The 56804-nt window shown below is 71.3% G+C and carries 53 protein-coding genes, 1 tRNA gene, 1 pseudogene and 1 CRISPR repeat array (1 of these 56 running past the window's edge); of the genes and pseudogenes, 19 read left to right on the forward strand and 36 right to left on the reverse strand.

The window, feature by feature from the left end; genetic code table 11:
• The coding region (purB, locus tag BUE48_RS00990; RefSeq protein ID WP_286988373.1) for an adenylosuccinate lyase at nt 1-1049 on the reverse strand (1049 nt) is incomplete at its 3' end.
• 68 nt (nt 1050-1117) lie between these two features.
• Nucleotides 1118-2365, reverse strand: a complete 1248-nt coding sequence (gene purD / locus BUE48_RS00995) for a phosphoribosylamine--glycine ligase (RefSeq protein WP_286988375.1) — start codon at nt 2363-2365, stop codon at nt 1118-1120.
• 440 nt (nt 2366-2805) lie between these two features.
• On the opposite strand from purD, the gene BUE48_RS01000 reads away from it, so the two are divergent.
• Nucleotides 2806-3879 (forward strand): magnesium and cobalt transport protein CorA, encoded by a 1074-nt coding sequence (locus tag BUE48_RS01000; protein WP_012850587.1) that lies wholly within the window; start codon nt 2806-2808, stop codon nt 3877-3879.
• A gap of 59 nt (nt 3880-3938) precedes the next feature.
• Here BUE48_RS01000 and BUE48_RS01005 read toward each other — a convergent pair whose 3' ends face one another.
• Together BUE48_RS01005 and pdxR are read right to left on the reverse strand one after the other, a co-directional pair.
• Nucleotides 3939-4862, reverse strand: a complete 924-nt coding sequence (locus BUE48_RS01005) for a glycerophosphodiester phosphodiesterase (RefSeq protein ID WP_148232883.1) — start codon at nt 4860-4862, stop codon at nt 3939-3941.
• Nucleotides 4863-5020: 158 nt separating this feature from the next.
• The gene (pdxR, locus tag BUE48_RS01010; protein ID WP_286988378.1) at nt 5021-6433 is read right to left on the reverse strand and encodes a MocR-like pyridoxine biosynthesis transcription factor PdxR; all 1413 of its coding nucleotides are present in this window, start codon (nt 6431-6433) and stop codon (nt 5021-5023) included.
• Nucleotides 6434-6480: 47 nt separating this feature from the next.
• On the opposite strand from pdxR, the gene BUE48_RS01015 reads away from it, so the two are divergent.
• Both BUE48_RS01015 and BUE48_RS01020 read left to right on the forward strand, forming a co-directional pair.
• Nucleotides 6481-6933, forward strand: a complete 453-nt coding sequence (locus tag BUE48_RS01015; protein WP_012850590.1) for a carboxymuconolactone decarboxylase family protein — start codon at nt 6481-6483, stop codon at nt 6931-6933.
• A gap of 186 nt (nt 6934-7119) precedes the next feature.
• Nucleotides 7120-8037 (forward strand): annotated as a pseudogene (locus tag BUE48_RS01020) (MFS transporter); the annotation flags it as partial.
• Nucleotides 8038-8200: 163 nt separating this feature from the next.
• On the opposite strand, the gene BUE48_RS01025 reads toward BUE48_RS01020, so the two are convergent.
• From BUE48_RS01025 to fbaA, 5 genes are all read right to left on the reverse strand, one after another.
• Entirely contained in the window at nt 8201-9484 is a 1284-nt protein-coding gene (locus BUE48_RS01025; protein ID WP_012850592.1) for an adenylosuccinate synthase, read from the reverse strand.
• A 275-nt stretch (nt 9485-9759) separates the two neighbouring features.
• Nucleotides 9760-10179 carry a DUF3151 domain-containing protein gene (locus BUE48_RS01030; RefSeq protein ID WP_012850593.1) on the reverse strand — a complete coding sequence of 140 codons (420 nt, stop codon included), beginning with the start codon at nt 10177-10179 and terminating at the stop codon, nt 9760-9762.
• A 32-nt stretch (nt 10180-10211) separates the two neighbouring features.
• The gene (locus BUE48_RS01035; protein ID WP_148232884.1) at nt 10212-10721 is read right to left on the reverse strand and encodes a GNAT family N-acetyltransferase; all 510 of its coding nucleotides are present in this window, start codon (nt 10719-10721) and stop codon (nt 10212-10214) included.
• A 71-nt stretch (nt 10722-10792) separates the two neighbouring features.
• A complete protein-coding gene (locus tag BUE48_RS01040; RefSeq protein WP_012850595.1) occupies nt 10793-11254 on the reverse strand; it encodes a winged helix-turn-helix transcriptional regulator in 462 nt (153 codons plus the stop codon).
• A gap of 138 nt (nt 11255-11392) precedes the next feature.
• Entirely contained in the window at nt 11393-12415 is a 1023-nt protein-coding gene (gene fbaA, locus BUE48_RS01045; RefSeq protein WP_012850596.1) for a class II fructose-bisphosphate aldolase, read from the reverse strand.
• A 269-nt stretch (nt 12416-12684) separates the two neighbouring features.
• Here fbaA and BUE48_RS01050 point away from each other — a divergent pair, with 269 nt between their 5' ends.
• Both BUE48_RS01050 and BUE48_RS01055 read left to right on the forward strand, forming a co-directional pair.
• Nucleotides 12685-13377: a DedA family protein gene (locus BUE48_RS01050; protein WP_041439153.1), complete on the forward strand. Its 693-nt coding sequence runs from the start codon at nt 12685-12687 to the stop codon at nt 13375-13377.
• An 81-nt stretch (nt 13378-13458) separates the two neighbouring features.
• Entirely contained in the window at nt 13459-13836 is a 378-nt protein-coding gene (locus tag BUE48_RS01055; RefSeq protein ID WP_052305368.1) for a hypothetical protein, read from the forward strand.
• A 79-nt stretch (nt 13837-13915) separates the two neighbouring features.
• Here the strand turns inward: BUE48_RS01055 and pyrE are convergent, their stop codons facing one another.
• Nucleotides 13916-14452 carry an orotate phosphoribosyltransferase gene (gene pyrE, locus BUE48_RS01060; RefSeq protein ID WP_012850599.1) on the reverse strand — a complete coding sequence of 179 codons (537 nt, stop codon included), beginning with the start codon at nt 14450-14452 and terminating at the stop codon, nt 13916-13918.
• Between the two features lie 108 nt (nt 14453-14560).
• On the opposite strand from pyrE, the gene BUE48_RS01065 reads away from it, so the two are divergent.
• Nucleotides 14561-15058, forward strand: a complete 498-nt coding sequence (locus BUE48_RS01065; RefSeq protein ID WP_012850600.1) for a hypothetical protein — start codon at nt 14561-14563, stop codon at nt 15056-15058.
• A gap of 63 nt (nt 15059-15121) precedes the next feature.
• Here BUE48_RS01065 and BUE48_RS01070 read toward each other — a convergent pair whose 3' ends face one another.
• From BUE48_RS01070 to BUE48_RS01130, 13 genes are all read right to left on the reverse strand, one after another.
• Nucleotides 15122-15700, reverse strand: coding sequence for a tetratricopeptide repeat protein (locus BUE48_RS01070; protein ID WP_012850601.1), 579 nt, complete (start codon nt 15698-15700; stop codon nt 15122-15124).
• A 170-nt stretch (nt 15701-15870) separates the two neighbouring features.
• Nucleotides 15871-16284, reverse strand: a complete 414-nt coding sequence (locus BUE48_RS01075; protein WP_286988388.1) for an acyl-CoA thioesterase — start codon at nt 16282-16284, stop codon at nt 15871-15873.
• A 39-nt stretch (nt 16285-16323) separates the two neighbouring features.
• Nucleotides 16324-17082, reverse strand: coding sequence for an SDR family NAD(P)-dependent oxidoreductase (locus BUE48_RS01080; RefSeq protein WP_286988390.1), 759 nt, complete (start codon nt 17080-17082; stop codon nt 16324-16326).
• On the reverse strand, nt 17082-17438 hold the full coding sequence (locus tag BUE48_RS01085) for a holo-ACP synthase (protein ID WP_012850604.1): 357 nt from the start codon (nt 17436-17438) through the stop codon (nt 17082-17084). Before BUE48_RS01085 ends, BUE48_RS01080 begins: the two co-directional genes overlap by 1 nt.
• A gap of 1 nt (nt 17439) precedes the next feature.
• A complete protein-coding gene (locus BUE48_RS01090; protein ID WP_012850605.1) occupies nt 17440-19878 on the reverse strand; it encodes a beta-ketoacyl-[acyl-carrier-protein] synthase family protein in 2439 nt (812 codons plus the stop codon).
• A gap of 5 nt (nt 19879-19883) precedes the next feature.
• Nucleotides 19884-20906: a glycine cleavage T C-terminal barrel domain-containing protein gene (locus tag BUE48_RS01095; RefSeq protein WP_012850606.1), complete on the reverse strand. Its 1023-nt coding sequence runs from the start codon at nt 20904-20906 to the stop codon at nt 19884-19886.
• 213 nt (nt 20907-21119) lie between these two features.
• The gene (fabZ, locus tag BUE48_RS01100; RefSeq protein WP_012850607.1) at nt 21120-21605 is read right to left on the reverse strand and encodes a 3-hydroxyacyl-ACP dehydratase FabZ; all 486 of its coding nucleotides are present in this window, start codon (nt 21603-21605) and stop codon (nt 21120-21122) included.
• Nucleotides 21602-21889: an acyl carrier protein gene (locus tag BUE48_RS01105; RefSeq protein ID WP_012850608.1), complete on the reverse strand. Its 288-nt coding sequence runs from the start codon at nt 21887-21889 to the stop codon at nt 21602-21604. Before BUE48_RS01105 ends, fabZ begins: the two co-directional genes overlap by 4 nt.
• A gap of 49 nt (nt 21890-21938) precedes the next feature.
• Entirely contained in the window at nt 21939-22682 is a 744-nt protein-coding gene (fabG, locus tag BUE48_RS01110; RefSeq protein WP_012850609.1) for a 3-oxoacyl-ACP reductase FabG, read from the reverse strand.
• Nucleotides 22679-23707: an ACP S-malonyltransferase gene (gene fabD, locus BUE48_RS01115; RefSeq protein WP_286988395.1), complete on the reverse strand. Its 1029-nt coding sequence runs from the start codon at nt 23705-23707 to the stop codon at nt 22679-22681. Before fabD ends, fabG begins: the two co-directional genes overlap by 4 nt.
• Nucleotides 23707-24126 carry a holo-ACP synthase gene (locus tag BUE48_RS01120; protein ID WP_012850611.1) on the reverse strand — a complete coding sequence of 140 codons (420 nt, stop codon included), beginning with the start codon at nt 24124-24126 and terminating at the stop codon, nt 23707-23709. The genes fabD and BUE48_RS01120 overlap by 1 nt, the downstream gene beginning before the upstream one ends.
• Before the next feature lie 74 nt (nt 24127-24200).
• Nucleotides 24201-25073, reverse strand: a complete 873-nt coding sequence (locus tag BUE48_RS01125; protein ID WP_286988397.1) for a thioesterase family protein — start codon at nt 25071-25073, stop codon at nt 24201-24203.
• Between the two features lie 356 nt (nt 25074-25429).
• On the reverse strand, nt 25430-26899 hold the full coding sequence (locus tag BUE48_RS01130; protein WP_012850613.1) for an MDR family MFS transporter: 1470 nt from the start codon (nt 26897-26899) through the stop codon (nt 25430-25432).
• 111 nt (nt 26900-27010) lie between these two features.
• Between BUE48_RS01130 and BUE48_RS01135 the strand changes: the two genes are divergently transcribed.
• A complete protein-coding gene (locus BUE48_RS01135; RefSeq protein ID WP_012850614.1) occupies nt 27011-27574 on the forward strand; it encodes a PadR family transcriptional regulator in 564 nt (187 codons plus the stop codon).
• 103 nt (nt 27575-27677) lie between these two features.
• On the opposite strand, the gene BUE48_RS01140 is transcribed toward BUE48_RS01135, so the two are convergent.
• Together BUE48_RS01140 and BUE48_RS01145 are read right to left on the reverse strand one after the other, a co-directional pair.
• Complete coding sequence (locus BUE48_RS01140; RefSeq protein WP_286988398.1) at nt 27678-29018, reverse strand: NYN domain-containing protein; 1341 nt, start codon at nt 29016-29018, stop codon at nt 27678-27680.
• A gap of 338 nt (nt 29019-29356) precedes the next feature.
• Nucleotides 29357-30961, reverse strand: a complete 1605-nt coding sequence (locus tag BUE48_RS01145; RefSeq protein WP_012850616.1) for an alkaline phosphatase D family protein — start codon at nt 30959-30961, stop codon at nt 29357-29359.
• 252 nt (nt 30962-31213) lie between these two features.
• Between BUE48_RS01145 and BUE48_RS01150 the strand changes: the two genes are divergently transcribed.
• From BUE48_RS01150 to BUE48_RS01165, 4 genes are all read left to right on the forward strand, one after another.
• The gene (locus BUE48_RS01150) at nt 31214-32134 is read left to right on the forward strand and encodes an SDR family oxidoreductase (RefSeq protein ID WP_012850617.1); all 921 of its coding nucleotides are present in this window, start codon (nt 31214-31216) and stop codon (nt 32132-32134) included.
• Between the two features lie 29 nt (nt 32135-32163).
• Nucleotides 32164-33483: an AMP-binding protein gene (locus tag BUE48_RS01155; RefSeq protein ID WP_286988400.1), complete on the forward strand. Its 1320-nt coding sequence runs from the start codon at nt 32164-32166 to the stop codon at nt 33481-33483.
• Nucleotides 33484-33848: 365 nt separating this feature from the next.
• Nucleotides 33849-35111, forward strand: coding sequence for a helix-turn-helix domain-containing protein (locus tag BUE48_RS01160; RefSeq protein WP_012850619.1), 1263 nt, complete (start codon nt 33849-33851; stop codon nt 35109-35111).
• A 110-nt stretch (nt 35112-35221) separates the two neighbouring features.
• Entirely contained in the window at nt 35222-35974 is a 753-nt protein-coding gene (locus tag BUE48_RS01165; protein ID WP_012850620.1) for a MerR family transcriptional regulator, read from the forward strand.
• Nucleotides 35975-36337: 363 nt separating this feature from the next.
• On the opposite strand, the gene cyaB is transcribed toward BUE48_RS01165, so the two are convergent.
• The 7 genes from cyaB to dnaK all read right to left on the reverse strand — a co-directional run bounded on the left by cyaB (nt 36338) and on the right by dnaK (nt 45003).
• Complete coding sequence (cyaB, locus tag BUE48_RS01170; protein WP_012850621.1) at nt 36338-36874, reverse strand: class IV adenylate cyclase; 537 nt, start codon at nt 36872-36874, stop codon at nt 36338-36340.
• A 438-nt stretch (nt 36875-37312) separates the two neighbouring features.
• The gene (locus tag BUE48_RS01175; protein ID WP_012850622.1) at nt 37313-37468 is read right to left on the reverse strand and encodes a hypothetical protein; all 156 of its coding nucleotides are present in this window, start codon (nt 37466-37468) and stop codon (nt 37313-37315) included.
• 441 nt (nt 37469-37909) lie between these two features.
• On the reverse strand, nt 37910-40501 hold the full coding sequence (gene clpB, locus BUE48_RS01180; protein ID WP_012850623.1) for an ATP-dependent chaperone ClpB: 2592 nt from the start codon (nt 40499-40501) through the stop codon (nt 37910-37912).
• A 27-nt stretch (nt 40502-40528) separates the two neighbouring features.
• Entirely contained in the window at nt 40529-40987 is a 459-nt protein-coding gene (locus tag BUE48_RS01185; protein WP_012850624.1) for a heat shock protein transcriptional repressor HspR, read from the reverse strand.
• A gap of 205 nt (nt 40988-41192) precedes the next feature.
• Nucleotides 41193-42335: a molecular chaperone DnaJ gene (gene dnaJ / locus BUE48_RS01190; RefSeq protein WP_012850625.1), complete on the reverse strand. Its 1143-nt coding sequence runs from the start codon at nt 42333-42335 to the stop codon at nt 41193-41195.
• 161 nt (nt 42336-42496) lie between these two features.
• A complete protein-coding gene (grpE, locus tag BUE48_RS01195; protein ID WP_012850626.1) occupies nt 42497-43153 on the reverse strand; it encodes a nucleotide exchange factor GrpE in 657 nt (218 codons plus the stop codon).
• Entirely contained in the window at nt 43150-45003 is a 1854-nt protein-coding gene (gene dnaK / locus BUE48_RS01200; RefSeq protein ID WP_286988407.1) for a molecular chaperone DnaK, read from the reverse strand. Before dnaK ends, grpE begins: the two co-directional genes overlap by 4 nt.
• Nucleotides 45004-45381: 378 nt before the next feature.
• Here dnaK and BUE48_RS01205 point away from each other — a divergent pair, with 378 nt between their 5' ends.
• The 3 genes from BUE48_RS01205 to BUE48_RS01215 are packed head-to-tail and all read left to right on the forward strand — an operon-like array spanning nt 45382 to nt 46494.
• Nucleotides 45382-45798, forward strand: coding sequence for a hypothetical protein (locus tag BUE48_RS01205; protein ID WP_286988409.1), 417 nt, complete (start codon nt 45382-45384; stop codon nt 45796-45798).
• Nucleotides 45795-46118 carry a hypothetical protein gene (locus BUE48_RS01210; RefSeq protein WP_286988411.1) on the forward strand — a complete coding sequence of 108 codons (324 nt, stop codon included), beginning with the start codon at nt 45795-45797 and terminating at the stop codon, nt 46116-46118. Before BUE48_RS01205 ends, BUE48_RS01210 begins: the two co-directional genes overlap by 4 nt.
• A 31-nt stretch (nt 46119-46149) precedes the next feature.
• Nucleotides 46150-46494, forward strand: coding sequence for a hypothetical protein (locus BUE48_RS01215; protein ID WP_286988412.1), 345 nt, complete (start codon nt 46150-46152; stop codon nt 46492-46494).
• 51 nt (nt 46495-46545) lie between these two features.
• Here the strand turns inward: BUE48_RS01215 and BUE48_RS01220 are convergent, their stop codons facing one another.
• Nucleotides 46546-47262 carry a hypothetical protein gene (locus tag BUE48_RS01220; protein WP_012850630.1) on the reverse strand — a complete coding sequence of 239 codons (717 nt, stop codon included), beginning with the start codon at nt 47260-47262 and terminating at the stop codon, nt 46546-46548.
• Between the two features lie 337 nt (nt 47263-47599).
• Between BUE48_RS01220 and BUE48_RS01225 the strand changes: the two genes are divergently transcribed.
• Nucleotides 47600-49753, forward strand: a complete 2154-nt coding sequence (locus BUE48_RS01225) for a (Fe-S)-binding protein (protein ID WP_012850631.1) — start codon at nt 47600-47602, stop codon at nt 49751-49753.
• Nucleotides 49754-49965: 212 nt separating this feature from the next.
• Here BUE48_RS01225 and dcd read toward each other — a convergent pair whose 3' ends face one another.
• Nucleotides 49966-50541 (reverse strand): dCTP deaminase, encoded by a 576-nt coding sequence (gene dcd, locus BUE48_RS01230; RefSeq protein ID WP_012850633.1) that lies wholly within the window; start codon nt 50539-50541, stop codon nt 49966-49968.
• 131 nt (nt 50542-50672) lie between these two features.
• Between dcd and BUE48_RS01235 the strand changes: the two genes are divergently transcribed.
• From BUE48_RS01235 to BUE48_RS01245, 3 genes are all read left to right on the forward strand, one after another.
• Nucleotides 50673-50743, forward strand: a tRNA-Gly gene (locus BUE48_RS01235).
• Between the two features lie 523 nt (nt 50744-51266).
• Nucleotides 51267-52307 carry a P-loop nucleotide/nucleoside kinase family protein gene (locus BUE48_RS01240; RefSeq protein WP_012850634.1) on the forward strand — a complete coding sequence of 347 codons (1041 nt, stop codon included), beginning with the start codon at nt 51267-51269 and terminating at the stop codon, nt 52305-52307.
• Nucleotides 52304-52921 (forward strand): guanylate kinase, encoded by a 618-nt coding sequence (locus BUE48_RS01245; RefSeq protein ID WP_012850635.1) that lies wholly within the window; start codon nt 52304-52306, stop codon nt 52919-52921. Before BUE48_RS01240 ends, BUE48_RS01245 begins: the two co-directional genes overlap by 4 nt.
• 895 nt (nt 52922-53816) lie before the next feature.
• On the opposite strand, the gene BUE48_RS01250 is transcribed toward BUE48_RS01245, so the two are convergent.
• Nucleotides 53817-54140 carry a hypothetical protein gene (locus tag BUE48_RS01250; RefSeq protein WP_012850638.1) on the reverse strand — a complete coding sequence of 108 codons (324 nt, stop codon included), beginning with the start codon at nt 54138-54140 and terminating at the stop codon, nt 53817-53819.
• Nucleotides 54141-54437: 297 nt separating this feature from the next.
• Between BUE48_RS01250 and BUE48_RS01255 the strand changes: the two genes are divergently transcribed.
• Nucleotides 54438-55370, forward strand: coding sequence for an AAA family ATPase (locus tag BUE48_RS01255; protein ID WP_012850639.1), 933 nt, complete (start codon nt 54438-54440; stop codon nt 55368-55370).
• Nucleotides 55371-55570: 200 nt separating this feature from the next.
• A CRISPR array of direct repeats spans nt 55571-55861; the repeat unit is 30 nt; unit sequence GTTGCGATCCCTCTGAGGGGTGATGAGGAC.
• A gap of 794 nt (nt 55862-56655) precedes the next feature.
• Here BUE48_RS01255 and BUE48_RS01260 read toward each other — a convergent pair.
• Nucleotides 56656-56804, reverse strand: the 3' end of a protein-coding gene (locus BUE48_RS01260; RefSeq protein WP_286988418.1) for a fatty acid desaturase family protein. The gene runs 1057 nt beyond the window's last position; 149 of the gene's 1206 nt are visible here — the last part of the coding sequence; its start codon lies off the right edge, out of view — the gene reads right to left on this strand; it ends in the stop codon at nt 56656-56658.

Here is a 56804-nt window from a genome sequence, read left to right on the forward strand (position 1 = left end):
GTGGACTCCAGGTTGGCCTTCATCCGCTCCTTGTCCACGACCAGCCCGGACATCAGCCGGTCGGTCAGGTGCAGCATGTAGTCCAGCGCGATGGACGCGTCCGGCAGCGCGATCCGCTCGGTGGACGAGTGCGAGATGTCCCGCTCGTGCCACAGCGGGATGCCCTCCATGACCGGGACGATCTGCGCCCGCACGACCCGCGCCAGCCCCGCCAGCCGCTCGGACATGATCGGGTTCTTCTTGTGCGGCATCGCCGAGGAGCCCTTTTGGCCCTTGCCGAACGGCTCCCACAGCTCCCGCACCTCGGTGCGCTGCCCGTGCCGCACCTCCAGCGCGATCGCCTCGCACACCGTCGCCATGATCGCCAGCGCCGAGATCCACTCGCTGATGCCGTCCCGCATCACCACCTGGGTGGACACGTCGGCGGGCTTGAGGCCCAGCCGCTCGGCCACATAGCGCTCCACGGCCGGGTCGATGTTGGAGTAGGTGCCGACCGCGCCGGAGATCGCCATCACGCCCACCGCCTCGCGGGCCCGCCGCAGCCGGTCCCGGGAGCGGGCCATCGCGAACGCGAAGTCGGCCACCCGGTGCCCCCACACGTCCGGCTCGCCGTGAATGCCGTGGGTGCGGCCCACCCGCAGGGTGTTGCGGTGCTCCAGGGCGTGGTCGCGCAGCACCGCCACCAGCCGGTCCGCCTTCTCCAGCAGGATGTCGGTGGCCTCCACCAGCTGCACCGCCAGCGCGGTGTCCAGCAGGTCCGAGGAGGTCATGCCGAAGTGGACGTAGGCGGCGGCCTCCCGCGGCTCGGTGTTGTCCGCCCACGCCGTCAAGAACGCGATCACATCGTGCTGGGTGACCGCCTCGATCTCACGCACCCGCTCCGGGGTGGGCGGCGGCGCCTTGCGGATCGGCTCCACCACCTCGGCCGGGATCGTCCCCGCCTGGGCGTGCGCCTCCACCACCAGGGTCTCCACCCGGCACCACAGCTCGTACTTGTGCGCGTCGCTCCAGACGCGCCCCATCTCCGGAAGGGTGTACCGCTCGATCACGACTTGAGTCTATGGCCGACCTGGTCATGGCTTTGCGGCCGCGCGGTCACGGCGGCCTGCGAGCCGGGTCAGGCCTGGGAGGCCTTGAGGGCGATGTCGGTGCGGTGGTGGGAGCCGCGAATGGTGATCTTGGAGACGGCCTGGTAGGCGGTGGTGCGGGCGGCGGTCAGGTCGGGGCCGGTGCCGACCACGTTGAGGACTCGGCCGCCGGCGGTGACCAGGGTGCCCTCGTCGGTCAGGCGGGTGCCGGCGTGCAGCACGTACGCGCCGGGGACGGCGGCGGCCTCCTCCAGGCCGGTGATCACGTCGCCCTTGACCGGGGAGGCCGGGTAGTTCTCGGCGGCGATCACCACGGTGACCGCGGCGCCGGGGCGCCACTGCAGGGCGGTCTTGGGGTCCAACGCGCCGGTGGCGCAGGCGTGCAGCAGACCGGCCGGCGGGGTTTCCAGACGGTCCAGCACCACCTGGGTCTCCGGGTCGCCGAAGCGGGCGTTGAACTCCACCACGCGCACGCCCTTGGAGGTCAGGGCCAGCCCGGCGTACAGCAGGCCCGCGTAGGGGGTGCCGCGGCGGCGCAGCTCGTCGATGGTGGGCTGGACGATGGTGGTCATCACCTCGTCCACCAGGTCGGGCGGCGCCCAGGGCAGCGGGGCGTAGGCGCCCATGCCGCCGGTGTTGGGGCCCTGGTCGCCGTCGTGCGCGCGTTTGAAGTCCTGGGCGGGCAGCAGCGGCACGGCGTTGGTGCCGTCGCTGAGGGCGAACAGCGAGACCTCCGGGCCGTCCAGGAACTCCTCGATGACCACCCGGCCACAGGCGGCGGCGTGCCGGGCGGCCTGCTCGCGGTCCTCGGTGACCACGACGCCCTTGCCGGCGGCCAGGCCGTCGTCCTTGACCACGTATGGGGGGCCGAACAGCTCCAGCGCCGCGGCGACCTCCTCGGGGGTTTGACACACCCGGGAGTCGGCGGTGGGCACGCCGGCGGCGCGCATCACCTCCTTGGCGAACGCCTTGGAGCCCTCGATGCGGGCGGCGGCCGCATCGGGGCCGAACACCGCGATGCCCGCCCGGCGCAGCGCGTCGCCCACCCCGGCGATCAGCGGGGCCTCCGGGCCGACCACCACCAGGTCCGGGCGCAGCCGGCCGGCCAGTTCGGTCACCGCGGCCACGTCGGTGGGGTCGAGGGCGTGGTTTTCGGCGATCTGCAGGGTTCCGGGGTTGCCGGGGGCCGCGTGCAGGTCGGTGACGGCGGGGTCACGGTGCAGGGCGCGAGTGATGGCGTGCTCGCGGCCGCCGGAGCCGAGGACGAGGATACGCACGTCACCTGACCCTATCGGGCCGCACGGGCGGGCGGTGACGGTGACCGCGGCGACAAAAGCACCGAAAGCGCCGGTCCCGCGGCACTTGATCGTGTATGACTGGGGTTGAGAGGGACGCCACAGCCCCGCGGGTGAACCTTGCCGCGCGGCTGGGGCGTCTTCATTGTCGGTTGGTACCCTTTTGCAGGTTGTGCCCTGACGCCGAGGAACGAAGGGGGGTGGTCGTGATGAGTTCTGGTGATCCTTGCAGTACGGCAGCAGAGGTCCCGCACAGTCCGAACGTGACTGTTCATCCGTCCGCCTCTATCCGGCGTCCGGTCGTGGCACGCGTGCGCTCCCTTCGCTGACACGGCGTTGGTCGAGCGCGCCATTGCGTGCTCGCGGCCGGCGGGAAGGGAACCCCGATGGCAATGACCCGCGTTCGTCCACGCAGGGCGACCATGGCGCTTTTCCGGCCGCTGGCCCGCCCGCTGCGCGGCTCGGCGGCCCCTGCCGTTCCCCCGCCCCGCAGCTCGGCCGTCACCGACTGGGCCGCCTACATCGACGGGCAGCGCGTCGACACCGAGACCGTCGCCGATGCGGTACGGCTGGTCCGCGACGGGGAGCTGACCGACAACGACGGCGGCATGGGCTTTGTGTGGGTGGGGCTGCACGAGCCGGACGCCGCCGAGCTGGAGCGGCTGGCACCGGTCTTCGGGCTGCACCCGCTGGCGGTGGAGGACGCCGTGCACGCCCACCAGCGGCCCAAGCTCGAACGCTACGACGACGTCCAGTTCCTGGTCATGAAGACGGTCGGGTACGCCGAGCGCGGCGGCGACGACGGCGACCTGGTCGAGACCGGGGAGATCATGATCTTCTGTGGCCACGACTTCGTGGTCACCGTCCGGCACGGCCCGCACGGCGATCTGGACGCGGTCCGCAGGCGCCTGGAGGCCGACCCGGCCCGGCTGGCGCTGGGCCCCACCGCCGTGCTGCACGCCATCGCCGACCATGTGGTGGACGCCTACATGTCGGTGGCCGAGGCCGTCGCCGACGACATCGACCGGGTGGAGGAGGCGGTCTTCTCCCCCGAGCGCAGCGACGAGGCCCGCCGCATCTACCGGCTCAAGCGCGAGGTCATCCAGCTCAAGCGGGCGGTCGGCCCGCTGGCCGGGCCGCTGCGCTCGCTGGCCGGGCGGCGTTTCGTCCCGCCGGAGATCAAGGAGTACCTGCGCGACGTGGAAGACCACCTCACCCGCGTCCGCGAGCAGGTGGAGTCCTACGACGAGCTGCTCAACCCGATCCTGCACGCGCACATGACGCAGGTGACGGTGGCCGACAACCGGGACATGCGCCGCATCTCCGCCTGGGGCGCCATCCTCATGCTCCCCACCGCCGTCACCGGCATCTACGGCATGAACTTCGACAACATGCCCGCCCTGCACACCGAGTGGGGCTATATGGCGGTGCTGGCCGTCATCGCCGTCATGTGCCTGACCCTCTACCGCGGCTTCCGCCGCAACGGCTGGCTGTAGGGCCCCGGCCCGGCGCATCCCCTCCCGGGGAGCGGTGCGTCCGCGGCGGGCCGGGCGCGTCAGGGCAGCCGGACGGGCGTGCGCGGCTGCGGCCGGGGGATGTCGTAGGTGGCCAGCACCTGGTGGAGCCGGTCGGGGTAGTCGGTGACGATGGCGTCGACGCCGTATTCGATGAAACGTGCCATATCGACCGGGTCGTTGACCGTCCAGACCGACACCCGCAGCCCCCTGCCGTGGGCGTCGTGCACCAGCCGGGAGGTCACCAGGTCGTGTTCGGGCGACAGCACGTTGGCGCCGGCGTCCGCGGCGGCCGCGGCGGGGTCGGCGGCGGACAGGCCGGCCAGCCAGGCGGTGCCGTCGGCCAGTGTCTTGCGCTCCACCAGGGCGACCCGGGCGGCCTGCGGCACGTGAATGCGGGCCTCGGCCAGCACCCGCCAGTCGAAGGCCAGCAGCCGGGCCCGTGACAGCAGGCCGAAGGAGTCCAGGACCTCGGCGACGGCGAGCACGAACCGGCGGACCTCGTCGTCGGGCCAGCCGGGGTCGGTCTTCAGCTCGACGGCCGGGTCCACCTCCTCCAGCCCCTGCAGCAGGTCGCACACCTCGGCCAGGGTGGGCAGCCGGGTGCCCGGCAGGGGCAGCTGAGTGAGGAGGAACGGGTCGCAGTCCTGCCCCGGACCCAGCCGGCGCACGCCCGCGTCCACCGTCTTGATCTGGGCGAGTGTCAGGTCGCGCAGCTCGCGGCCCACATAGGGGAACAGCGGGTCGCCGGGGACGACCGGCGCGGTGTCGGCGGTGGTGACCGGAGACAGCGACTGATCGTGGTTGACGACCACCACCCCGTCGGCGGTCAGCCCCACGTCCAGCTCGATGACGTCCACGCCGAGCTCGAGAGCGTGTGCGAAACCCGGAAGCGTGTTCTCCGGCCGCAACCCGCGTGCGCCTCGATGCCCATGGACCTCGATACGTCCGTTCGGCAAGGTCACGCCGGGAACGTTACGAGGAGTGACCAAACGTCCCCCGATCCAACGGTTACGGCCCCACCAACGGTCGCTGGCGTCAGCGTAGCGGCATCGCTGAGGTGACCACGGGTGATTCGCGTCATAAGGTGATAAAGTGGTGCACACCACACCTCGATCGTTGATTACTTTCCGTAGCCGGTTCTGGCGGGCGGCAGCGCCCGCACCAGAGCGTCCACCGCCGCCGCGAACCCGTGCTCGGGCGGCGTGCCGTACCCCACCACCAGCCCGTCCCGGGGCGGCATGACGCCCGCCGGATGCCGGTAGTCGCCGAGCCCGTCGACGGCCACGCCGTGCCGCCGGGCGGCCCGCACGGTGTCCTCCTCGGTGCCGGGCGGCAGGGCGAGCACGGCGTGCAGGCCCGCGGCGATACCGCTGACGGTGATGTGCGGGGCGCGTTCGGCGAGGACGGCCACCAGCCGGTCGCGGCGGCGCCGGTAGACCTGCCGCATCCGGCGCACGTGCCGGTCGTAGCCGCCGCAGGCGATGAAGTCCGCCAGGGTGAGCTGGTCCACCACCCCCGACCACAGCTCGCGCTCCCCCTTGACCCGCAGCAGCTCGTCCGTCAGATGGGCGGGCACGACCATCCAGCCCAGACGCAGCGAGGGCGACAGGCTCTTGCTGACCGAGCCCAGATAGACCACCCGGTCCGGATCCAGGCCCTGCACGGCGCCGACCGGCTGGCGGTCGTAGCGGAACTCGCCGTCGTAGTCGTCCTCCAGCACCAGCCCCCCGGTGGCGGACGCCCAGTCGATGACGGCGGCGCGGCGCTCGGGATGCAGCGGCCCGCCGGTCGGGTACTGGTGCGCCGGGGTGAGCAGCACGGCCCGCGCCCCCGTGCCGGGCAGCTCGTCGATCCGGGCGCCGCCCTCGTCGATCCGCAGCGGCGGCGTGTCCAGTCCCGCCCCGGTCAGCAGCGAGCGGTGAAAGCCCAGCCCGTAGGCCTCCACCGCCACCGGGCCCTCCAGCACCTCGCCCAGCAGGCGCAGCGCGTGCGCGAACCCGGCGCAGACGATGATCCGGTCCGGCGTGGTGCGGACCCCGCGGGCCCGGGCCAGGTACTCGGCGAGGGCGGTCCGCAGCTCGATCCGCCCGCGCGGGTCCCCGACCCCGAACGCCTCGGCGGGTGCGGCGTTCAGCGCCCGGCGCGCCGAGCGCAGCCACTCGGTGCGGGGGAACGCCGAGGCGTCCGGGGAGCTCGGCCGCAGGTCGTGGACGGGGCGCCGCCGGGCGGGCACGGTGCGGCGCGGACGCCGGGCCGGCGGCGGCAGGGCGCGCGGGGCGACCCGGGTGCCCGAGCCCTGCCGGGCGACCAGCCAGCCCTCGGCGACCAGCTCGGCATAGGCCGCGCCGACGGTGTTGGGCGCGACGCCCAGGTCGCCGGCCAGGCTCCGGTACGGCGGCAGCCGGGTGCCGGGGGCGAGCCGGCCGGAGCGGATCGCCTCGCGCAGCGCCCGCATCAGCCGTTCCCGCACGGTGCCGTCCCCGGTCAGCTCCAGGTGGAGGTCGCTCCCGGAATTGACCCAATGATCTTGCATGAAAATGCACCATAGCCGGGGGTCAATCAGGGGATAGCGTCATCGGCATGCAAGCAGTGCAGATCCCCCAGCGGATGAACCTCCCCAAGGTCGCCCCCAAGGTCTTCTCGGCGATGCTCGCCCTGGACGCCGCCGCCCGGCAGGGGCTGGACCAGACCCTGATCGACCTGGTGCAGATCCGCGCCTCCCAGATCAACAAGTGCGCCTACTGCCTCGACTACCACATCGCCGACGCCCGCAAGGCCGGCGAGACCGAGGACCGGATCTACCAGCTCAGCGCCTGGGAGGACGCCGGCCTGTACACCGCGCGGGAGCGCGCCGCCCTCGCGCTCACCGAGGCGATGACCCTGCTGCCGGGCGGCGTGCCCGACGAGGTCTACGACGAGGCCGCCCGGCACTTTGCGGAGGCCGAGCTGGCCCAGCTCATCGCCCTGATCGCCACGATCAACGCCTGGAACCGGCTGAACGTCACCACCCGCAAGACCCCCGGAACCGCCTGATCCCCCGCCGCACGATCCTTCGCCGCACGGGCGGCGGCCCGCGCCCGAGGGCCGCCGCCCGTGGCGTGTCCCGACACGTGGAGAGGACCCGCCTCGATGACCACGGCACCGCTCGCCGACGCGCCGCCCTCCCCGCTCCGCGGCTGGTGCGCCGCCTCGGCCGTCGCGCTGGGCATCTTCGCCCTGATGACCTCGGAACTGCTGCCCGTGGGCCTGCTCAGCCCCATCGGGCGCGAGCTGGGCGTGTCCGAGGGGACCGCCGGGCTGATGGTGACGGTGCCCGGCCTGGTCGCCGTCGTCTCCGCTCCGCTGCTGACCGTGGCCGCCGGCCGGCTGGATCGGCGGATCGTGCTGGCGGCCCTGGTCGGCACGGTCGGCACCGCCAACCTGCTCTCGGCCCTGGCCGAGGCATTCGCCTTGATCCTCCTCGCCCGGGTGCTGATCGGCGTGGCGGTCGGCGGCTTTTGGGCGCTGGCCGGCGGCATCGCGACCCGCCTGGTGCGGCCCGAGGACGTGCCGCGCGCCACCGCCGTGATCTTCGGCGGGGTGGAGGCCGCCTCCGTGCTCGGCGTCCCCGCCGGGACGCTGCTGGGCGACCTGGGCGGCTGGCGCACGGCGTTCGCCGCCGTGGGCGCGCTGGGCCTGGCGGCGCTGGCCGGGCTGGTCCTGCTCCTGCCCCCGCTGCCGCCGCAACGTTCCATCACCTTCGCCGACCTGCCCCGGGCCTTCCGGGCGAACGCCGGGCTGCGCGTCGGGCTGGCGCTGACCTTCCTGATCGTCACCGGGCACTTCCTCGCCTACACCTTCGTGCGGCCGGTGCTCTCCGGCCACGACGTGCCCGACGAGACGGTCGGCGTGCTGCTGCTGGTGTTCGGGGTCGCCGGGCTGTGCGGCAACTTCCTGGCGGGCGCGCTCATCGGCCGGCGCCTGGCGGCCACCGTCGTCGCCATCTGCCTGACCCTGGCGGCGGCGACGGCGCTGGTCGCGCTGAGCGGCGACGGCGTCGCCGCCGTCGCTGGGCCGCTGGTGCTGTGGGGCCTGGGCTACGGGGCCGTCCCGGTGACCCTGCAGACCTGGATCATGAGATCCTCGCCCACCGCCACCGAGGCTTCGACCTCGCTGTACACCTCGATGTTCAACCTGTCCATCGCGCTCGGCGCGCTGGGTCGTCGACACCCTCGCGCTGACCGCCGTGCTGTGGGCGGGCGGCGCGATGGCCCTGGCGGCGCTGCCGTTCGCAATCCGCGGTGCCCGGTGACCGGCGCGGTCAGACCAGCGGGCGGATGGAAAGGGTCTGGTCGCGGCCCGGGCCGACGCCGATCGCCGAGATCGGGGCGCCGGACATCTCCTCGATGGCGCGGACGTAGGCCTGGGCGTTCGGCGGCAGGTCATCGAAGGTCTTGGCGTCGGAGATGTCCTCCTGCCAGCCGTCGAAGTACTCCAGGATCGGCTTGGCGTGGTGGAACTCGGTCTGCGACATCGGCATCTCCTCATGCCGCACCCCGTCCACGTCGTAGGCGACGCACACCGGGATCCGCTCCAGCCCCGACAGGACGTCCAGCTTGGTCAGGAAGTAGTCGGTGATGCCGTTGACCCGGGTGGCGTAGCGGGCGATCACCGCGTCGAACCAGCCGCAGCGGCGGTCGCGCCCGGTGGTCACCCCGTACTCGCCGCCGGTCTTGCGCAGGTACTCGCCCATCTCGTCGCGCAGCTCGGTGGGGAACGGCCCGGAGCCGACCCGGGTGGTGTAGGCCTTGAGGATCCCGATCACCCGGCTGATCTTGGTGGGGCCGATGCCGGACCCGGCGCAGGCGCCGCCGGCGGTGGGGCTGGAGGAGGTCACGAACGGGTAGGTGCCGTGGTCGATGTCCAGCAACGTGCCCTGGGCGCCCTCCAGCAGCACGACCTTGCCCTCGTCCAAGGCCCGGTTGAGCACCAAGGTGGTGTCGGCGACGTAGGGGCGCAGCCGCTCGCCGTAGGCCAGGTACTCCTCCACGATCGGGGCGGTCTCGATCCGCCGCCGGTTGTAGACCTTGGTGAGGACCTGGTTCTTCTCGCGCAGCGCCAGGTCGAGCTTTTGGGTCAGGATGTTGGGGTCGAACAGGTCCTGCACCCGGATGCCGGTCCGGGTGATCTTGTCGGCGTAGGCCGGGCCGATGCCGCGGCCGGTGGTGCCGATCCGCGCCCGCCCCAGGTACCGCTCGGTGACCTTGTCCAGCGCCCGGTGGTGGGGCATGATCAGGTGCGCGTCCGCCGAGATCAGCAGCCGCTCGCAGGAGACGCCCCGCTCGGCCAGCCCGTCGATCTCGCTGAGCAGCACGCCCGGGTCGATCACCACGCCGTTGCCGATCACCGGCACCACGCCCGGGGACAGCACCCCCGAGGGCAGCAGGTGCAGGGCGTAGCTGTTGTCTCCGATGACGACGGTGTGCCCGGCGTTGTTGCCGCCCTGGTAGCGGACGACGTAGTCGACCTGTCCGCCGAGCAGGTCGGTGGCCTTGCCCTTGCCCTCGTCCCCCCACTGGGCTCCGACAAGCACGATGGCAGGCATCAGCTATCTCCTTCTACGGCAATCGGTGGGGGAGCCGCCCTCGGCTCCGGCCGCCGTCACGGCCGGGGGGTCCGACGAGCACGATGGCGGGCATCAGGTCATCCCCTTCCGCGGCGCACCGGCCGGCGCGGCGTCGGCCACATCCCCTCTCATGACGAAGGCCCCTTGGGCGCAAGCGCGAAGGGGCCTCTTGCGTGCAAATCGTACCCGCCCGCGGGTCGCCGGGAAACAGCGGCGGGGTTACGAAGGTGTTGTGATCAGGCCGTTCGGCGCGTTCAGCCGCCCAGCACCTCGGCGGCGGTGGCGCTGCTGTCGCGCAGGAAGGTGCGGCAGCGCTCGGCCTCCTCGTCCTCGCCGATGGCGGCGGCGGCGCGGCCCAGCGCGTGCAGGGAGCGCAGGAAGCCCCGGTTGGGCGCGTGCTCCCAGGGGATGGGGCCGTGGCCCTTCCAGCCGGCCCGCCGCAGCTGGTCGAGCCCGCGGTGGTAGCCGGTGCGGGCGTAGGCGTAGGACTCGATCACCTTGCCCGCTTCGAACGCCCGGTCGGCCAGGGCGGCCCATGCGGCCGAGAACGCGGGGTATTTGGCGGCCACCTCGGCCGGATCCATGCCCTTCTCCAGCGCGGCTTCGGCTTCGGCGTTCTCTGGCAGTTCGGTGGGCGGCGGTCCGCCGAGCAGGTTCTGGCTCATGGCCGCCATGGTAGTTGGGGCGCACGGGACGCCCGGAGGGGTCAGGCGGCCAGGGGCAGCCGGAAGCGCGCCGAGCCGTCCTCGTAGCGGGGGCGGGCCTGCGGCCACAGGGATCTGATGGCCGCCAGCGCCGGGTCGTTGCCGGGCAGCACCCCGGCGTCGAAGGCGGTGATCCCGCGCCGGACGGCGGTGTGGGCCAGCGCGCCGATCAGCAGCCGTCCCACCCCGCGGTGCTGCCAGGGGTCGGCGACCAGCACGGCCAGCTCGGCGCGGGTGCGGTCGGCGGGGTCGCGGATGTACTCGGCGACGCCCACCATGTCGTAGTCGGCCAGCGCCACCAGGGCCTCGTGGTCCCAGTGGTCGAGCCGGTCCAGGTGCCGCACATAGATCTCGGGGATGCGCGGGGTGCCGATGAAGAACCGGAAGTACAGGCTGCGCTCGGACAGGCGGTCGGACATGCGGCGCAGCCGGGGCGCGTCGGTGATGCCGTAGGGGCGCACGCGGAGGTCGCTCAGCTCCAGGGTCCGGCTCTCACTGATGAGTTGTGTCATGAAACCCATTGGACCTCGTTGAGTTTCATGAAGCAACTCAAGATGCGTCACACAGCGCCGCGGCGTTGCCGTTAAGCGGATGTCCGGGCGCCCGGGCCGGGCCTGGCCTCCACGTCGGTGGGGCCCAGCGGCGCGCCGCAGGAGTCGCAGGTCAGGCGGTCGGTCAGGGTGCCGCCGCAGCCGCGGTGCACCACCAGCACCGGCGGGCCGTCGGTGGCGTAGTAGCGGTCGCCCCACTTCAGCAGCATCATCATCGCCGGCCACAGCCCCACGCCCTTGCGGGTCAGCCGGTACTCATAGCGGTCGGGGCGCTCCTGGTAGCGCTGCTTGCGCATGATGCCCTCGGCGCACAACCGGTTCAGCCGGTCGGCCAGCACGTTGCGCGCCACGCCCAGATGCTCGGCGAAATCGTCGAAGCGCCGCACCCCCTCGAACGCGGCGCGGATCACCAGCAGCGTCCACCGGTCGCCCACCACCTCCAGCGACCGGGCGATCGAGCAGTTCTGGTTCTCGTAGGTACGGGGCAGCGCCACGCCTTTCAGACTACCCGCGTTGCGTCACACAACGTGGCCGTGCGCAACCGGCTCCGAAAGGCGCGCCGGCCGCGGCGCCCCCGAGGGCGGGGGCGGCCACGGCCGGCGAACAGGGAAAGGTGTACGGGGAAAGGGGTGTTACTTCAGCTTCTTGCCCGCCGACATCAGGTCCTGGCAGGCCTGCACCACGCGGGCGGCCATGCCGGCCTCGGCGGCCTTGCCGTAGGAGCGCGGGTCGTAGGTCTTCTTGTTGCCGACCTCGCCGTCCACCTTCAGCACGCCGTCGTAGTTGCGGAACATGTGGTCGGCGATCGGGCGGGTGAAGGCGTACTGGGTGTCGGTGTCGATGTTCATCTTGATCACGCCGTAGGACACCGCCTCGCGGATCTCCTCCAGCGTGGACCCCGAGCCGCCGTGGAAGACCAGGTCGAACGGCTTGTCCTTGCCGTACTTGGCGCCGACGGCCTCCTGGATCTCCTTGAGCACCTGCGGGCGCAGCTTCACGTGGCCCGGCTTGTAGACGCCGTGCACGTTGCCGAAGGTGGCGGCCAGGATGTAGCGGCCCTTCTCGCCCACGCCCACGGCCTCGGCGGTGGCCAGCGCGTCCTCGGTGGTGGTGTAGAGCTTCTCGTTGATCTCGCCGACGATGCCGTCCTCCTCACCGCCGACGACGCCGATCTCCATCTCCATGATGGTGCGGGCCTTGACGCACTCCTCCAGCAGCTCCGCGGCGATCTGCAGGTTCTCCCGCAGCTCCACCGCCGAGCCGTCCCACATGTGGGACTGGAACAGCGGCTCCTGGCCCTTGGCCACCCGCTCCTGGGAGATCTTCACCAGCGGACGCATGAAGCCGTCCAGCTTCTCCTTGGGGCAGTGGTCGGTGTGCAGGGCGATGTTGACCGGGTACTTGGCGGCCACCACCCGGGCGTACTCGGCGAAGGCGACCGCGCCCGTCACCATGTCCTTGACGGCGGTGCCGGACAGGTACTCGGCGCCGCCGGTGGAGATCTGGATGATGCCGTCGCTCTCGGCCTCGGCGAAACCGCGCAGGGCGGCGTTCAGGGTCTGGCTCGAGGTCACGTTGATCGCGGGGTAGGCGAAACCCTCCGCCTTGGCGCGGTCGAGCATCTCCGCGTAGACCTCAGGGGTCGCGATGGGCATTGCGCAAGTCCTCTCTCTTCACGCCTGTCCGCAGCGAGGTGCCATGACCAGCCCTGTGACTGGGGCCCGCCCCTCGGGGCTACGCCACCGGCCAGCCTAGGGCCAAGTATCCCGGAGTGTCGCAGGTGAAACACAGCCGGGGCGCGCTGGAGCGGTCCCAAGGCCGCGGGAGGGGACCGCCGGGACGGCGGAGCAGGCTGGGGCGAATGAGAGTGGGCGGTCTGCCGCTTCGGGGGGAAAGGCGAGCTCCAGCCGGTTAAGCTCGCCGTGTGGATCTCGCGTTGAACTTCCTTGACCCGCAGTCCCTGATCGTCGCCTTCGGCGTGGTCGGCGTGCTGGCCATCATCTTCGCCGAGACGGGGCTGCTGTTCGGCTGCATCCTGCCCGGTGACTCGCTGCTGTTCGCGGCCGGCATCTTCACCGTGGGGTCGGCGGCCGCCGGCATCGGACTGGACCAGCCGCTGTCGCTGCCGGTGCTGCTGGTCGGGGGGCCGATCTGCGCCATCGCGGGAGCCCAGCTGGGGCACTGGCTCGGCGCCAAGTACGGGCGCAAGCTGTTCGACCGTCCCGACTCCAGGATCTTCCGCCAGGAGTGGGTGGAGCGCGCCGAGTACTACTTCGACAAGTTCGGCCCGGCCAAGGCCGTGGTGCTGGCCCGGTTCATCCCGATCGTGCGGACCTTCCTCAACCCCCTGGCCGGGATCTTGGGCATGGACGCCCGCAAGTTCTTCGTCTGGAACGTGATCGGCGGGATCATCTGGACCGACGGGCTCTTCATCGCCGGGCACTTCCTCGGTTCGAAGATCCCGAACATCGAGACCTACATCCTGCCCGGAATCATCGTGATTGTCCTGCTTTCGGTGATTCCGATCGTCCGTGAGGTGATGAAAGGACGCCGCGAGGCGCGCAACGGCGGCCCCGAAGAGCCCCGACCGTCGCTGAGCGGTGAAAGTTCTCGCTAATCTCCCCATGTGGGACGTCATCGGTCGGACCCTAGAGGTCTAGCGCGCATATTCGTTGCGGCCCTGGCGGTGCTGGCAGCAGTGGCTCTGGTCGTGATCGGCGGTTACGCGCTGATCAATGCGCTCACCTCACCGGCACCGGGCCCCGCCCCGAGCGACACGGTCTCCAGGGAGCTGGACGCCGGTGACTCCGGCCAGTCGGCCGGCTCTTCGCAGATCCCGTTGCAGATCACCGTCACCGGCCCGCCCACCAACGTCTTCGTCCAGGTGGCCGGCGGCGGCGAGGTCCTGCAGAAGGGGATACTCGCCACCGGCGAGACCCGCATGTACACCCAGACGCCGCTGAACGTCGTCGTGGAGGACTCCAGCGCGGTCGTGGTGCGGATCTACGGCAAGGTCGTCGAGGACGGAAACGGCCGCGGCCGTGGCGAGTGGATCGTGGAGGCTCCGGAGGATTGACAGGCGCCCCCGCCGGTTCCGCGGCCGGGAGACCGGATCGCCGGAACCGGCGGCGGGCACGATGCGTTCCCGGCGGCCGTCAGCCGACGCCCAGATCGGCGACCCGGTAGGCGGAGCGGTACTCCAGCCCTTCGGCGCGGATGCGGTCGGCGGCTCCCCGCTCCACGATGGTCGCCACCGCCACCACTTCGGCCCCCGCCTCGCGCAGCGCCTGCACGGCGGTCAGCACCGAACCACCGGTGGTCGAGGTGTCCTCCACCGCCAGCACACGCCGGCCCGCCACGTCCGGGCCCTCGATGCGGCGCTGCAGGCCGTGCGTCTTGCCCGCCTTGCGAACGACGAACGCGTCGAGCCTGCGGCCCCGGGCGTGGGCGGCGTGCAACATGGCCGTGGCCACCGGGTCGGCGCCCAACGTCAGCCCGCCCACCGCCTCGTAGTCCAGGTCGGCGGTCAGGTCGAGCATCACCCGCCCCACCAGGGGGGCGGCCGTCCCGTCCAGCGTCACCCGGCGCAGGTCCACATACCAGGTGGCGCGCTGCCCGGAGGAAAGCACGAAATCGCCGTGCACCACGGCCTTTTTCTTGATCTCTTGCAGCAGCTCTTCGCGGTCGTTCACGCCAAGAACCCTAGTCGCGGCGTATCGTGGCGAAGCGCAGGCGGTGCGCCTTCCGCCTGATGCCGCGCCGTTTCCACAGCATGGGGTAGCGCCTTGACGCCCGGTTCGATGATCCTGTTGCACCCTCCCCGCACCACCGCCGGCCTGTGGGGGGAGCTTCCGGAGGCGCTGCGCTCCCACGGGCTGGATGTGATCGCCCCCGATATCCGGGAGGAGGAGGGGATGCGGTACGTGGCGCGGGCCTCGCTGGTGATCTCCGCGGCCGCCCCGAACCCGCCGCTGGTGCTGGTGGGCGGCGGTGATGCGGGGCCGCTGCTGCCGGCCGTGGCCGCCGCCCAGCGCGCCGCCCACCGCACGGTGGGCGGTTATGTGTTCCTGGACGCCGAACTGCCCGTCCCCCGCCGGTTCACCGACCATGATCACCACGGCCACGGCGCACCTCCCGTCCCGGCGGACTGGCCGGACGCCCCGTGCGGGTACCTGAGCACGCGCGGGGAGCGGACGCCGCCGGTGCGCCTGGCCCGGCTGCGCGGCTGGCAGGTCGCCGCCCTGCCCGCCGGCGGGGACCTGGCCCGGGCGCTGAGCGACCTGGTGCGCGCGCTCTAAGACGCCCCCTGGGCGCGCCCGTCCGGCCGGGGCGGCGGGCCACCGGCCGGACGGGAAGCGAGATCAGGAGGTCTTGAGCAGGTCGTCCAGCATGGCGTCGTAGTCGTCCTCGGGACGGCCGAGGTCGACCCGGGTCCGGTAACGCAGCCTCAGCAGCCCTTCCAGGCTGTCTTCGGCGATCTCCACGTCCTCCTCGCCGCGCTCGCGCAACGCCAGCACCAGCTCGACGCCCGCCGTCGCCCAGTCGTGGGCGCCCTCGGGGTCGCCGTGCGCGTACAGCACCTCCGCGACGGTCCGGTAGACCTCGGGGTCGCGGGGCTCGTCCGCGCGGATCTGCTCGATCAGGTCCCGGGCCTCGTCGGCGCGGTCCAGCTCGAACAGGGCGTCGGCGAGGTAGGCGCGCGGGTCGCCGTAGGTCTCGCCGCCGTCCTCGATGGCCTGGCGGTACAGCTCGGCCGCCTTGGCGTGGTCGCCCGCGTGCTGCCACTGCTCGCCGGCGCGCAGCAGCACCTTGGCGCGGGAGACCCCTCCGGACACCGACGCGGCCAGCTCCGACAGGCGCCGCGCCGCCGACGCGTGATCGCCAGTGCGCAGGGTGTCGAACTCCAGATCGTCGAGGTCGTCTTCCGTCACGTGCGTCACACTTCAACGCTACCCGCCGGCCGGGGCTCGAAGCGGAGTATTTGCGGATGTGAGCGAATCGGATTCGGCTCGCCCGGCGTCCGGAGCCCGCCGCGACCCGGACGGCCCCCGTCCTCATCGAGAGCGTCCTGTTGCGGAAGGGTGGCCTTTCCTCGCAACGCCGGATGGGGCTAGTTGAGGGCTCCCTGCCGTTGTTTCAGGAAGTTCTCATACAGGTCGTGCAGCTCGTGGACGCGGCTGAGCCGGATCCCCCGCTCGCCGTGGAAGGCGACCGTCAAAGTGGACTCCACCAGCAGCTCGCGCCCGTGCTTGCGCAAGATGCGCTGGTAGAACCGGCAGCGCACGCTCTGCACCTCTATGCGGGTGCAGACGATCAGCTCGTCGCGGTACAAGGCGGGCGAGTGGTAGCGCACGTTCATCTCGGTGACCACCAGGGGCCAGTCCCGGCGGTCGATGCCTATTTGATCGGCCAGGTCCTCCCGGCCGGCCTCCAGGAAGTTCAGGTAGCTGGCGAAGTACACGTGCCCCTGCATGTCGCAGTCGTTCCAGCCGACCTTGACCGGGGTCTGGATCCAGTGGCTCATGCGCGCTCCTAGCGGATTCGGTACGGACAACTGGGCTGGTCACCGGGCGGTGAGCCCGCCGTCCACGACGAGGTTCGTCCCGGTGATGTACGAGGCGGCGTCAGAGAGCAGAAAGTGCACCGCGGCGGCGATCTCGGCCGGGGCGCCCGGCCGGCCCAGCGGGGTGTCCGCCGCGATGCGGTCGACGAACCCGGCGGGCAGGCCGTCGGTGAGCGGGGTCCGCACGATCCCGGGCGAGACGGCGTTGACCCTGATGCGCTGCGGGGCGAACTCCAGCGCCGCGGTCCGCGTCATCGACACGATCGCGCCCTTGGCCGCGTGGTAGGCCACCGCGGCGCCCGTCCCGATCAACGCGAACACCGAGGAGAGGTTCACGATGGAGCCGCCCCCCGCCAGCCGCATCAGCGGTGCCAGCGCGCGCATGCCCAGCCATGTCCCGCGCTGGCACACGTCCACGACGGTGGACCACTCCTCCTCGCCGAGGGACTCCACCCCGTGCAGGCCGTGCACGCCGGCGTTGTTGACCAGCAGTTGCGGACGCCCGAACGCCCGGCAGGCGGTCCGGCAGACCGCCTGCCAGTCCGCCGGCGAGGTGACGTCCAGCCGCGCCGCCAGCGCCCGGCCGGGATGACCCTCCTCCCGCAGCCGCCGTGCCACCTTCTCGGCCCCGGCCGCGTCCACGTCGGCGAGCACCACGCCGGCGCCGTCGGCGACCAGCGTCCGCGCCACCGCCGCGCCGATGCCGCCGGCGGCTCCCGTCACCACGGCGACCCTGCCGCTCAGCCCGGGACGCCCCATCACCGGCTCCCCAGCCAGGCGATGGCGGCGGCCCGGCCCGCCGCATGGGTCAGTGACACGCGGGGGACACCGAGCCCGGCCCGCTGCGCCCGTTCCAGCAGCTCGCCGTGGAGCCGGACGCGGACCGGCCCGGTGTCCTCGCGGATCAGCTCGATCTGGTGCCGGCAGTGCCGGAGGTCGCCGCCCAGCAGCCGGCTCACCGCCCGCTTGGCCGCCACCCGCGCGCCCATGTGCTCCTCGGCCCGCAGGAAGCCCAGGCAGTAGGCCAGCTCGGCGGCGGACAGCAGGTCGTCGGCCTCGGCGCGCAACTGCGCGCCGAGGGAGACGACCTCCAGCTGGATCGAACCGTGCGGCATCTCACCCGTCCCAGGCGGTGAGCACCGCCGAGGCGTAGGTCCCGCCCCAGCCGATGGCGTTGACCAGATAGGCGTCCCGCCGTGCCGCGCCGGCGGGGACGGACGTGCGCAGGGCCGGCACGGGCAGCGGTTCACAGAGCCCCCGGATCGGCGGCAGCCAGCCCGAACGGCAGCTCTCCAGCGCGCTGACCAGCGACAGCAGCGGAGTGGTGGCGTTGATGTGCCCGCTCTGCCCGCTCAGGCAGGCCACCTGCGCCCAGGGCAGCACCCGGCCGATGGCCCTGGCCTCCAGCAGATCGATGGAGCGGACGCCGCGGGCGTCGCCGTACACGCCGCCGACCCGCTCGGGGGGAATGCCGGCGTCGGCCAGCGCCCGCGTCATGCATTCCGCCAGCGCCGCCCCGGTGGGATCGTTGCCGGCCACCCGGTGGGCGTCGGCGGTGATGGCGTGTCCGCCGAACTCGGCCGCGATCGCCGCCTTGCGCCGCTCCGCGTGCTCGGCGGACTCCAGCACCACGGCGACCGCGCCGGCGCCCAGCGCCATCCCCGAGCGCCGCCGGTCATACGGCCGCACCTGGGTCTCGGTGAGCAGGCCGAGCCGGTCGAAGCCCAGGTGCAGCAGCGGGGTCAGCTCGTCGGCGGCGACGGCGATCATCACGTCCGCCCGGCCCTGGCGGATGAGGTCGGCGGCGTACCCGACGGCCGTCAGCCCCGCCGCGCAGCCGGTCGCCACGGTCGACAGCGGGCCCTTGATCTGGAAGGCCAGGCAGGCGTGCCCGGCGGCGGCGTTCATCACCGAGTTGGGGAACAGCCGCGGGTTGACCCGGTGCGGCCCCTCCTTGATGATCGTCTCGCTGAGCGCGGCCACCGTCTCCATCGGCCCGGTCCCGGTGCCGAAGATCATGCCGACGCGTTCGCTTTCGGCCCGGGAGACCTGGTAGCCGGCGTCCTGCAGCGCCAGCCGGGTGGCGGCCAGCGTCAGCAGGCCGAGCTGGTCGAGCCGGCGGGCATAAGAACGGTCCACCAGCCGCCGGTGCCGCTCGTCGGGCAGCTCGGCCGCCAGCCGGCTGCGGGCCCCGCCGATGTCCAGCCGTTCCGCGGGACGGACGGCCACCGCCCCCTCCCGGAGCGCGCGCAGGAACTCGGCCCTGCCGGTGCCCAGCGGGGAGACCACGCCGGCACCGGTCACCACGACCCGGCGCGGGGCCGGGCGGCGTCGGGGGCCGGGGCGGCGGCCGAGCAGGATCGAGCAGTTGTTGCCGCCGAAGGCGAAGGAGTTCGACAGCACCGTCTCGATGCGGTGCGGGCGGCCCCGGCCGGGGACGATGTCGCGGGCGGGGGTGCGGTCGGGCGCGACGTTGACCGTCGGGGGCAGCACCTGGTCGCGCAGCGCCAGCACGCACATCGCCGCCTCGATCGCCCCGGCCGCGCCGAGCGTGTGCCCCACCTGCGACTTGGTGCTGCTGACCGGGGGACGCTGCGGGTCGGGGAACAGGTTGCCGAAGGCCCGCAGCTCCGCGCTGTCGTTGGCGGGGGTTCCGGTGCCGTGCCCGCTGACGTAGTCCACCTCCTCCGGCCCGCACGCCGCCTCGGCCAGCGCCCCCGCCATGGCGCGGCGGGCCCCCTCGCCGCCCGGGTCGGGGGCGGTGGCGTGGTGGGCGTCGCTGGTCAGCGCGTACGACAGCACGTGCCCGAGCACGGTGGCGCCGCGCGCCGCGGCGTGCGACTCGGTCTCCAGCACCAGGATCGCCGCGCCCTCTCCCAGGCTGAGCCCGCCGCTGCGGGAGTAGGGGGCGCACGGCTGGGAGTCCAGGGCCTTGAGGCTGTCGAACCCGGCCAGCGACAGGATGTCGATGGGGTCCACGCCGCCGGCGAGCATGACGTCGGCCCGGCCCAGCCGCAGCGCGTCGGCCGCGTAACCGATGGCGTTCGCGCCCGCCGCGCAGGCGTTGGAGATGACGACCTTCGGTCCTTTGGCGCCGAAGGCGGTGCTCAGCTCGTCCGCCGAGGTGTACAGCGGATAGGACAGCAGGTGGGTGCGGTCGGTCTCCTCCAGGCCGCGGTGGATGAGCTCGGCGTGGAACCGCTCGCCGGACTCCAGCCCGCCGACCGAGGTGCCGATGGCCACGCCGAAGCGGTAGGGGTCCAGCTGCCGGGGGTGCAGTCCGGCCGACTCGATCGCGGCCTGCCCGACCTGCAGCGTCATCGTGGTGGCCCGGTCCCGCCGCTGCGGCCCCGATCTTGGCAGTTGCACCATCTCGGCCGAGTAGCGGCAGGTCAGGGTGGACACGTCGATGTGCCGGGTGGGGCGCACGCCGCACTCTCCGTCGCGGACCGCGCGCCACACCTGCTCGGTCTGGGAACCCAGCGCGCACACCACCGCCAGGCCCGTGATGACGACGCCTTCGGGGGCGTGTTCCCGAGTGTTCGCCGATGCCATCGGGATCACTCCGGCTTGACGTTGAAGCTCGCCGGGATCAGGAACGGGGCCGACACCGTCCGCACCGCGGGCGAGGCGGCGCCCGCCAAGGTGAGCTCCACGTCGACGGCGGCCACCGTCTCATCCAGCCGTGCCGTGCCGATCACCCGGCCCAGGCCGGGGGAGCGCACGGCGTGCGTGACCTCGCCGACCGGCTGGCCCTCGATGGACAGCGCGGTGCCGGGGGCGGGCGGGGCGGCCAGCTCCGGATCGGCCGTCCAGCACACCGGGCGGCGCGGGAAGCCCTCGTCGATCCGGCGGGCCAGGGCCTCCTTGCCGCGGAAGTCGTGGTGCATGTCCACCATCCACTGCAGGCCGACCTCGAAGGGGAAGCACTCCCGGCCGCCTTCGGCGTCCAGGTCGACGAAGCGCATCTCGGTGCGGCAGATGTCCAGTGCGGCCGACCCCACGGGCAGCGCTCCCAGCGAGCGCAGCTCCTGCCGCAGTTCCTCGGCGCCGGCCGCATCGATGTGGAACTTGTAGCCGTACTCGCCGGTCACGCCGGTCCGGCTGAGGAGCAGCTCATGGTCGCGCCAGCGCACCGTGGTGAAGCCCCGGTAGGCCAGCGAGCTGACCGGGAAGGACAGGAAGTGCTGGGCGATGCGGAAGGAGGCCGGCCCCTCGACCCCGAACACCCGCCGGGCCGGGCTGACGTCGGTGAGCTCCACGTAGTCCAGCGACTCGGCCACCGCCCGCAGGTGCTCCCAGGTGCGGGCGCGCCGCGCGGGCTCGACCTCGACCAGGAACTCCGTCCCCTGGCAGTGGACGAGCACGTCGGAGATGACATGCCCGGCGTCGTCGAGCACCAGGGCGGTGGAGGACTGCTCCTCCAGCAGGAACTCGATGTTGCGGGTGGTGACCTCGTTCAGGAACCTGATCGCGCCCGGTCCCTGAACCTGGAACAGCCCGATCCCCTGGTAGTCGATGAGGCCGCAGCCGTTGCGCAGCGCCGTGTACTCGTCCTCGATCGAGGTGTGCACTTCGTTCATGTCGGACGCCTGTCTCCTCTTCGCGGTCGGACGGAGGGAGTTGTGCGGCCGCGGCGTGCGGGCGGGGGTGGACGGGCACCGCCGCCCGTCGCCGAACGCCGGCCGGAACGGAAAGGGGGCTTCGGTGAGCCGTTTGCAACGCGCCGCTGCCGCGGGCCGCAGCCGATGCCGTGACCTGCGGCGTCACGACCTCGGGCACGTGCGTGAAAAGGCTCAGTGGTCGGTGCGTTCGGTGACGCCCAGCCGGGCGGTCATGACCAGGTCACGGCCCACCGAGATCTGGCCTTGGACGGACATCAGGGAGCCGACGCGGGTGGTGGTCTTCGCTTTGATCAGCAGCTGGTCGCCCGGGCGCACCGGCTGCAGGAACTTCACCCGGCTGATCTCCGCGAGGTAGCCGACCCGGCCGGCCGCCGCCGACAGGTCCGCCGAGCCGGCCGCGCTGAGCGCGCCCGAGCCGTAGACGACGGCGGCGAGCTGGGCGATGCACTCCACCAGCAGCACGCCCGGGTAGATCATCCGGCCGGGAAAGTGACCGGCCAGCACCGGATCGCTGACGGAGATGTTCTTGATGGCCGTGCCCGCCACCCCCGGCTCCAGCTCGATCACCCGGTCCAGCAGCAGGAAGGGGTGACGGTGCGGGAGCATCCGGGCGATGTCGTCGGCGTCGAGCGCGGCGAACGCAGGCGCGACGGTCACGGCAGGTTCGCCTCCAGGTGGTCCACCAGGCGGTTGATGGACATCAGGCTCTCCCGGTCGTCGTCGTCGATCACGACGTCGAACTCCTCCTGGATGGAGACGGCCAGCTCCAGGGTGTCGATGGAGTCCAGTTCCAGCCCCCGGCCGAACAGGGGCTGGTCGTCGCCGATCAGCGCCGGGTCCACGTCCAGGTCGAGCCGGTCGACGATCAGTTTCTTGACGGCGCTGCACAGCTCCTGGCGGCGGGCCGCCCGGCTGCGGGCCTCGGCGAGGGTCATGGGCATGAGCTGTCTCCTTTCTGGACGGGATGGGGGATAGGGCGGCGGCCGGCGATCAGCTGGTCAGCCCGCCGTCGACGACCATCACCGCGCCGGTCACGTAGGAGGCCTCCTCCGACAGCAGGAAGCGGACCAGCGGGGCGACCTCCTCGGGGCGTCCCACCCGGCCGAGCGGGACGTGCTGCAGGTGCTCCTTGAGCCGGCCGGGGGGCATCGCCCGGGTCATCGCGGTGTCGATGAAGCCGGGGGCGACGGCGTTGACCCGCACGCCGTACTGGCCCAGTTCGTTGGCCAGGACCCGGACGAGGCTGAAGAGCCCCGCCTTGGAGGCGGCGTAGTTGACCTGCCCGGCCGGCGGGACGAGCCCGCTGGTGGAGCCGACCGCCACGATCGCCCCGCGGCGCCGGGCCAGCATCATCCGCCCGGCCGCCTGGCAGCACAGGAAGGCGCCGGTGAGGTTGGTGTCGATCACCGACTGCCACTTGCGCCGGCTCATCATCAGCGCGTATCCGTCGTCGGTGATGCCGGCGTTGCTGACGAACAGGTCCAGCCCGCCGTAGTCGGCCTTGACGGTGCGGAACATCCGGCTGATCGCCTCCGGGTCGCCGACGTCGGCCCGGATCAGCGCCGAGTCCGGCGACAGGGCCCGTATCTCGGCCAGCGCCCGCTGCGCGGCCTCCTCGTCCCTGCGGTAGTTCAGCAGGACCCGCGCGCCGCCCTCGGCGAGGCTGCGGGCGATCGCCAGCCCGATGCCCTTGGACGCGCCCGTCACCAGGGCCACCTTGCCCTCAACGTTCATCGCCGGGCCTCCATGGTCGAAAAGGGGGTGGTTCCGGGGCGGCCGCCGCCAAGAGGCGGCGCGGTGCCCTGCCGTGCGGGCCGCCACAGGTCCGGCATCCGGAGGGCCTGCTGTGCGCTGTGGTGCTTGGCCTGGCGGGCCAGCTCCCGGCCCAGCCCGGTGAGCACCCGGCCCGGCCCGGTCTCGATGAAGGTCCGCGCGCCGTGCTCCAGCAGGGCGGCCATGCACCGGTCCCAGCGCACCGGGGCGGTGATCTGGCCGCGCAGGACGTCCCGGTAGGCGTCGATGTCGGTGACCTGCCGTCCGGTCACGCTGGACACCAGCGGCAGGCGCGGCGGTCGCAGTCTCACCCGGTCCAGGGCGGAGGCCATCTCCCGTTCGGCGGGCTCCATCAGCGGGCTGTGGTAGGCGCCGCCGACGGGGAGCCGGCGGGCGCGCAGCGCCCCGGCGTCGCGGGCCTGGGCGATCAGTAGCTCGACCGCCTCGGCGTGCCCGGACACCACCAGTTGCCGGTGGGTGTTGTGATTGGCGATGACCACCGTCTGCCCGGAGCGGTCGGCCACCTGCCGGCACATCTGCTCGAGCCGTTCGGCGGGGATCCCGACGATCGCCGCCATGGCGCCCGGTGTGCGGCGCGCGGCCCGGGCCATCGCCTTGCCCCTGGTGTGGACGAGGGAGAGCGCCTGTTCCCAGTCCAGGCAGCCGGCGGCCAGCAGCGCGGTGTACTCGCCCAGGCTGTGCCCGGCCACGGCGGCGGGACGGCACCCCCGCTCGGTGAACGCCCGCCAGTGGGCCGCGCCGGCCACGAACACCAGGACTTGCGCGACCTCCGGGTCGGCGAGGGCGGCGGCGTCGGCGCGGTGCATCAGCTCCCAGACCGCCAGCCCGGTGGCGGTCTCGGCCCGGGCGGCCAGTTCCCTGGCCACCGGTCCGCAGGCGGCCAGGTCGCGTCCCATTCCCGGGTACTGGCTGCCCTGGCCGGGGAAGACGAAGACCGGCGCGGCCGGTGACGCGGTCGTCTCCATCATGACCGTCCCGTGGTTCCGATCGCCCAGCCCAGGACCAGTCCCGGAGCCCACTCGGCGGCGCCCGCGCGCAGCTCCTCCCCGGACCGGGCCGCCGCGCGCTCCCGGACGGGGCCGTGCAGGCGGACCCGGCGGTGCAGCGCGTCCCCGGCGGCCGGGCCCACCTCGATGTCGCGCAGCCGTCCTCCCGGCGGCAGCCCGCCGAGCGCCTTGACGACGCTTTCTTTGATGGAGAACCGGATGGCCGCCTCGGTGATGAACCGGTCGCCCGCCAGCCGGCACTCGCAAAGCTCCCGCTCGGTCAGGGCGCGCGCCAGCACCGCGGGCCCGGTGCGTTCCGCGGCGCGGCCCAGCCGCAGCGCGTCGGCCAGGTCGACCCCTCCCGAGTCGGTGAAGCGGGCGCCGTCCGCGGCGGACAACGACCATCCCCCGCATCCGCCGAGGCCGGTCGCCGGCCCGGCGGGAGTGATCCTCCAGTGGCCGTGCGAGGTGTTCATATCGTGCTCATTTCTCGATCGTCGGATCGGTGGTGGTCTTGGGTTCCGCCGCGCGGCTCCAGCAGCATGCACAGCTGATGCGCCTGGGCCAGCAGCGTTCCGGGAGCGCTCCATATGTCGATGTGCTGGTCGCACAGTCCGGAATGCGCCAGCCGGGAATGCGCGACGACCAGCAGATGTTCCCGGCCTGGTTCCCGCAGGCCGCCGGGAGCGTTCCGAAAGTGGATGTTCATGCTGAGCGTGGCCATTGTTTTCGGCTCCGGGAGCCGGGTGAACATGGCCGGCATCCAGCAGTCGCTCAGCACGGTGAGCAGTGCTTCTTCGTTTTTGTAGACCAGGTCCCTGGGGCGGACCCAGGAGGCGGTTTGCGAGTCGGTCGCCCCGCTGAACGGAAGTGCGCCCAGACAGGGTCTATGTTCGAATTGAGTAAAGAATTCTGGAAGCAGGTCGGGGATTTCGGGAAGTACTTGGCAAAGGTCGGCTTCGGGGACGTTCGGCATGGCCGCCTCGGTGAACTCCGGGCCGGACAGGCCGGGGGTGAAGGTCGCCGTCGCGGTCAGCGCAAGGCGCTCTCCCTGGCTCACCCGTGCCTGCGCGATGCCCGTCCGTCTCCCGGTGTGCTCGACATTCGTGCTGATCAGAACGGGTCCCGGGGTGACGGGGGAGGCGAAGTGGACGCTGAGCGAGCGGGCCCGCCACCCGTCGCCGAATGCGCCGGCCAGCGCCTGCAACGCGGTGGCGGCCAGGTACCCGCCGTTTGCTCCGACCTGCGACTTCCAGCCTTGCGGAATCTCTTCAAGGCGTGTTTCGGGGATTCTTGAACTGCTTTCAGCAGATGTATGTGAATCCACGAGTTCGGCCCCAGTCAAATTTGTGTGATGTGTTGTGTTGATATGACGTTAAAATGCGGAGTGAGGGGCGTCAATGTGAGGTGAATCACTGTTTCAAATCTGCGGCGGAGGTTTGGGGCGGCATGTCGGAGCAGATTTATCGGGTGTCCCAAAATGTGGTGGCAGAAATGCCGTATCGAGGGTCGGTGGCGGTGTCGCCGGCCCGTGCCGCCGGTTCGGCTCATTCAAATGTCCGGCGCCTGGAGCGGGCCGCCGGCGGGCCGGTGAGGAGCGGCGGTTTTCGGGGCGGCCTGGATGCGGCGAGATGGTGACCACGCTCCTTGGCATAACGGTCTGGGAAATGTGGTCGCAGGGCGGCGTGAGCTTGAGAAGCGCTAATCGCCGCCATCGCCCAGCAGCCATAGCGGCCGCCGGGGGACCAGCAGCATGGCCAGGAACGCCGTGCCCGCTCCCAGCGCCCCCAGCAACGGGAGCACCTGGGCGGCCGCCTCGGCCGCGGCCTGCTGCGGACCGACCGCCGGGGCGTGGTCGGTCATGGTCTCCATGTAGATCGACCCGGCGAAGGTGAGCGCGACCGCTCCCCCGATCTGCCGGAAGAAGGTGACCTTGCCGGTGGCGGTCCCGATGTGCTCGATCGGGACGCTGTTTTGCACGGTGATGGTCAGTCCGGACAGCATCGGCCCGATCCCCAGGCCCAGGGTCGCCATCCACACCGACAGCACCGGCAGGGGGGTGTCCGCCTCCAGCCACAGGAAGCACACCGCGCCGATGCCCGTCAGCAGTTGCACGGAGGCCAGCAGGAGTTTGTAGCGCCGGGTGGCCCCGATGATCGCACCGGCGGCGAAGCTGCCCACCACGATGCCGATCAGCAGCGGGTAGATGAGCACCCCGGAGGCCACGGCGCTGTAGTCACGGGCGTCCCGCAGGTAGCGGGGCAGGAAGATGATGGCCGAGTACATCGCGAAGGCGGTGGCGAAGGATGCCACGTTGGTCGCGGTGTAGACGGGGTTGCGGAACAGGCCCAGGGGGATCAGCGGCTCGCTGACCCGAAGCTCGATGAGCAGGAAGACCGCCAGCAGCGCGAGGGCGGCCAGCAGGTACCCCAGCACCGGCCAGTCGGTCCAGTGGTGCAGGCGGCCGTCGGCTCCGGTGAGCCCCTTTTGGGTGAGCCCCACCATCAGCAGGCTGACCGCCGCGGAGAAGACCGCGATCCCCAGGTAGTCGGGCCGGGCCCGCTCGGCCGTGCCCGGGCGGTGGGGCAGCCGGATCACCACCACGGCGGCCAGCACCACCCCGATGGGCACGTTGACCAGGAAGATCCAGGGCCAGCCGGCATGGTCGTTGAGCAGGCCGCCCAGCATGGGGCCGGTCACGTAGCTCACCCCCATGACGGCGCCGATCCAGCCCTGCACCTTGCCCATCGCCCTGCCCGGGAACAGGTCGAACAGCAGGGCCAGCGACAGCGGGATCAGCGCGCCGGCGCCCAGTCCCTGCAGCGCGCGCGCGGCGATGAGCTGCCAGGAGGTCTGCGCCAGGGCGCACAGCGCCGAACCGGCGATGAAGATCCCCAGTCCGGTGAGCAGCAGCGGCTTGCGCCCGTACACATCCGACAGCCGTCCATACAGCGGGACGCTGACCGTGGTGGTGAGCAGGTAGGCGGAGACGAACCAGGAGTAGAGGTTCTCGCCGCCGATGTCGGCGGTGATGTCCGGCAGCGCCGGGCCCACGATCGTCTGGTCCAGCATGGACAGGAACATCCCGCCCAGCACTGCGACCATCAGCCAGCGCGAGGGACCGGACTCCAACTCCCGGCCCTCGGTCGCGGGGGCCTGCGTTGCGGACATGACTGGCTCCCCTCCTGCCGGAGACGATGCCCATAAGATGACATGTAAGGCGATACATGTCAAAGGGTTCATGTAAGCACTGAGTGGTAGCATGGCCGAAGGAGGTGATCTATGTCGCTGCGCATGGCCGTGCTCGGCTTGTTGGCAGGGCTCGGTCCCGCCAGCGGATACGACCTGACCCAGCGCTTCGACGCCTCGCTCGCGTTCGTGTGGTACGCCCAGCACAGCCAGATCTATCCCGAGCTCAACCGGCTGGCCGCCGAAGGGCTGATCGAGGTCGCCCAGGAAGGACCCCGGGGACGCAAGACCTACGCGATCACCCCGGCCGGCCGGGAGGCCGTGACGCGCTGGCTGCAGCACGCCGAACCGGCCCCCACCCGCCGCAACGAGGGCGCGCTGCGCGCCTTCCTGCTCCCGCTGCTCGACCCCGCCGAGGCGGTCAAGGTGCTGCAGCGGGAGGCGGCCTTCTACGCCGAGCGCGTCAGGGAGCTGCAGAACCTGCGCGGCCTGGCCGACTCGGCTCCCCACCGGTTCGGGCGGCACGCCCTGGAACTGGGCATCCGGCAGATGACGGCCATCCGTGAATGGGCCGAGTGGGCGGCGCAGGACCTGGCCGGCGGCACCGAGGAGGTCGCGGAGAAAACCCCGGAGAGCAGCGAGTCCGCCGAGCGGTGAGCCTTATCCGCCGCCTGGCCTCAGGCTCCGGCAGTTCCTGAAGCCGGAGCGTGGGCGAAGAGCACCGCTGCGCAAGGGGGAGACGCCGCCCGGCGGCGATCCTTCAGCGGCGCGAGCGCTCCAGGGCGTCCCAGAAGCCGCGGCGCAGCGCGTGCCGCACCTCGTCGTGCAGCAGGAAGTCGATCGGCAGCGAGGACCCCTGCAGCAGCCGGGCCTCCAGGTCAGAGGGCATCCGCGGCTTGCGGGCCAGCACCGCCTCCAGCCACAGCGCGGGCGCGTCCCGGGCGACCGACTCGCCGAAGTCCTGGCCTTCCTTGTGCGCGGCCTTCACCGCGTCCGCCAGCGTGGGGGTGTTCTGCTGAGCCGCCGGCACCGGAGACAGCTGCTGGGGGCCGTTGTAGGGGGCGGGCGGTACGGCCGGCTGCGGTCCGGACGGGCGGGACGGCGGCGCCGCCGGAGCCGGGGAGGCGTTATAGGGGCCCGTTCCGCCGCCGGGCGCGGCGGGAGGAGAGGCGGGAGCCGGCGCGGTCGACGGCTGGACCGGCGGCGGGGGCAGCTGCGGCCCGGTGGAGGCCGCCGACGACCCGCTCGTGCCGCCCGCCCCGCTGAAACCCGCGCTCGGGGGCGGCGGCCCGGACGGCTGCTCCAGAGCGGACCCGCCCAAAGCGCGCATGCCGCCGCCATATCCCTGCCCGCCGTTCGCGTTGCCCGAAGGGGCCGGCGTCGCACCGGCGGTGGGCGAAGAGGACCCGCCGCCGACGGGCTGCCCGGTGATCGGGGAGCCGGGGGGCGGGCTGCTGAGCGGTCCGGTGGTCTGCAGCGGCGCGATCGTGGTGCGGCCGCCGCTGCCGGTGCTGCCGTGCCCGTTGGACAGCGGGGACACCGAGCCGCCCTTGCCCTGGTCGAGCCCGCTGATCAGATTGACGTAGGGGCGCAGGTGACCGGCGCCGATCTCGATCAGGTCGTCGCACTCTTGGCGCAGCACCCGGGAGATGGTCCAGTTGCCGTCCACCGCCACGTGCACCACGGTGACCCGCACGCCGAACTCCTGGGCCTCGGCGACGACCGGGGCCATGTCCTCGTCCCCGCCCACCAGCACCGCATCCGCGATGGCCCGGTTGCGGGCCAGCGTCATCAGATCCCGCTGGATCTCGGCGTCCACGCCCTCGCGGCGGCCCGGCCGGATGCGTCCCAGCCGCAGTTTGAGCCCGGGCAGGTCGGCCAGCGCCTCGTGCTCGGGGGAGCGCCGTCCCTCGACGGTGGCCTCATACCAGTAGCAGCGCAGCAGCGGCAGACCGGTGCGCTCGCGGCCCAGGTTGCTCAGCAGCTGCAGGAGCCCGGCGAAGTCCCAGGAGACGGCCTCGCGATGGCGGGTTCCATGCACCGCCATCGCGCCGTCTGCCAGCAGATAGCCGGCGTCCACGAACAGCGCACAGCGATCCATGCCGCACCGCCCTTCATCGATACGGGACCCCTTTTAGGGCCGACTCCGCGAACGGGCCGGGAGGACCGTCGTCGCTCCTGCCGGTGGCTCGCATACCGGTTATACGGACGCGGGCCTGCGCAGGGGCCCGGGCCTCACTAGCGTAATGAAGCCCTGCTGCGACGTAAGCCGTTACGACCTCTCGATCACAGATTCACAACGACAGCCCTCACCAACACTGCGACCGGGACGCTACCAGCAGTTCCGGCAGTCTGGAATGCCTCCCCATGATCTTTACAACGAGGTCACATAACGAGTCGATGGACAGGCGGCCGTCCGAATGATCGTTTTGGTCCGGATCAGGCCGACAGCGCGGCCGTGCCGCGTTCGGCGAGACGGCCGCCGCCGGTGGCGGCCTCCCAGCGCACCCGGCAGTCGCGGCCGGAGATCTCGATCGTGGCGATCATGTTGTCGAACCACGGCCCGCGGGTGATGCGCCACTTCAGCGGCGGCCGGGGGACGCCGGCCGCGGCGGCCAGCGCGCGCAGCGGCGCGGCCAGTCCCGGCTTGCAGGCCAGCACGTTGGCCCAGCGGAACGGGCCGGCCAGCGGGTTGCGCAGCGGGGAGCAGACCACCTGGGAGATCGGGGCGGCGCCGGTGACGGGGGCGGTCACCTTCGCCAGATAGGAGTAGTGCACGTCCCCGGACAGGAACGCCACGGAGGCCGGTGCCGGGCCGCGCTCCCCGCGCGCCACCGCCAGCACGTCGCGGGCCATCGTGCGGAAGGACGCCTCGAAGGCCGCCCAGTGCTCCAGGTCGGCGGCCTGCCGCATCCTCTCGCCGAGGCCGGCCAGGGCCCGTCCCCAGGCGCCGCCGGCCACCGCCTCGTTCCAGTTCTCGGCGTGGTGGATGGAGCGGGGCAGCAGATAGGGCAGCGAACTGGCGATCAGCAGGTGGTCGAAGCCGCCGCGCAGCTGCTGCGTCAGCCACCGCTGCTCGGAGTCGTCCAGCATGGCGCGCCGGCCGGGGGTCAGCAGCCGGGCGCAGCGGCTGTCCACCATGACCAGGCGGGTGCCGCCGAAGTCGCGGGTGAAGCTCCAGCGCGCGCAGGCGGGGTCCTTGTCGGCCCGCTCGGCGAACTCGTCCAGGATCTCGCCGGCGTCGCCGCCGGCCCGCCGCACCGCCGCATACAGCGAGTCGGCGGCCCGTTCCCGCGGCGACAGGTTGCCCAGGTGCTGGTAGATCCAGTACGAGCCGATCCCGCCGACGATGCGCCGCCGCCACCACGGCAGCGCCCACATCCGCTCGCGCCAGGCGTGGGAGGTGTTCCAGTCGTCCCGCACGTCGTGGTCGTCGAAGATCGTGTAGGTGGGGACGGTGGACAGCAGCCAGCGGACGGCCGGGTCGGTCCGCCAGGCCAGCCGGTACAGGTGGGCGTACTCTTCGAAGTCGGCCAGCTCGCCCACCGGCTCGCTGCCGGCGCCGCGCCGCCGGTGGATGAACTCCTCGATTTCCGGGCCCAGCTCGTCGGCGTACACCTGGTCGCCGATCATCAGCAGCGCGCTCGGCCACTCGGCGTCTTCGGAGGCGGCCAGCCGGTGCGCGTACGCCGACAGGGCGTCCGGTCCGTGCACGCCGCCGGGGTCGGGGCTGCGCCGGCAGGAGCCGAAGACCAGCCGCACCGCCTCGCCGGGCCGCCGGGTGCGGATCACGCTGGGCGGAAAGCGCCGCTCGCCCGGCTCGGGCCAGACGGGACGGCCGTCCAGCAGCACCCGGTAGGGGGTGCGCGACCCTGGTTCCAGGTCCGTCACCTCCACCAGGGCGTAGTGGTGGCCGTGGACGGTGAAGGTCGGCGCGGACGAGCCGAGCACCTCGACCGTGCAGGGGCGGTCGGTCTCCACCCAGACGGTCGCGGTGCGGTCGTCGACGTGGCGGAGCAGCGGCCCCAGAACCAGTTCGGTCATGCTTGGCATCTGTAGTGCACCCGGGGGGTGCGCGTCCACTGCGCGAAGCGGCGGATTCCGGCGCCTTGGGGAATCGGCTGCCAGCCCCGACTGGCGGACGCGGAGGATCTTCCGGCCGCGGCGGCGCCCGGTGGTGCTGGGAGAATTCGCGCTATCTGAGGGCTACCCGCGAGTAGCGACAATGGTCTACTCTGCCGTCATTGCCAGCTCAGGCTGGCAGTGTGGCCCTCGAGCAGCAGAAAGGTCGGCACTATGACGAAAGCGGGCCGGCAGCCGCGGATGGACGGCCGGGTCGTGGTGGTCACCGGGGCGGCCCGGGGCCTGGGCGAGCTGCTGGCCCGGAAACTGGCCGCCCGCGGCGCCCGGCTGGCCCTGCTCGGGCTGGAGCCCACCCGCCTGGCCGAGGTCGCCGAGTCCTGCGGCGAGCACGCCGGCTGGTGGGAGGTGGACGTCACCGACGACGCCGCCATGGCCAAGGCGGCGAGCGAGATCAGGGCCCGCTACGGGCGGGTCGATGTGGTCATCGCCAACGCCGGCATCGCCACCGGCGGGCCGGTGGAGCACTCCGACCCCCGCACCTTCGCCCGCGTCATCGAGGTCAACCTGCTGGGCAGCGTCACCACCGCCCGCGCCTTCATCCCCGCGCTGCGCGAGAGCAAGGGCTACTTCTTCCAGGTCGCCTCGCTGGCCGCGCTGTGCGCCGCGCCCATGATGGCCGCCTACTGCGCCAGCAAGTCCGGGGTCGAGGCGTTCGCCCACAGCCTGCGGGCCGAGCTGGCCGCCCACGGGGTCGATGTCGGCATCGGCTACCTGAGCTGGACCGACACCGACATGGTGCGCGGCGCCGACCAGAACGAGGTGCTGCGACAGATGCGCGCCGGGCTGCCGTTCCCCGCCAACCGCACCTATCCGCTGGAGCCCACCGTCGAGCGGCTGGTGGACGGCATCGTGCGGCGCCGCGCCCACGTCTACGGGCAGCGCTGGCTGCCGGCCATGCAGCTGGTGCGGGGCCTGATCCCGGCGGTCGTCACCCGGCACGCCCGGCGGGTGATGGCCGAGTTCGAGACGCGCTGGCTGGCCGCCGGCGGCGACACCGGCCTGGTCGGCGCCGGCGGGGCCGCCGCCTCGGCCGCCCTGTCCGAGCCGGACCGGCGGGCCGCCTCCGCCGACTGAGCCCGCCTTCCTCCGAGCAGGAGCCGCCGATGCTGAGCACGATGCAGGACGCCCGGTTGCAGATCCGCCGGCTGCTGGAGCACGGCGCCGCACTGCACGCCTCGGCGACGGTGGACACCGCCGCACCGGGCGGCCTGCGCCGCGTCCCTTACGCCCGGATCGGGGCGGACGCCGCCGCGCTGGCGCACGCGCTGGGCGAGCTGGGGGTCGGCGAGGGCGACCGGGTCGGCACGTTCATGTGGAACAACGCCGAGCACCTGACGGCCTGCCTGGCCGTGCCGAGCATGGGCGCGGTGCTGCACCCGCTGGATGCGCGCCTGCCCGGCGAGCAGATCGTCCGCCTCGCCGAGCACGCCGAGGACCGGGTGCTCATCGCCGACGAGGCGCTGCTGCCGCACCTGGGGCCGCTGCTGCCGCAGATGAAGACCGTCGAGCACGTGATCGTCAACCGGGCCGGCGGCACCGGCGCGGGCCCGGCCGTCCCCTCCGGGGTGACCGTGCACGAGTACGCCGCGCTGCTGGACGGCCGTCCGCCGGCCTACCCCTGGCCCGACCTGGACGAACGGGCGCCCGCCGCGATCTGCTACGCCGGCGATGGGAGCAGGGCGCCCAAGGGCGTCGTGCACAGTCACCGGTCGATCTACCTGCACGCGTTGAGCGCGGCCATGCCGGACGCCTTCGGCCTGTCGTCGGGGGACAAGGTGCTGGCGGTCGTCCCGCCGTCGTGCGCGCTGGGCTGGGGGCTGCCCTACCTGGCCTTCCTGACCGGGGCGTCGCTGGCGATGCCCGACTGTTTCCAGGCGCCGCAGGCGCTGGCGGGCTTCATCGCCGCGTCCCGTCCCACCAAGGGCGCGGCTCCCCTGCGGGTCTGGCGGGACCTGCTGGCGCACATCGAGGCCGACCCCGACGCCGATCTTTCTTCCCTCACCGAGGTGTTCGCCGACGGCCGGCCCTGCTCTCCCGACCTGCTGGAGGGCTATGAGCGGCGCGGCGTCACGCTGCTGCACGTGTGGGGAGCGGCGGCGGCGCCGGCCCGTCCGCCCGCCGACGCGACCGGTGCGGGCGCCCGCCACTACCGGCTCGCCCAAGGCCGGCTGCCGGCCTCGGTGCAGGCCCGGCTGGTCGGCCCGGACGGCGCGGCGCTGCCGCACGACGACTTCAGCGTCGGTGAGCTGCAGCTGCGCGGCCCGTGGATCGCCGGCTCCTACCACCGGGACGAGGCGCCCGGCGACTTTCACGACGGCTGGCTGCGCACCGGTGAGACCGGCCGCATCAGCCCCGACGGCTACCTGACGGTGACCGGCCGTCTTGCGGACGCGCGCCGGGACGACCACGCGGGAGCGGGGTGACCGTCCCGGTGCTTTGAGCCGGAGCCGGGCGGTGTCTTTGCTCCGCCGAAGCTCGCCATGACCGCCCGGCTCCTTTGGTGGGGCCGTCCTCTCCGCATAGGCCATCCCCCTCGCATCGCCGGTGCGGAGAGGACGGCCGTGCCGCAGGCGGCGGGTAACCGGGCGACTACTTCTGTCAAGAGGGTTACCTGCCGGTAGGAATGTGACGTAGCCTGCACTGTGCCAGCTGTGACTGGCATGTATCGGGCCACAGGGTGAGGTGGGCGAAATGGCGACGTGGGGCGGGACGAGGGCAGGGGGACGCCGAGGAAGAACGCGGCGGCGGGCCGCTGCGTTCGGTCTGCCGCGGCGATAGGCGGCCCGCCATGACGCTGATGGCGAGCGACCGCCAGGTGCCGCCCTGGAGCCTGGTGCCGCCGCAGGCGGCGGCCCTGCTGCGCCGCTACCAGGCCGACCTGGCCACCGAGATCTTCGACGAGGTCCGGGCGCAGGTGCCCGAGTACGCCTGGCGGGAGGCGCCGGAGCGGAGGGCCGAGATGGCCGAGGCCACCCGCCGCACCGTGGCCGAGTTCGCCAACCTGATGGGCGGCCCGGCCCCCACCTGGCCGCGCCACCTGCTGGAGCACTTCATGGAGGCCGGCGCCGAGGAGGCCCGCGCCGGCCGCGGCCTGGAACTGCTGCAGGCCGCGCTGCGGGCCGGGGCGCGGGCGGCGCTGCGCTGGCTGGCCGTCCAGTCCGAGCGGCTGCGGCTGCCCGGCGAGGTGTACCGGGTGTTCGCCGAGATGGTGTTCACCACGCTGGACGAGCTGGCCGCCGCGGCCGCCGAGGGACACCGCCGGGAACTGGCCCGCCAGGGCGGCGACCGGGCCCGCCACCGCACCCGGCTGCTGTCGCTGCTGGCCACCGAGCCGCCGGTGGCGCCCGAGGTCATCGCCGACGCCGCCGCCCAGGCGGGCTGGGCGGTGCCGCGCAGCATGGCGGTGCTGCTGCTGGCCCCGCTGGACGAAGCGGGCGGCCGGGACGCCCCGGAGGACTGGGCGCAGCGGGAGGAACCGGCCCCGCCGAACCTGCCCGCCGAGGTGCTGATGGACGGGCGCGGCTCCCGGCCCTGGGGAATCGTGCCCGACCCCGAACGGCCGGGCGGGCTGCCGTTCCTGGCCGACCTGCCGGCCCCCTGGGTGGCGGTGCTCGGCCCGACCGTCTCCGCCAGAGAGGTCGGCACCTCGCGGTACTGGGCCCAGCAGACCCTCTCGCTGGTGGAACGCGGCCTCATTCCCCGCGGCCCCGGGCGGCGCCCGGTGATCTCCTGGGCGGACCACCTGCCCACCCTGGTGCTCTTCCAGCGCCCGGAACTGCCGCGGATGATGGCCCGCCGGCTGCTGGCGCCGCTGCTGCGGCTGCGCCCGCGCGAGGCCGAACGCCTCGGCCTGACCCTGCTGACCTGCCTGCAGCACGGGTTCAACGTCAAAAACGCCGCCCGGGCGCTGCATGTGCACCCGCAGACCGTCCGCTACCGGATCCACCGGCTCCAGGAACTGTTCGGCCAGGACCTGCACGCCGCCGACCGCCGGCTGGAGATGGAGATGGCCCTGCACGCCTGGCTGGCCGACCCCTTCTTCGAGGAGTGACCGGTGAACCAGACCATGCCAGTGACGGTTGGTAATGTCTGAAACCGGCCCAGTACCGTGAGCGCATGAGCGCACGGGAGCGGCCGGCGGGCGGCTTGAACGAGGGGAGCATGGCGCAGCCACGCCGGCCGGAGCGGGAATACCGGATCGAGGAGTTGGCCAAAGAAGCGGGCATTCCCGTCCGCACCCTGCGCTACTACCAGGAGCGCAGGCTGCTGCCCCCGCCCCGGCGCCAGGGCCGGGTCGCCTACTACTCCCAGGCGCACCTGGACCGGCTGCGCCTCATCGCCGAACTGCTGGAGCGCGGCTACCGCCTGGACGGCATCGAAGAGCTGCTGGCCGCCTGGGAACAGGGCCGCGACGTGGGCGAACTGCTGGGCTTCGAGTGGGCGGCGGCCGCCCCCTGGAGCCGGCAGCCCGAGATCGAGATGACCATGGCCGAACTGACCGAGATGTTCGGCGACCAGCTCACCCCCGACGTCCTCGCCGAGGCCGAGGAACTGGGCTACATCAAGGTCGACGGCGACCGGGTGACCCACCGCATCCCGCGCCTGCTGGAAGCCACCGCCGCCCTGGTGCAAGAAGGCATCCCCCTGTCGGCGATCCTGGCCGTCAGCTGGGAGCTGGAGGCCGCCTTCGACCGCATGGCCTACGCCTTCGTCCGCCTGGCCCGCCGCCACCTGCTGGACCCCCTGGGCGACAACCCCACCCCCGCCGACCTGGCCCGCCTGGCCCGCACCGTGGAACGCCTGCGCCCGGTCGCCCGCACCGTCGCCGACGAGCACTTCGCCCGCGCCATGGACCGCCGCATCCGCAAAGAACTCCCCCAGCTCAACGCCCGCCTCAGCCCACCCGACCACTAGCCTCGACGTGCTTGCGCGTCACTGTCGGCGGGTTCTCCCCGGATGCACGGTAGGGCGGAAGCCGTGAGCCTCCTCAGGCGGCGTGTCTCCGTGAGTCGGGGTGGTCGCCACGCATCGTGTCAGGGCGGATGAAGGACGGCCTTGGAGGCTGGATCGAACGCGATGCCGAAGTGACCGGTACCCCTGCCGAGCCGGGCGCCCTCCCGGGCAACGGCGATCGAGCCGCGGGCGGGCGGATCGATGAGGCGCACGTGGGCGTCGCGGCGGCCTTTGCGCCGCCTGTCGGCCGGTGCTCCGTCACGATGCCGGGCGGGACGTACCCGAGCAGGTGCTGAGGGGCATCCTGGAACGACTGCCGTCGGATCATCCTTGGGCTGCGCGTACCAGCGAGTCGTAGGTCTCGTCGGTGTGCTCGGCGTCGATGCCCAGGCCGGCGACGAAGGCGGCGAGTTGCCGCTGTGCTTCGATGACCGGGGCATCGGCGGGGATCATGCGTTCCAGCTCCAGGAAGGTGCCCACGCCGTCCAGGTCGTCCACGCAGAGCGTGATGTCGCCGACCTTGGCGGTCCGCCGGGTCTTGGCGACCCGCACTGTGGGGTAGAAGCCCATGTGCACGATCGCATGGTGCATTTGTTCGCGATCGGCTACTTCGGTCTCGTATTCCAGGCAGGACTGGGCGTTCTCCCTAGGCTGCTTGAGCGTGAAGAAGTGCCGTCCGTTCACGGTGCGGAGCCGGACGAAGGAGACGCCCAGTTTGCTGTCGCCGAACCGCCAGCCCACCGGGGCGTATGCCTGATCGTCCTGGTGGATCGGCTCTCCCGGCTCGATCCCCTGCGCCTTGAGCGCGGCCTGCAGCGACTCTGCGTCCCGCACCCGGAACTTGACCTCGACTTCGCGCACGCATCCCCCTTCACCAGCGACCGCAGTGGGCGGTCTCGCGCTCACCGGACCGGGCGGCAATGTACTTGCTGCACAGGCGGCCTGGACGGTGTGTTCACCGAAAAGACCGCCCCGGTGTTCCGTGGTGGTCTTGTTGGTGGGACGTGTGGTGATGCAGGGCATTTGGTGAAGGTCGGGCGGTTCGCATGGTCGCGGTGTCGCCCGTGTCGGCGGGGCAGCCGTGGTGATGCCTTCTCGTCCTGCTGTCCCAGGCCCTGGCCCAGATCGTGGGATCGCCTTGGTCTGCACCGCCGGTGCCGGGGCCTGCCTGCATGGCGCTCGCGCTCCGTCCTCGCCCCACGGGCCCTTGACCCGAAAGGGGACAGACGCTCTCTCATGGGCGTCCGCTGAGCGGACCGGGCCGTCCCGCACCGGCGGGACGGCCCGGTCGGTGAGGGCTCAGCGGCCCCGGGTCATGTTGCGGGTGGGCAGCCGGCGGGCGTTGGGGCGGGCGCCCCGGGCCAGCGCGGCGTGCCTGCCGCCGAAGCGGAACGCCGGGTCGGCTTCCTTCTTTCCCTTTTTGCCATTGCCTTTGATGGAGTCGATCTTTCGCATAAATGGCACCTCCGGGCATGCCGAACAACGGCCTTGGTGGACCGTGATGAACGAAATGGAAAACCCGGTAAGGCGACGTCGTCCGGATGCCGGATTGCAGATTCCGGTGCGCAGGCCGGCATGGGTCAGGCGCCGTTCAGGGGACGCCGCGTGAGCCGGATGCCTGGACGAGCGGTCCTCACCTGCGTGAATGCGGATATTCGTGCAGGTGGAACGGGACGACGAACACCGGGTGAATGAGATGGGGAGCGTGCAGCGCGCCGGAGGAGCCGGCCGATGAGGCGCTGACTTCGAGCTCAACCCGCCGTGATCAGTTCTCCATGTCCCCGACACTAGCACCATGCCCGCGGCCGGTGTCAACCGAATATCGGGCAGAAATGAAAAACCGCCCCCCGAAGCATCGGGGGCGGTTTTTCATCGGGCCGCCCGGCGGCGGCGGGCTTACTTGGTGAGCGAAGCGGCGGGCTTGACGGTGAGGCGGTCGGCGGCCTCGTCCAGGTCCACCACGACCTCATCGCCGTCGCCGATCGTGCCGGCCAGCAGTTCGCGGGCCAGCTGGTCGCCGATGGCGGTCTGCACCAGGCGGCGCAGCGGGCGGGCGCCGTACAGCGGGTCGTAGCCGGTCAGCGCCAGCCACTCGCGGGCCGCGTCGGTGACCGTCAGCTTCAGCCTCCGGTCGGCCAGGCGCTTGGCCAGCCGGGCGACCTGCAGGTCCACGATGCGGGTCAGGTCCTCGGTGGACAGCGCCTCGAACAGGATGATGTCGTCCAGCCGGTTGAGGAACTCCGGCTTGAACGAGGCCCGCACCGTGTTCATCACCGACTCCCGCTTGGCCTCGCTGCTCAAGGTGGGGTCCACCAGGTACTGCGAGCCCAGGTTGGAGGTCATGATCAGGATGGTGTTGCGGAAGTCCACGGTGCGGCCCTGGCCGTCGGTCAGCCGGCCGTCGTCGAGGACCTGCAGCAGGATGTCGAAGACCTCCGGGTGGGCCTTTTCCACCTCGTCCAGCAGCACCACGCAGTAGGGGCGGCGCCGCACGGCCTCGGTGAGCTGACCGCCCTCCTCATAGCCCACATAGCCGGGCGGGGCGCCCACCAGCCGGGCCACGCTGTGCTTTTCGGAGTACTCCGACATGTCGATGCGCACCATGGCGCGCTCGTCGTCGAACAGGAACTCCGCCAGCGCCTTGGCCAGCTCGGTCTTGCCCACCCCGGTGGGGCCGAGGAACAGGAACGACCCGGTGGGACGGTCGGGGTCGGAGACCCCGGCCCGGGCCCGGCGCACCGCGTCGGAGACCGCCTTGACCGCCTGGGTCTGCCCGACCAGCCGGCGGCCGATCTCCTCCTCCATGCGCAGCAGCTTGGCGGTCTCGCCCTCCAGCAGCCGCCCGGCCGGGATGCCGGTCCAGGAGGCCACCACATCGGCCACATCGTCCGGGCCGACCTCCTCCTTGACCATCGCGTCCCGCTTCTCGGCCTGCTCGGCGGCGGCCTTCAGCTCCTTCTCCAGCGCCGGGATCTCCCCGTAGGTGATGCGGGCGCTGGTCTCCAGGTCGCCATCGCGCTGGGCGCGCTCGGCCTCCCCGCGCAGCTGGTCGATGCGCTTTTTGAGCTCACCGACCCGGTTCAGCCCGGCCTTCTCCTGCTCCCAGCGCGCGATCAGCGCGTTGAGCTGCTCGTTCTTGTCGGCCAGGTCGCGGCGCAGCCGCTCCAGGCGCTGCTTGGAGGCCTCGTCGGACTCCTTGGCCAGCGCCAGCTCCTCCATGCGCATCCGGTCCACCGTGCGCTGCAGCTCGTCGATCTCCACCGGACGGGAGTCGATCTCCATGCGCAGCCGGGAGGCGGCCTCGTCCACCAGGTCGATGGCCTTGTCCGGCAGGAACCGGGCGGTGATGTAGCGGTCCGACAGCGCCGCGGCGGCCACCAGCGCCGCGTCCGAGATCTGCACCTGGTGGTGCGCCTCGTAGCGGCCCTTGAGCCCGCGCAGGATCGCGATGGTGTCCTCCACCGACGGCTCGCCCACGAACACCTGCTGGAAGCGCCGCTCCAGGGCGGGGTCCTTTTCGATCCGCTCGCGGTACTCATCCAGCGTGGTCGCGCCGATCATGCGCAGTTCGCCGCGCGCCAGCATCGGCTTGAGCATGTTGCCGGCGTCCATGGCGCCCTCGGCGGCACCGGCCCCGACCACGGTGTGCAGCTCGTCGATGAAGGTGATGACCTGGCCCTCGCTGCTTTTGATCTCGTTCAGGACGGCCTTGAGCCGCTCTTCGAACTCACCGCGGTACTTGGCCCCGGCCACCATGGCGCCCAGGTCCAGCGCCACCAGGCGCTTGCCCTTGAGCGACTCGGGCACGTCCCCGGCCACGATCCGCTGGGCCAGCCCCTCCACCACGGCGGTCTTGCCGACGCCGGGCTCGCCGATCAGCACCGGGTTGTTCTTGGTGCGGCGGGCCAGCACCTGCACCACCCGCCGGATCTCGGTGTCCCGGCCGATCACCGGGTCCAGCTTGCCCTCGCGGGCCCGGGCGGTCAGGTCGACGCCGTACTTCTCCAGCGCCTGGTAGGTGCCCTCGGGGTCCTCGCTGGTGACCCGGGCGTGCCCGCGCACCTTCTCGAACGCCTCCAGCAGCGCCTGCGGGGTGGCCCCGGCCTCGCGCAGCACCTGGGCGGCCTCACCGCCGTCGGCGGCCAGCCCCACCAGCAGGTGCTCGGTGGAGACGTACTCGTCCTCCATCTGCCGGGCGCGGTTGCCGGCGGTGTTCATCGCCATGATGAGCTGCCGCGACATCTGCGGGCTGCTCACCGTCGAACCGGCCGCCCTGGGCAGCCGGGCCAGCCGTTCCTCGGCGGCGCTGCGCACCGCCTGCCAGTCGGCCCCGACCGCCTCCAGCAGCGGGACCGCGGTGCCCTCCGGCAGCGCCAGCAGCGCCACCAGCAAATGCAACGGTTCAACCTGGGGGTGGCCTTCGGCCGCGGCCCGGCGGACCGCGATCGACACCGCCTCCTGGCTTTTTCGTGTCAGCTTGTAGTCCACGATTTCTCCCCGATGGTGTCGAAGAAGTCAGATGCCCTGGTTGCGCTCGCGCCATAGCACAACGCTGGTACGACGGATCGGGACCAGGTCGCCGCCGGACGGGCCGGCGCCCTGGGCGGGCGGGCCGTGCCGCAGCTGGGCGGCCAGCCGGGCGGCCACGGCGCGGGTGGACTCCAGTTCGTTGGACAGTTCCTCGATCGTGGCGCGCAGCTGAGCCAGCTCCTGGCGGAGCCGCTCGGTCTCGCGCTGCAGTTCCAGGATGTGCTTGATCCCGGCGAGGTTGATGCCCTCCTCCTGCGACAGCCGCTGGATCTCGCGCAGCATCACGATGTCGCGCATCGAGTAACGGCGCCCGCGGCCCGCCGTCCGGTTCGGAGACACCAGCCCCATCCGGTCATAGGCGCGCAGCGTCTGCGGGTGCAGCCCGGAAAGCTGCGCCGCCACCGAGATCACATAGACCGGGGTGTCGTCACCGAAGTGGTCCACGGGATCACCTCATCTCCGGACAAGGACTTCCCCCTGGACCCGCTGCGGGAAATCCTTGCTTCGTACCTTGCTCACGCCGCGCCGGCCGGTCGGCCCGGCGACGGGGCCCGTTGCCGCAGGCCCGGAAGACTTCGCCGTCGGGCGGCCTGTGAAGGGTCAACCTCGACCTCCGGGTCACCGGCCCTCGGCCCCCGCCGAGGGGAAGTCACTCCCTGGCCTGAAGCAGCAGGCCGGAACGGAGCGCGTCGCCGTCCTCGGCGGCGCGCAGCTTCTCCAGCGCCTCGCGCATGGTGTCGTCGATCTTCTGCGGGACCTGCACCTCGATGGTCACCAGCAGGTCGCCCTTGGTGCCGTCGCGGCGGGGGGCGCCGCGCCCGCGCACCCGGAACTTGCGGCCGTTGCGGGTGCCCGGCGGGATCTTCAGCGTGACCGGCATGCCGCGGTGGGTGGGCACCTTGATCTGAGCGCCCAGCGCCGCCTCGGCGAACGTCACCGGGACGGTGACGGTGAGGTTGTCGCCGCTGCGGCCGAACACCTTGTGCGGCGTGACCTTGATGGTGACGTACAGGTCGCCGGCCGGCCCGCCGTGCTCGCCGGGCGCGCCCTTGCCCTTGAGACGGATCTTCTGCCCGTCGGCCACCCCGGCCGGGATGCGGGCCTGGATGGTGCGGGTGCCGGTGGCCCGTCCGCTGCCGTGGCAGGTCGGGCACGGGTCGTCGACCACCATGCCGCGGCCCCGGCACACCCGGCACGGCTCGGAGAAGCCGAAGCTGCCCAGGTTGCGGGTCTCCTGCCCGGTGCCCTCACACGAGGGGCAGACCCGCGGCATGGTGCCGGCCCGGGCGCCGGTGCCCTGGCAGCTGGCGCAGGCGGCCTCGCTGGTGAGGCGGAGCGGCACGGTGACGCCCTCCAGCGCCTCGCTGAAGGTCAGCGTCACCTCGGTCTCCACGTCGGCGCCGCGCCGGGCCCGCCGGGCGCCGGCCCGGGTGCCGGTCCGCCCGAACAGCCCGCCGAACAGGTCGCCGAAACGGTCGGCCCCTGGCCCCTGCCCGAACAGGTCACCGAGGTCGAAACCGAAGCCGCCGCCCTGGCCGCGGCGAAAGCCCCCGGCGCCGAACAGCCTGCGGGCCTCGTCGTACTCCCGGCGGCGTTTTTCGTCCGAGAGCACGTCGTAGGCCTCGGAGATCTCCTTGAAGCGCTCTTCGGCCTCGGCGTCGCCGCGGTTGGCGTCCGGGTGGTACTTGCGGGCCAGCTTGCGGTAGGCCTTCTTGATCTCGTCCTGGGTGGCCGTCTTCGAGACACCAAGGGCCTTGTAGTAATCCTTCTCAAGGAAGTCCTTGGTGCTCACTGTGCCCCGCTTTCGTATTGAAGCTTGCCTGTCTTGTAAGTCTGCGATGTCGTGATCGGGTTCTGCCCGCCGGGTCCCTCCTGCCCGGACGTGCGGGGAGGGGCCCGGGCGGCCCGGTCATGGGGCGCGGGCCGCCCGGGACGCCTCCATTGCTCAGCGCCTCACTCCTCGGCGGAGTTCTCCTCGCCGGCGCTTTCCTGCTTGTCCTCCTCCGGCTGCGGGTCGGCCACCGCCACCCGCGCGGGCCGCAGGATCCGCTCACCCAGCCGGTAGCCCGGCTGCAGGATCTCCACGCAGGTCGTCTCGGTGACCTCGGTGGAGTAGGAGTGCACCAGCGCCTCGTGCACGGTCGGGTCGAACGGCTCGCCCTTCTCTCCGTACTGCTGCAGGCCGAGCTTGCCGAGCGTGGCCTCCAGCGCCTCGCTGACCGACTTGAACCCGCCGGTCAGCTCGCCGTGCTCGCGGGCGCGGCCGATGTCGTCCAGGACCGGCAGCAGCTCGGTCAGGACGTTGGCCAGCGCCTGCTCGCGCACCGCCACCCGGTCGCGTTCGACCCGCTTGCGGTAGTTGGAGTACTCCGCCTGCACCCGCTGCAGGTCCGCGGTGCGTTCCTCCAGCTGGGCCTTGAGCTTGGCCACTTCCTCCGCGTCGGCGGACGGGGCGGAGGGCTTGGGCGCGCCGGACTCCCCAGAAGGCTTGGAAGCGGTGTCCTTGGCGGACCGCTCCCGAGCCTCCCCGGTCTCCGGGTCGATCCGTCGGCGGTCGCGGATCACCAGGCCCTCACGCTCCTCGTCCTTCTTGGGGGAAGGCGAGGTCACGCCGCACCACCCTTCTTGTCATCATCGACGATCTCGGCGTCGACGACCTCGTCGTCACCGCCCTGGTCGGAGCCGGCCTGCGCGTTCGCGCCGCCGGCCTGCGCGCCCTCGCCGGAGCTCTGGGCGTACATGGCGGCGCCCATCTTCTGGCTGACCTGGGCCAGCTTCTCGGCGCTGGCGCGGATGGCGTCGACGTCGGAGCCCTCCAGCTTCTTCTTGACGTCGGCGACCGCCTCCTCGACCTCCTTCTTGACGTCCTCGGGGACCTTCTCGGAGTTCTCCCGCAGGAACTTCTCGGTCGAGTACGCCAGGGTGTCGGCCTGGTTGCGGACCTCGGCCTCCTCCTTGCGCTTGCGGTCCTCCTCGGCGTGCTGCTCGGCCTCGCGCATCATCCGCTCGATCTCGTCCTTGGGCAGGGCCGAGCCGCCGGTGATGACCATCGACTGCTCCTTGCCGGTGCCCAGGTCCTTGGCGGAGACGTTGACGATGCCGTTGGCGTCGATGTCGAAGGTGACCTCGATCTGCGGCACGCCGCGCGGCGCCGGGGGCAGCCCGGTCAGCTGGAAGGTGCCCAGCTTCTTGTTGTAGGCGGCGATCTCCCGCTCGCCCTGGTAGACCTGGATCTCCACCGAGGGCTGGTTGTCCTCGGCGGTGGTGAACACCTCGCTCCGCTTGGTGGGGATGGTGGTGTTCCGCTCGATGATCTTGGTGAAGATGCCGCCCTTGGTCTCGATGCCCAGGCTCAGCGGGGTGACGTCCAGCAGCAGGACGTCCTTGACCTCGCCCTTGAGCACACCGGCCTGCAGGGCCGCGCCGACCGCCACCACCTCGTCGGGGTTGACGCCCTTGTTGGGCTCCTTGCCGCCGGTCAGCTCGCGCACCAGGTCGCTCACCGCGGGCATCCGGGTGGAGCCGCCGACCAGCACCACGTGGTCGATGTCCTTGACGCTGATGCCGGCGTCCTTGATGACCTGGTTGAACGGGCCCTTGCAGCGCTCCAGCAGGTCCGCGGTCATGCGCTGGAACTCGGCGCGGGTGAGCTTTTCGTCCAGGTGCAGCGGGCCCTCGGACGAGGCGGTGATGTAGGGCAGGTTGATCTGGGTCTCGGTGGCGCCGGACAGCTCGATCTTGGCCTTCTCCGCGGCCTCGCGCAGCCGCTGCATGGCCATCTTGTCCTTGGACAGGTCCACGCCGTGGGCGTTCTTGAAGCGCTCCACCAGCCAGTTGACGATGGCGTTGTCCCAGTCGTCGCCGCCCAGGTGGTTGTCACCGCTGGTGGCCTTGACCTCGACCACGCCGTCGCCGACCTCCAGCAGCGACACGTCGAAGGTGCCGCCGCCCAGGTCGAAGACCAGGATGGTGGCCTCCTTCTCCTTCTCCAGGTGGTAGGCCAGCGCCGCGGAGGTCGGCTCGTTGATGATGCGCAGCACGTTCAGGCCGGCGATCTGGCCGGCCTCCTTGGTGGCCTGGCGCTGGTGGTCGGAGAAGTAGGCGGGGACGGTGATCACCGCGTCGGTGATCTTCTCGCCCAGGTAGGCCTCGGCGTCGCGCTTGAGCTTCTGCAGGACGCGGGCGCTGATCTCCTGCGGCGTGTACTTCTTGCCGTCGATGTCGATCTTCCAGTCCGTGCCCATGTGGCGCTTGACCGAGCGGATGGTGCGGTCAACGTTGGTCACGGCCTGGCGCTTGGCCACCTCGCCGACGAGGACCTCACCGTTCTTGGCGAAGGCGACGACGGACGGCGTGGTCCGCGACCCCTCCGCGTTGGCGATGACGGTGGGCTCGCCGCCTTCCAGAATCGCGACGACCGAGTTGGTCGTCCCGAGGTCGATACCGACCGCACGTGCCATGGTCTTCGTCCTCCGTCGCTAGCTCGGCCGTCCCCCGGGGCGGCCGTCTCGGTGCCCGCCGCGCGGGCACATGGGCTGTCAGTCTCTTTCAGCGGCAAGGTTGCCCCGGGCCGGATGCCTTGTCAAATCAATTGAGTCGACCCGACTCAACTTTGCTGCTGCCCACTCTAACAAGAGGGTTGAGCCACCTATTCCCTCTCGGGGGGATCCGGGACGACCTTCGGCCGAGCCGGGAAAGCGAACGCGGGCATCGCCGGAGTACGGGCAAAGCCCCGACCACGACTCTGGGAGGGTTGCCCCTCATGACGGAGATATGCGCATGACCTCGGAGGCCGAGGCGGCCGAACGCCCCGCCGCTACCGGGCGCCGGCCCGGGCCGTGCTGCCGGCCGCCGCCTCCCGCACCGACGGCGGCTCGGAGACCACCGGCGCGTACCGGCACGTCGCGACGGTCACCCGCGGCTACCACCGGGTCGGGCGGGGAGCGGACGCCTACACCGTCGTCTCGCGGCAGCGCCGCGAACTCTGGACGCCCGCCGCCCCCGGCGGCATGTCCTATGCCCGCAGCCAGGACCCGGGCGTCGAACCGGCGACGCCGGCGGACGCCGCCGCATGGCGCCGGGCCGGGTCCCCGCAGGCCTTCACCGTGCGCGTGCCCATCGGCCCCACGCCGCTTCCGGGGAGCGGAACGTCCAAGCCCATGCGGCTGGAGATACGGCCCAAGCCCCCAGGCTCACCCGTGCCCCGCTGGTCGACGGCGACAAGATCTTCTGGCTGGGCCGCAACGTCACCATGAAGAACCTGCGCGCGCTGCCCGCCGACCCCGCCCGGCTCAAGGCGGAACTGCTGAAGTGGTACCGGGGGCACGGCACCGAGGCCGCCGGCGATCCCATGTCCGCTGACGTGCGGCTGTTCACGGTCACCCAGGGCCTGATCCTCGACATGCCGGTCACCCCCAAGGTGCGGGCGGCGGCCTTCCGGATGCTCGCCGGGCTCGACTCGGTCAAGGCGGCCGGGCCGGTGCGGGACGGACCGGCACCGCACCCCGCTGATCCCGGCGCGTTTGTTATGGAACCGGCCGGTAACGATGGGGCCTTCCGGACCACTTCCCGGTGACGAGACGCCGGGACGGACGAAGGTGCGGGCGGTGGACGAAGAGGCTGAACGTTTCACCGCGATCTACGACGCCTGCCGCCGGCACGTGTGGGCGTATGCGGTCACCCGGGCGGGACGGCAGACCGCCTGGCGCCGGGCCGGGCGCAGCGGGATCGGGCCGGCCGCGCGCGGCGTCGTGAGGTGCTCGTGCTGGAACAAGGGCACCGTCTTCGGCCAGGTGGTCGTCCTGGAGCCGGGCACCTACCGGCTGCTCGGCCGGCAGCGGACGGTGGTTCGGGCGGGCGGCCGGGCGCGCGGGATGGCCCCGGGCACCGTGCCGGACCACAGCGTGATCCGCTCCATGGGCCGGACCGACGGGCAACCCGAGAAGCCGTGAATGACGACGGGGCGCCGTGCCCGGCACGGCGCCCCGCGTGCGCGTTATTTGTCAGTAGCGCTTGCTGATCATCGTCCAGGTGACCTGGAACTGGTTGCTGACGGAGTTGGCGGGCAGCCCCAGCAGCTGGTTGACGGTGAAGTCCTTGCCGTTGCAGCCGGTGGCGATGGGCAGCGAGTAGACGATGTCGGCCACCTTCATGCGGGTGCCGACCTTGCCGTTGCTGACCCACGGCAGCGCCCAGTTGACCACCGGGTCGATGACGATCGGGCGGGAGGAGGAGCCGACCCGGCAGGAGTCGCCCAGGCCGTCGCCGATGATGCGGGCGGTCACCCCGAGCTTGTGCGGGACCAGGATGCCGGGCTCGATCATCCCGGTCGGGGTGATCTCCAGCTTCCAGCCCGTGGGGTGGGGGACCTCGAAGGGGGTGCCGGGGACCCCGGTGACGAACGGGATGGGGTTGGCGCGCAGCGCGCCGAGCTTGGCGACGGTCTTGCCGTTGGTGAGGCTGCCCTGGGCGACGGTCAGCCGGATCGGCTCCTTGGTGTGGGCGTGCATGCGGCCGAGGCTGACGCCGATCAGGGTGTCCTCGGCGGTCAGCACGTAGCACTTCCAGGTGAGCGGCCGGGCGTCGGCGGGCAGCGACGGGCAGTCGGCGAACTCGTCGGCGGCCTGGGCGGCCGAGGCGGCGGGCGGGGAGATCAGGGCCGCCAGGGCGGCGGCGGTGGCGGACGCCAGGACGGTCAGTCGGCGCAGTGGTCGTTTCACGGCGGCTCCGGGGGGTGGTCGGCCGGACATGTGGTCCGGAAAGGGGTGGATACCGTCGGTCACCGGCGGCTGTCCGCGCCCCAGCCGCCGGTGAATCTGGCTCGGAGGAACACTAATGTGCGCGATCACATTGATAAAGACCCTCGGGGCGGAGAGCGGTACATCCGCTTGGCGGAGGGATGAACCGGGAGGTATACCACGAGGACGGCTCAGCCACGGAGACCGCCGGGGGTGTGACAGCTAAGCTACTGTCGAGTAACATTCGGCCCCGGTTGTGGGTCGTTCTGTCGCGAGCCCTACGCTGACAGCCAACGCCCGTACCCCAGGAGGACGGAAAGTGTACTGGCTCACGTTGATCATCGGGCTTGCCGGGATAGCGGTCGCCGTGGCGCTCGCCGCCCGGCGTGTCCTCTTCCTGTACAAGCTCATCAAGAGCGGCCAGCCCGACCCCGACCGGGTGCTGCGTGTCAAGCGCGACCCCAAGGGGGATATTGAGGGCCAGCTCAAAGAGGTCCTCGGCCAGCGCAAGCTGCTGAAGTGGACCGTGCCGGGAATGGCGCACTTCTTCGTGATGTGGGCCTTCCTGCTGCTGGCCAGTGTTTACGGCGAGGCCGGCGTCCAGCTTCTGTTCGGGCTGGAGGCCCACATCCCGTTCCTGCAGACCTGGGGTCCGATCGGGTTCGTGCAGGACACCATCGCCCTGCTGTGCCTGGGCGGCCTGATCGTCTTCACCGTCATCCGCATCCAGCAGTCTCCTAAGCGGATCGACCGCAAGTCCCGCTTCAAGGGCTCGCACACCGGCGGCGCGTGGCTCATCCTGTTCATGATCTTCAACGTGATCTGGACGATGTTCGCCTTCCGCGGCGCCGAGGTCGCCAACGGCAACTTCTCCTACGGCAAGGCCGCCTACGCCTCCTACGGCGTCGGCAAGCTGATGGAGGGCATCGGCGAGCCGGAGTCCACCCTCATGAACGGGCTGGAGTCGTTCTTCCTGCTCGCCCACATCGGGGTGGCCCTGGTCTTCCTGATCATCGTCGTCAACTCCAAGCACCTGCACATCTTCCTGGCGCCGCTGAACGTCATGTTCAAGCGCCGCCCGGACGGCCTGGGCGCCGCCCAGCCGATGATGAGCAACGGCAAGGTGCTGGACTTCGAGGAGGCCGACCCCGACACCGACGTCTTCGGCCGCGGCAAGATCGAGGACTTCACCTGGAAGGGCTTCCTCGACATGGCCACCTGCACCGAGTGCGGGCGGTGCCAGTCGCAGTGCCCGGCCTGGAACACCGGCAAGCCGCTGTCGCCGAAGATGGTCATCCTCGAGCTGCGCGACCACGCCTTCGCCAAGGCCCCCTACATCCTGGCCTCCGAAGAGCAGCGCGAGAAGTTCACCGACGAGCAGAAGGCCGCCATGCAGGTGGACAAGCCGCTCGTCGGCGAGGACGGCGTCATCCACCCCGACGTGCTGTGGTCGTGCACCAACTGCGGTGCCTGCGTCGAGCAGTGCCCGGTGGACATCGAGCACATCGACCACATCCTGGACATGCGCCGCTTCCAGGTCATGATCGAGTCGAGCTTCCCGTCCGAGGCGGGCGTGATGCTCAAGAACCTGGAGAACAAGGGCAACCCGTGGGGCATGTCCGAGATGAAGCGCCTGGAGTGGATCGAGGAGCTGGACTTCGAGGTCCCGGTCGTCGAGGACTCCATGCCCGAGGACGCCGAGTACCTGTTCTGGGTCGGCTGCGCCGGCGCCCTGGAGGACCGCGCCAAGAAGACCACCAAGGCCGTCGCCGAGCTGCTGCACATCGCCGGCGTCAAGTTCGCCGTGCTCGGCCCCATGGAGGCCTGCACCGGTGACCCGGCCCGCCGGCTGGGCATGGAGTTCATCTTCCAGATGCTCGGCCAGCAGAACGTGGAGACCCTCAACGAGGCCGGGGTCAAGAAGATCGTGGCGACCTGCCCGCACTGCTTCAACACCCTGGCCAACGAGTACCCGCAGATCGGCGGGAACTACGAGGTCATCCACCACACCCAGCTGCTGGCCAAGCTGGTCGAGGAGGGCAAGCTCACCCCGGTCACCCCGATCGAGGAGAAGATCACCTACCACGACCCCTGCTTCCTGGGCCGCCACAACAAGGTCTACAAGCAGCCGCGGGACATCATGGCCACCGTCCCCGGCGTCAAGACCCAGGAGATGCACCGCCACAAGGACCGCGGCTTCTGCTGCGGCGCCGGCGGCGCCCGGATGTGGATGGAAGAGCGCATCGGCAAGCGCATCAACACCGAGCGCGTGGACGAGGCGCTGGGCACCGACCCCGACACCGTCTCCACCGCCTGCCCGTTCTGCCTGGTGATGCTGGGCGACGCGATCAACGAGAAGAAGAACGCCGGCCAGGCCAAGGAGTCCCTGGAAGTCGTGGACGTCTCCCAGCTGCTCATCCGCTCCATCAAGGGCGAGGACGCCGCCCCGAAGGAGACCGTGGCGGCCGAGTAAGAAAGTCCGCATGAACGAGGCCCCGGCGGGTGACCGCCGGGGCCTCGTCCCGTTCTGGGGCCGGTTACGGGAAACCCGAACCGGACGGCGGGAGCATCGGGCCGGACGTGCAGTTCTCGTAGGGCCTGCACTGGAACGCCGTCAGGCCCGCAGATGCCTGGGGAAGCCGCTCACAAAGCCGGCAGAGCCGCGGGACGGCCTTCGATGCGGCCTCAGATCTTCGTCCGGTGGAAGTTCAGGTACGACCGCGACGGCGTGGGCCCGCGCTGCCCCTGGTACCGCGACCCGTATTCCTTCGACCCGTAGGGGTGCTCCACCGGCGAGCTCGTCCGGAACAGGCACATCTGCCCGATCTTCATGCCCGGCCACAGCTTGATCGGCAGCGTCGCCACGTTCGACAGCTCCAGCGTCACATGCCCGCAGAACCCCGGGTCGATCCACCCGGCCGTCGAGTGCGTCAGCAGCCCCAGCCGCCCCAGCGAGCTCTTGCCCTCCAACCGCGCCGCCAGGTCGTCCGGCAGCGAGAACATCTCATAGGTGGAGGCCAGCACGAACTCCCCCGGGTGCAGCACGAACGGCTCGTCCCCGTCCGGCTCCACCAGCCGGGTCAGGTCCGGCTGCTCCACGGCCGGGTCGATGTGGGGATACTTGTGGTTCTCGAACACCCGGAAGTACCGGTCCAGTCGCACGTCCACACTGGACGGCTGGATCATCTCCGGATCGAACGGGTCGATCTTCACCCGCCCCGCCTCGATCTCGGCCCTGATGTCACGGTCAGAGAGCAGCACGCCAGCAAAGCTACCGGCAAAGCGACCGGCTCTTCCCACGGCCCCCGAACCCGACACCCCCACCACCTGACTCGCCAACGCCGCCGTTTTCGGTAACATGTCATCGCAGCCACTCTCACCAGTGGCGGCAGGCGAGTGTAGTTCAATGGTAGAACTCCAGCTTCCCAAGCTGGTAACGCGGGTTCGATTCCCGTCACTCGCTCTAGCACGAAGGCCCAGGTCAGGGGCGTGATCCCCGGACCTGGGCCTTGATCGTTTCAGCGCTCCGCGGATGTTGCGCCGCTGACCGGTGCCTCTGCTCGTCTCTTCCCTGCACCGCTGGAGGAGTGTCTGGCTCGAGCGGAGCGCGAGATGCCACCCTGTGAATCGCAGCCACAGGGGTGAGGGCGGCGGAGCCTCCTGTGGGCATGGGGCTTGGGAGGATCAGGCGGAGGATACGCTTCCAGACTGAGCGGGTTTGCTTGGACAGAGAGGCCGAGTGCCGGAGGTAATCAGCGCTGGCAGTTCTTCGGGGTGCTCCTGTGTCCCGCAGGCCATCGCTGCTGGGAAAAGCCTCCTATCTTTTGGGCGGTTCCCTCGTTCGGTATGCAGGGACCTCATCTCAGGGGCCGGTCCAGGCCCATCACCCACGGCTCATTGATGCTTGTCACGTCCGCTTTTACGCCTCTGCGGACGGGCTGGCCAACGCCCGGTGTGTGCCGTTGTCCGCATGATCGGAAAGGCCGATGATGCCCCCGACCAAGCACCGTCGCCCCGGTTGGGACCCCGCCAAGCTGCGCGAACGCCGTGAGGCTCACGGGCTGACCCTGGAGGCCGCAAGTGAGAAGCTGCGGCAGGTGGCCAGACGAAGCGGCCTGAGAGTGGCCGCGAACTTCCATACCCTCTGGGGACACGAGACCGGTGTCGTCTACCCGGGGCCGCACTACCGGCGCGCCTACTGCCTCATGTACGAGGCCACCGAACCTGAGCTGGGGTTTCGTCTCCCACTGCCCGACGAGCAGACTCTAGACCTGTCGGCCCTGGTCGGGAGCCTCGCCGACCCCGCCACCACCGGGCAGGCCGCGAGCGCCATCGCCAAAGGACTCGATCAGGTCTCCGAGCACGTCCGAAGCGACGGCCTTGCGGTCGCCGAGACTCTGAAGGCCCGCATCGTGAACGGTTGGCGAGGCCGGGCGCTTGCGCGCAGTCTGGGCACGACCACGCTCGTCCTGGTGGGCGGATACGCCGGATCGGGCAAGACGGAGTTCGCCCGTTTCCTTGGGGATGTCTCCGGGTGGGCGATCCTCGACAAGGACTCGCTGACCGGGCGCATGACGGAACGCCTGTTGATCTCGCTCGGCGGAGACCCGCACGACCGGCACAGCGAGACCTATCTGAAAGAGGTCAGGCCACTGGAGTACGAGTGCCTGATGGACGCCGCGAACGACAATATCGAACGCGGCATATCGACCATTCTGTCCGCCCCCTTCATCGCCGAGTTCCGGGACGAAGCATGGCTGGCCGGGCTCACGAACCGCTGCAGGGCCAAGGGTGTGGACGTGGTGGCGATCTGGGTTCGCTGCGACGCCGAGTCCATGCGTGAGTACATCGAGTTCCGCGACGCTCCCCGGGATGCCTGGAAGCTCGCCCACTGGGACGAGTACGTCAGCACGCTCGACACGGAGAACAGTCCGCCGGGTGTTCACCTGAGGGTGGACAACCGGATGGGCGCCGCCATCAGCGTCGCCGACCGGATGCGTGAGACGTTGCGTAGGCTCTTGGGGTGACCGATCAGGGGGTGATCCTGTACGGCCCGCCGGCCAGCGGCAAGGACACGATCACGGGGGAGCTGGCCGAGCTGGACGAGCGGTTCACTCTCGTGCCCAAGTTGAAGGCGGGCACGGGCCGCAGCACCGGCTACCGGATGGTGACGGCCGCCGAGCTGGAGACCCTCCGCGGCATGGGGCGCCTGGTCGTCGAGACCAGCCGGTACGGCAACGTCTACGCCGTTGACCGGCACGACATCGAGGCCATGACGAAGGCCGGCAGGGTGCCTGTCGTCCACATGGGCAACGTCGCCGACCTGCAACGCTTGCGGCTGTCCGTGCCGTTGGAGTGGACGTGCGTCCTGCTGTGGGCACCGCGTGAAGTCTGCGCCCGGCGCTCCCGTGGCCGAGGCGACGCCGACCGGCCCGCGCGCTTGCGGGCATGGGAGGAGACCCGAGCCGACCTGGCGGCCCACCGGGATGAGGCCGTCTTCCATCTGCTCATTCGCACCGATGAGACCGAACCCGGCAGGGCCGCCCGCCGCATCATCGACGCCGTTGCCGAAGGCCCTCACCGGGCTCTGCCGCTCAGCGGCTTGGACCACAGCTCCCCGGCTTCCCGAGCGATCACGTGAGGTGATTCGTCCACCTCGATGCCACGAGGGCCGCGTGTAGTCCGCCGGATGAAGTACGCCCCGCCACGGGCGCACAGTTCGTAGATCGTCGCGCGGCATTCGCAGGTGTGCGCAAGCACCCGCGTTCTCGTCAAGGGCGGGCGTCGGCGCTGCCAGTGGATGGACTCGCAGTCCCGGCGCCGCTCTCTCACGTGCCGGCCGTGATATCCCTCGTCCGCCCCGGGCGTCCACTCCGGGCCGCCGTCCGAGTGCATGAAGTCCCACAGCACCTCACGCACCAAAGGCGACGGCGACGCCGGACCGTGGGCATAGGCTGCGGTCAGCCTTTTGCCGGCCTCGCCGCCGGCCACAAGCGAACTCTCGTTCACCCGATGCTCCGCACCCCTTCGGCTCATCCGGGAAACCGGGACGTGGCGGCGCAAGGACCCTTGCCCCGAGGGCGGCAAGGGTGCCGCCTCCACGCCGCCACGCCCCGCGACGAGGGCACCCGGTGCCGTGACGGGGGTTGACGTGTACCGGGCGCCCTCGCGCAGACCGCCCCCGGCAGAGCCGGGCACATGCCGGAGACGGGCGGACACGCGCCCGATGCCGGATCAGGGCACCCCTCCCGTTGCCCCACCGGGCGCGCGCCCACGTCTCATCGGGCCTTGACCTGTCTTGGGCGTTCACCCGGACGCTGCCGTCCACCTCCCCGAGTTCTCACGCGGCATCTGGGCTTCCAGGTCCGCCAGGACGTGACTGGCGTGGCGAACCCGCTGCACCGCCAAAGCGCGTTCCTTCGAGCTGATCGTCTTGGACGTCGTCCACGGCTCGTACACCCGCACGACCGCCTGCAAGTACCACTGCTGCACGTTCGAGCTCCCCACGGCCGGACGGACCGAGCCCGCCACCGCGCTCACCGGATCGCTCCGCCGGTCAGAGATTCGGCCACCCGGTCGGCCACCGCCGCTAGATCACTCACCGGTCCGAGAGGCTCTTTGGTGTCCGCTCGGGTGAACACCCAGCCGTCGGCGCCCTGCTCACAGTCCACTTCGAGTGCACGCAGCGCCGCCCCCGGCGCCGTCACCCGCAGCAGCGGCATCCCATCGCGCACCACGACGCCGCACAGCACCTTCCGCCGTTTGCACAACGCCGCATCCAGCGCCGCCAGATGCTCCCGCCGAGGCCCGAAGGCTCCCTGGACGTTTGCCGACTCAAACCGCGACTGGTCAAAAGCCATCTCCCCACTCCCGTCCGCTCGAAGCGGGGAACCGGCGGCGCGACAAGGTGTTTTCGCCAGACGATGAGGCACCGCACCGTGAATCGACCGTCACGCCCCCACCGCGCCGCCGGCCCCGGGCTCGTTGAGCCGTGGCAGCCCCCGAAGGCCCAAGCACCATGAACGCAACACGTCCTAGGAGACCGGGCCGTCCTGGGAGCCGCTCATGTCTCAAGCGTCCCGGCCGACCCTTTTCCGTAAAGGAGCCCGACAGGGGGCCAGCGGGGGGCCAGACTGAAACCGGGAAGGGGGCTGGCCATGGCTACCGGCAAACGGCGAGAATTCGGCGCCTACCTCGCTCGACTTCGCGGCAGCAGAAGCCAGCGCGCCCTAGCGCAATTGCTGTGCGAATTGTCCGGAACCGACACCCTCACCCGCCACGAGATCTCCCGATGGGAACGGGGCAAGCGCGTCCCTACCGACTGGCTGCCCTACCTCGCTCAAGCGCTCGGGGTCCCGCTCACCGTGCTGGAGCGCGCAGCAGCCCAGGCCCGAGACGACGAGACACCCCCAGACGGCTCCCCGGTGGACCTGTCCGCCTTCTTCCCGGCAGGCGACACCCTCAAGAGCCGTATCACCAACGCCCTCCACAGCCGGGCCGCAGCCGGCGCCGGGGGCAATCCCGTCCTCGTCCTGGTAGGGGGATACGCCGGATCAGGCAAGACCGAGTTCGCCCGCTTCCTGTCCAGCATCTCCGGGTGGGCGTTCCTGGACAAAGACGCCCTCACCCGCCGTATGACCGAACGCCTGCTGCTGACCTTGACCGGCGACCCCCACGACCGCCACACCGACACCTACCGCCGCGAGGTCAGACCCCTGGAGTATCGCTGCCTGCTGGACGCCGCCCGCACCAACATCGACTGCGGAGTCTCCATCATCCTCGCCGCCCCCTTCGTCGAGGAGTTCAACAACCCCACCTGGCTCGACCGCCTCACTCACCGCTGCAAGGCCAAGAACGTGGACGTGGTCACCGTCTGGCTCCACTGCGACCTGGACTCCATGCACGAGTACATCGAGCTCCGCGACGCCCCCCGTGACGCCTGGAAACTCGCCAACTGGGACCAGTACGCCAGCACTCTCAACACCGACACCAGCCCACCCGGCGCCCAGATCACCATCGACAACCGCCTAGGCGCCGCCGTCAGCCTCGCCGAACAAACCCACGAGGCCCTACGCAAGATCATCACCTAGCCACGGCCGTGGGACTCCGGGGCACCAGAGCTCCAGGCGACCAGTGGTGCCAGAGCACCGGATGAGAACTTTCTCTACGTCTTCAAGGGCCCCGCTGACGCGGCCGCCACCGAGCGGACCAGCGCAGCGGGCATGCGGCCTCTCCGGGCCGGTCCCGCCGCGCCGCCCGCTCGGCCGGACACGGGGGTGCAGGCCAACGAGTCACGATCCCTCTGAGGGGTGATGAGGACGACGCTGTGCACCAGCGAGCGTTACGCCGAGATCGCGTTGCGATCCCTCTGAGGGGTGATGAGGACAGCACGGGACGGTGGGCTGGTGGGCGGCGTTCGGGGTGTTGCGATCCCTCTGAGGGGTGATGAGGACGGCGGGCTCGTGCCGCCGCCGAGCAGGCGCTTGCGTTGCGATCCCTCTGAGGGGTGATGAGGACACCGTCATCCGCGCCTGACCCCCACCAGCACGAGGTTGCGATCCCTCTGAGGGGTGATGAGGACCCCAGGGTAAAGCCGCAGGCCAGACGAGCGGAAGCCCACCGGATACGGCCCGATTTTGCAGCGGACCGCCGGTTGTGCATCCGCCCAGGTAAAACGTGCAAGCCAGCGCAACGGGAGCAAGAGCCATCACGATCACGCTAGCCCGGCGGCGGGCGTCGTGTCCCCAGGTTGGACGAGCGCGCCTGTGGGGGACTGCGCCGTCCCCCAGATCCCTTGCGCCCCGGAGCGCCCGTCCGCACGAAGCCGTCTGTCCCACCTGCTGACCGTCCGCGCGGACGGGCACTCCGGACCGTCCCGCTGACGGCGGTGACGGCAACGTCCGCAGCCGTCACCGACCTGCGGCAGGCCCCGGCAGCCCTATGTGCACGGCTGATGTGGTCGTAGGGCAGGATTCTCACTTCTGAAAAGCGGAAGGCCGGATCTCCGTTGTGACTGTGGTCAAGGTGCCGCTGCGGGGCTTCCGGTGCTCACGGCCGTGGCCGGCTCTGCGCTCCGGGTTCGCTTGTTCCCCGAGGGCGTAGCGCGGATGGCGGGTGGTTGGTGTTGCGTGCGTCGGTGCAAGTCGGGCGGTGATCGCCGTGCAACTAGGGGTGGTGATCAGAGGGCAATCACGGTCACTTGCGGGATGGTGTTCGGTCAGGTCGGCAGGTGTGGCAGGGCGGATCGGTCGGATTCCCAAGCTGGTAACGCGGGTTCGATTCCCGTCACTCGCTCTAGCACGAAGGCCCAGGTCAGGGGCGTGATCCCCGAACCTGGGCCTTGATCGTTTCAGTGTCCTGCGATTCGTCGCGCCATTAGCGTGCGATCAGGCCACGGGACTTCCTCGCCGCTTCTTTGCCGTCGCCGTTCGGGGACCGCTCGGCCTGGGTGGGCGCCTCCTTCGGTGCGGTGGCGCGCAGTTCGCCGGGCGAAGCCGTGGTCTCCTCCGGCCGTGGGGCCTGGG

The organism is Thermomonospora sp. CIF 1 (assembly GCF_001896795.1).
Classification (GTDB): Bacteria; Actinomycetota; Actinomycetes; order Streptosporangiales; family Streptosporangiaceae; genus Thermomonospora; species Thermomonospora curvata.

Coding starts and splice junctions, on each gene's coding strand:
- pdxR (WP_286988378.1), bottom strand. CDS start 6,433: ATGCAAGATCATTGGGTCAATTCCGGGAGCGACCTCCACCTGGAGCTG.
- BUE48_RS01150 (WP_012850617.1), top strand. CDS start 31,214: ATGACGAAAGCGGGCCGGCAGCCGCGGATGGACGGCCGGGTCGTGGTG.
- BUE48_RS01030 (WP_012850593.1), bottom strand. CDS start 10,179: ATGGCGGCCATGAGCCAGAACCTGCTCGGCGGACCGCCGCCCACCGAA.
- BUE48_RS01165 (WP_012850620.1), top strand. CDS start 35,222: ATGGCGCAGCCACGCCGGCCGGAGCGGGAATACCGGATCGAGGAGTTG.
- BUE48_RS01075 (WP_286988388.1), bottom strand. CDS start 16,284: ATGAGCCACTGGATCCAGACCCCGGTCAAGGTCGGCTGGAACGACTGC.
- BUE48_RS01155 (WP_286988400.1), top strand. CDS start 32,164: ATGCTGAGCACGATGCAGGACGCCCGGTTGCAGATCCGCCGGCTGCTG.
- BUE48_RS01175 (WP_012850622.1), bottom strand. CDS start 37,468: ATGCGAAAGATCGACTCCATCAAAGGCAATGGCAAAAAGGGAAAGAAG.
- BUE48_RS01160 (WP_012850619.1), top strand. CDS start 33,849: ATGACGCTGATGGCGAGCGACCGCCAGGTGCCGCCCTGGAGCCTGGTG.
- BUE48_RS01140 (WP_286988398.1), bottom strand. CDS start 29,018: ATGGATCGCTGTGCGCTGTTCGTGGACGCCGGCTATCTGCTGGCAGAC.
- BUE48_RS01250 (WP_012850638.1), bottom strand. CDS start 54,140: ATGGCTTTTGACCAGTCGCGGTTTGAGTCGGCAAACGTCCAGGGAGCC.
- BUE48_RS01085 (WP_012850604.1), bottom strand. CDS start 17,438: ATGCCGCACGGTTCGATCCAGCTGGAGGTCGTCTCCCTCGGCGCGCAG.
- BUE48_RS01130 (WP_012850613.1), bottom strand. CDS start 26,899: ATGTCCGCAACGCAGGCCCCCGCGACCGAGGGCCGGGAGTTGGAGTCC.
- BUE48_RS01240 (WP_012850634.1), top strand. CDS start 51,267: ATGATGCCCCCGACCAAGCACCGTCGCCCCGGTTGGGACCCCGCCAAG.
- BUE48_RS01015 (WP_012850590.1), top strand. CDS start 6,481: ATGCAAGCAGTGCAGATCCCCCAGCGGATGAACCTCCCCAAGGTCGCC.
- dnaK (WP_286988407.1), bottom strand. CDS start 45,003: ATGGCACGTGCGGTCGGTATCGACCTCGGGACGACCAACTCGGTCGTC.
- BUE48_RS01095 (WP_012850606.1), bottom strand. CDS start 20,906: ATGAACGAAGTGCACACCTCGATCGAGGACGAGTACACGGCGCTGCGC.
- fabD (WP_286988395.1), bottom strand. CDS start 23,707: ATGGAGACGACCGCGTCACCGGCCGCGCCGGTCTTCGTCTTCCCCGGC.
- BUE48_RS01135 (WP_012850614.1), top strand. CDS start 27,011: ATGTCGCTGCGCATGGCCGTGCTCGGCTTGTTGGCAGGGCTCGGTCCC.
- BUE48_RS01065 (WP_012850600.1), top strand. CDS start 14,561: ATGATCCTGTTGCACCCTCCCCGCACCACCGCCGGCCTGTGGGGGGAG.
- fabG (WP_012850609.1), bottom strand. CDS start 22,682: ATGAACGTTGAGGGCAAGGTGGCCCTGGTGACGGGCGCGTCCAAGGGC.
- fbaA (WP_012850596.1), bottom strand. CDS start 12,415: ATGCCCATCGCGACCCCTGAGGTCTACGCGGAGATGCTCGACCGCGCC.
- BUE48_RS01035 (WP_148232884.1), bottom strand. CDS start 10,721: ATGACACAACTCATCAGTGAGAGCCGGACCCTGGAGCTGAGCGACCTC.
- BUE48_RS01000 (WP_012850587.1), top strand. CDS start 2,806: ATGGCGCTTTTCCGGCCGCTGGCCCGCCCGCTGCGCGGCTCGGCGGCC.
- BUE48_RS01255 (WP_012850639.1), top strand. CDS start 54,438: ATGGCTACCGGCAAACGGCGAGAATTCGGCGCCTACCTCGCTCGACTT.
- BUE48_RS01210 (WP_286988411.1), top strand. CDS start 45,795: ATGAAGAACCTGCGCGCGCTGCCCGCCGACCCCGCCCGGCTCAAGGCG.
- BUE48_RS01105 (WP_012850608.1), bottom strand. CDS start 21,889: ATGCCCATGACCCTCGCCGAGGCCCGCAGCCGGGCGGCCCGCCGCCAG.
- BUE48_RS01145 (WP_012850616.1), bottom strand. CDS start 30,961: ATGACCGAACTGGTTCTGGGGCCGCTGCTCCGCCACGTCGACGACCGC.
- BUE48_RS01080 (WP_286988390.1), bottom strand. CDS start 17,082: ATGGGGCGTCCCGGGCTGAGCGGCAGGGTCGCCGTGGTGACGGGAGCC.
- BUE48_RS01025 (WP_012850592.1), bottom strand. CDS start 9,484: ATGCCTGCCATCGTGCTTGTCGGAGCCCAGTGGGGGGACGAGGGCAAG.
- BUE48_RS01090 (WP_012850605.1), bottom strand. CDS start 19,878: ATGGCATCGGCGAACACTCGGGAACACGCCCCCGAAGGCGTCGTCATC.